Below are 57671 nucleotides of genomic sequence, written 5' to 3'. Positions count from 1 at the left end.
TCGAAGTGCCGTTTGCGGTAGCGGATGCGACGACACTGACAGAAGCTGGATATGTGGGCGACGATGTAGAAAATATCTTGCTGCGGCTGTTGCAAATGTCGGATTTTGATGTCGAAGCGGCGCAGCGGGGCATTATTTATATTGATGAAATTGACAAGATTGCTCGCAAAAGCGAAAACACTTCGATCACTAGGGATGTATCAGGAGAAGGAGTCCAGCAAGCGCTGCTAAAAATGTTGGAAGGAACGGTGGTTAACGTGCCCCCGCAAGGTGGCCGCAAACATCCTTACCAAGATTTTATTCAAGTTGACACTAGCAAAATTCTATTTATTTGTGGCGGTGCTTTTGTCGGTTTGGAAAAAATAGTTGAACAGCGTTTGGGTAAAAAATCCTTGGGCTTTATTCAGCCAACAGAAAGCGACAGCAACTCAACTTTGCCGGCGAAAGATAAGCGGGCCGCTGATATTTTGCAGCAGGTACAGCCGGACGATTTAGTCAAGTTTGGTTTGATTCCTGAGTTTGTCGGGCGGATACCGGTGGTGACGGTGATTTCGCCGCTGGATGAAGCAGCTTTGATGCAGATATTGACCGAGCCCCGGAATGCGCTGGTGAAGCAGTATCAAAAGCTGTTGAAGATGGACAGCGTGGAATTGGAATTCCAGCCGGAAGCGCTACGGGCGATCGCCCAGGAAGCCTACCGCCGCAAAACTGGCGCCAGAGCTCTCCGCAGCATTTTAGAGGAGTTAATGCTCGATGTCATGTACGAGTTGCCTTCTCGCAAGGATGTGGCTAACTGTATGATTACTCCTGAGATGGTCGAGAAGCGATCGACTGCTGAATTGCTGTGGCATCCCGCATGGCACAAACAGCACGAAACTGCATAATTTATAGCTTGTAGGGTGCTTGTGGCGCACCCTACAAGCTTGGCAAATTTACTTTATGGCAGCTTAAAAAATGTCAGTCAATGTAGCTAAAGTCAGTAAAAAATCGAGATTGCCAGTATCCAGTTTGCTGCCGAGGATTGCAATTTACAGCGCGCTTGTGGCTGGCATAATAGCGCCATGTTACGATTTTAAACTCGGTACACTATCGATCTTAAGCGATACGAAATCCTCGGAAGCAAAACAATATATTGCTAGCATCAATCGAGCGCAGCAAGCTTACTATGCAAAATACGGTCAATTTAGCGATTCCATTGCAAAATTGGGTCTGGGAATTAAAGAACAGGCAGATAACCATAATTACACGATCGGATCGTCAATGGGGCCAGTTCAAACCTTGCAGAATCAGCGCGAAACGGCACAATTTGAAAGCGCGATCGCGATTGCCAAACCTAATGATATGAGTACCGGGAAATCATACACGGGCGCAGTATTTGCTTTCAAAGAAAAGGATAGCGATATGATAACAACGATTGCTGCCATTTGCGAGAACAATGGGGAGAACCCAACTTATGCAGAAACTTGGAATCCGCCAACTTTTGACGGCAAAGCAATTCACTGCCAGCCCGGAACAACAATGTTAAGGTAAGACCTTGAAACTATTTTGCGCCACTCTTTCACCGTCTAAGTAAAATTCAAACTTCCAATTTCCCGGCTTATCATCCTTTTTAAAATTGTACCAGCACCAAGTATTTAATCGCTCGCCCGTCGTTTTTAAATAAGATTGACTTTGGGCTGCGAATAGTCCTTGAGGGTTGACAACCTTACAATAACTTCTATATTCTCCTTCTCGCAAGTTAGCAGCACTTACAGCAAAATAGACTTTTTTGTTTTGCTTCAAAGACCAAAAATCTCTAGTTTTTGTCGATTCTAGTTCGTCAGTTAACATCACTTGAGTCTGAGGATTTAACTTTGCTTCGTTGATTACTGGTTTGAGATCGACTGCTGTTTGAGGTTCGGGAAATTTCCAGAACAAAGGAATAAAAATAGCAGCAATTGCTGTTAATAATCCGACTGATATCAGTGCGAGTTTTGACTTGTTACGCTGCTGAACTACCTCTAGGGGAATCAAAGCATTGAGGGCAGCATCTGCGGAAGGATAGCGGTGTTTGAAATTAGGTTCCACCATTTTTTGCAGCCACTCAAGAAATTCTGGAGTTAGCTGCGGCAAGCGATGTTTAAAATTTATCCGCCCGGTATCGTCCATCAAACTGCCAACTTCGGTAGAATTGATGCCGATTAGCAAGCAAATTAGCGTCGCGCCGAGACTGTATAAATCCGATGCAACAGTTAGCTGGCGGTTGAACATTTGTTCTGGCGGCATAAAGCCCAAAGTGCCTTTAACAACGCTGCTAGCGGCCACTTCTCCCCCGCCGATTCTAGCAAATCCGAAATCGACAAGGCTGACATTCATCCGGTCATTTACTAAGATATTTTCTGGTTTTAAATCTTTGTGGATGACTGGCGGAATGCGGTTTTGTAGATATTTAAGTATTTCTAAAACAGAAATAGCAATTTGCTTGATTTGTTCGGGATTCCAGCGGCCAGAATTTGCCAAAGAAGGAGCATTTTTGTATTCTTGCACCATGCAGAAACCCGACGCGGTTTGGAAGGAATCTAAATAGCGGGGAATACTGGGATGGTCGAGTTCTCGCAAAATTTGAATTTCTTTTTCGTAAGCTTGATATTCTGACCAATTAGCACCGGTGCGGGCAAATTGAAATTGTTTGATAACAACCGAACATTTTGTATTAATTTCGGTAGCCAGATAGGTAACGCGGCCGCCTGCGCGATTGTGTCCGAGTTCGCGAGTTATTTGATAGCCGTATTTGGAAAAGTCAGGAAAAGCATTCATAGGTAAGTTGTAAGGTTTGTAGTAAGGACTTCAGTCCTGAAAAAGCTTGTAGTCAGCACTTCAGTCCTGAAAAAGTTCGTAGTAAGGACTTCAGTCCTTACTACGAACAAGTTTTTACGGTTTGATTAAATTGGGTTGAGATTTGCGATACTTGGCAATAATTCTTTTTGGTTTAAAAAGAATCAGGTCAATTAACGGAATCGCAGTGACGGCTAGAGATGCCATTGTTGTTCCTCCTACAGCTATCATTTCCATTGGTTCCACCCATTCTAATTGAGTACCTAATTTTAAAAACAGTCGAAATGCTGCTCCCAAGCTAGTACAAAAGCCGGCAGTAAGAAAGGCTATTTTGGCAGCATCTACTTTAAGAACTTTTCTGGTTGTCTGCTCGGAGACTAGATTGTTAGCTATCGGATTGACGAGCGCGTAAGCCAAAGCGGATATCAACATCACGAATGCGATCGGCACAATAATCATAAACCATCCCGCTCCCATCAAGCTACACAATGAAACTAATAAAAATAGCAAAGCCACTACAGCGATAACATTCATTATATTGCCGACCCAAGCTCCCAGTAAAGTTAATGCTATAGGAACAACCACTATAATAATAAACTGATTTATATTACTGTTAGAGAGGGAAGGATTAGTATACGTTAAAGGACTCATCAATAAAACCGAAAATAGAGCTACTATTGCCCCTAAAAATAACGCTCCGAACCAATTAGACTTGTATTTATTGAATTTGGTCGTGCTTGTGATCTCAGCAACTGACACTCCCAATAATACACTCATAAAAATGGTAGTAACAATATAATTCTCGGTATCTTTGTCGTCAAAGAAGTTGGGGCTTGCAATCTGGTGCAGCATAAAACCTGCTAAAATAAAACTGCACATAAAAGCCAGCCTGCTGACAGACAAAGCGTTAGTTCTTTGCGGTACTGGTAGGGCAGATGTGGTGACTTGTAATTCTATTGTATGAGTTTCTGGTTCAGAATTTGCGCGCAAGATGATTTGGCGGTTGTAAGTTTGACTTGCCAGCAATTGGCTCGTATCGACGGCGATTGTGCACTCGATATCATTGCTTTCAAATGCCTGCGGTTCAAAGGAGATCCAAGAGTGGTCGTAGGGCGTGTGGGGCGGATCGTTCGGATGCGGCGCGACTTGCCACCTGCCACAAAGCCTTGTATCGGGAATTGGGTTGCTAATTGCAATAGTTTGTGTTAAGATTTCTCCATATTCAGTAGCAGTGAATTGAATGCGATCGCGCTCAATTCTCACTTTCGGCAAGCTGCTGACATCCAAAGATTCTAGCGCAGTTAAAGCATCCGCAGCCGATGGATATCTGTCTTGCAATCTCGGCGCTACCATCCTTTCCAGCCAATTCATCCAACCTTGCTGCAATGGCGGTACTAAATGCCGGAAATGAATGCCATAATTGGCATCAACTAAATTACCGACATCCGCCGATTTTGTCCCAGTTAACAAACAAATCAGCGTTATCCCCAAGCCGTAAAGGTCGGATGCTTTTGTTAATTTTCGGTTGAACATTTGTTCGGGTGGCATGAATCCCATCGTGCCTTTGACGACGCTGCTAGCCGCGATATTTCCACCTCCTAGCCGAGCAAAACCGAAGTCTACTAAATAAACGTGGAGTTCGTCATCTATTAACAAGTTTTCTGGCTTAATGTCGCGGTGAATTATCGGCGGTTTCTGAGATTGCAGGTCAACTAAAATCTCTAAAGTTGCGATCGCAATTTGCTTGATATCCGGCGGCGAAAAAGTCCGCGCGACAGCAGATTCGGCATTTTTGTATTCCTGCACCATGCAGAAACCGCTGTTAGTTTGAAAAGAATCGAGATAGCGGGGAATGCCCGGGGAATCCAGATTTTGCAAAACTTGAATTTCTTGTTCGTAAGCTTCGTATTCTGTCCAGCTAGCACCTAATTGGGCAAATTGAAATTGCTTAATTACCACTAATTTTTGTTGAGTATTCGTATTTTTCGCTAAGTATGTAACTCGGCCGCCGAGACTGTTGTGTCCGAGTTTTTTTTCAATCTGATAGCCGTGAGTGGAAAAATCGGGGAAGGCGTTCATATAGTTTGTAGTAATGTTCTTGTGGGATGGTCTTCTAGCCCGTCATTAACAGGCAAGATGCCTGTTACACAAACAGTGAATTTTTATTGGATGGGCTTCTATCCTGTCAGCAACAGGCAAGATGCCTGTTCCACAAAGAGTTATTTTTTTTTGTGGGGTTATATCCTGTCAGCAACAGGCAAGATGCCTGTTCCACAAAGAGTTATTTTTTTTGGGATGGATCGACATTACCAACATAACTTTTTTGAAAAAAGGCGGCAAGTGCGGTATGATGTGATTTCGCGATCGGTTCTAGCGGGGAGCAGCCGTTAGAGGAAACGGGGAAAGTTCGGTGCAAGTCCGGCGCTGTCCCGCAACTGTAATGAAACCCTTGTGGTTTCTCAAGTCAGAATGCCCGCCGATATCTAACTCACTTTTGAACGCATCTGCGAGGTACGGATGATGGATGGAATTAACACGGCTGTACGCACAAAGCACAGTCTGTTTGTTTGCACTGCTTGCGCTAGTGTTTGGAAAAACGGCAAGCGCGAAGGCAAAAGCGGCGGTCAACAATTCATGGAAAATTTGTCGCAACTCGCTAAAGATTGGGAGTTTTATGATAAGTTTGAGATTCAAGAGGTTGAGTGCATGAGTGCTTGCAGTCACTCTTGTGCGGTGTCTTTTGCTGCTGTTGGAAAGTACACTTATCTGTTTGGTGATTTACCAGCAAATGAGTCGGAAAGCGTCGAGGCGGTACTCGAATGCGCGGGTCAATACTATGCTAAACCGGACGGTTTGTTGCCTTGGTCTGAGCGTCCTCAAGCTCTGAAAAAAGGTGTTTTAGCAAAGATTCCACCACTACCAAATTAGATAGCTTTGTAGTAAGGACTTTAGTTTTTTCCTTATCGTTCCTAGGCTTGGCCTGGTAACGCGTACCCAGAGGAGGAAGAGCCTCGTATTAAAAGCGCTCCTTTACTCCAGCGAGGCAGAGCCTCTAGATTAGCATTCCCAGGCAGAGCCTGGGAACGAGATATCCCACCACCAAATAAGCACAAAATTATCAATGCACAAAATTCCTGTTACTGTCATCACTGGTTTTCTCGGTAGCGGCAAAACTACCTTAATTCGCCACTTATTGCAAAATAATCAAGGTCGCCGCATTGCTGTTCTGGTTAACGAATTTGGCGAAATCGGTATTGACGGAGAATTGCTGCGCGATTGCCAAGTTTGCGACGAAGAAGAAAATGTGGGCAGCAATATTGTTGAACTAACAAATGGTTGTCTTTGCTGCACTGTTCAAGAGGAATTCTTGCCGACTATGCAGGAATTGTTGAAGCGCCGAGAACAAATTGATTGTATCTTAATTGAGACTTCGGGTCTCGCACTTCCTAAACCTTTAATTCAAGCTTTTCGCTGGCCGGAAATTCGCACCGGTGCTACAGTGGACGGTGTTGTTGCTGTTGTCGATTGCGAAGCTATTGCTAGCGGTTCTTTTGTCGGTGATATCGATGCTTTGATGGCACAGCGACAGGCTGATTCTAGTTTAGATCACGAAACTCCGATCGAGGAATTGTTTGAAGACCAGTTAGCCTGTGCCGATATGGTACTTTTAACGAAGGTCGATCGCGTAGATGCTGAAACTCACAAGAAAGTCCAAAGCTGGTTGCAACAAGAGTTGCGTCCGAGTGTGAAAATTGTGCCTTGCAAAGGTGGCGAAATTAACCCCGATGTGCTAATGGGATTTAATGCGGCGGTTGAGGATGATTTGGAGTCTCGTCCGAGTCACCACGACACTGAGGAGGAACACGAACATGATGATGATATTAACTCGACTTTCTTTATTGCCGATCGCGAATTTGAACCTGAAGCTTTGGTGAAAAAACTGCAATCCTTAATGCAGCAGGAGGAAATCTATCGGATTAAAGGGTTTGTGGCGGTTCCCAAGAAACCGATGAGGATGGTGTTGCAAGGTGTGGGTTCGCGGATAGAATATTTTTACGATCGCCCTTGGCAACCTTCCGAACTCCGGCAGACCAAATTAGTGCTGATCGGTCGAGAGTTAGAGCGCGATCGAATTGCAGCGATGATTAACAATTAATTGTCATCTGAGAGGGGCGGGTTGATCGATATTTTGAATTGCAGCAAATATTTTTGGTAAAACTCGCCCCTCCAAGCTCTCACGAACAATTTATTAACATTATTTAATATTGTGGTCACTGCCAGCAAGTCTGGTGTAAAATAGCGATAATGGTTATCATTGTACAATAATCGAGGTCAAGTATGGTGACTGCTGGGGCGATCGAATCAGTTCCTGTTACCGTTCTCACGGGCTATTTAGGTGCAGGCAAAACCACGCTACTCAACCGAATTTTAACAGAGGAACACGGCAAAAAAGTTGCAGTCATCGTCAACGAATTCGGCGAAGTAGGCATTGACAACCAACTGATAATTGATGCCGATGAAGAAATTTTCGAGATGAACAACGGCTGCATTTGCTGTACAGTCCGAGGTGATTTAATTCGGATTATCGGCAACTTAATGAAGCGGCGAGACAAATTCGACCACATAGTCATCGAAACCACAGGTTTAGCCGACCCCGCACCAGTAATTCAAACGTTTTTTGTAGACGAAGATATGCGGGATCAATTGCTGCTAGATGCAGTTGTCACCGTAGTCGATGCCAAGCACATCTGGCAGCACTGGGACGCAGACGAAGCTCAAGAACAAATTGCCTTCGCTGATGTAGTTTTATTAAACAAAACTGATTTAGTGACTGACGAAGAATTGGCAGAATTAGAAAAGCGAATTCGCGCCATGAATGCAATGGCTAAAATTCACCGCACCCGCAACGCAGAATTAGCAATGGATGCTTTATTGGGCGTTAAAGCATTTGATTTGAACCGGGCATTAGAAATCGAACCCGACTTTTTAGGCGAACACACTCACGAACACGACGAAACTGTTACCTCAGTAGCAATAGTAGAACCCGGTGCTATTGACCGCAACAAATTTAGCGATTGGATTGAGGAATTGTTGCGAACTCAAGGCCCGAATATCTTTCGGACAAAAGGCATTTTGAATATCGCCGGAGACAACCAGCGATTTGTTTTCCAAGGAGTACATATGGTGTTCGATGGCCGGCTGGATAGACCTTGGAAAGCTACCGAAATTCCGAAAAACGAGCTTGTGTTCATCGGTCGCAATTTAAACGAAAATCAATTGCGAGAGGATTTTCGGAAATGTCTGGTTTAACTGACATATTGAACCATTTTTAATAAGCCTTTTAGGAACAGGTAAGATGCCTGTTCCACAAGAATAAAATTCATTCCTTGTGGAACGGGCATCTTGCCCGTTCTTAAGAAGAGTGCAACATTTCAGCTTCAATAAATATGGGTAACAAAAAGACAAAGAAAAGTGAACAAACCCTGGAACTTCATGCCGAAGCCATGCTATCTGACTACGTAACTGCTGTTACTTGGTCGCCCGATGGCACAACTTTAGCAGTCTGTTCTGCTGCGGGCGAAGTGATGCTGGCGAAAGTAGGGGCAATTCATGAATTGTCCTTGCAAACCCTACAAACTGCCACGGGTAAATCAGCCGATTGCTTGTCTTTTTCCCGCGACAGTCAATTCCTAGCTGCTGGCGGACAAGATGGAAAAGTGCGAATTTGGCGCGTTAATTCTGGGGAATTAATTGCTGATTTGGATAACCACCGCGTCTGGGTTGATAAGTTAGCTTGGAGTCCCAACTGCAACCAGTTAGCTTTCAGTATGGGCCGCTACGTTCAAGTATGGAATGCTGAGGATAATGTTGTTGAAGTAACGCTGAATTTCGACTCATCATCTATCCTCGATTTAGCATGGCATCCGATGGTTCAATATCTGGCAGTTAGCGGCTATCAAGGCGTCAAAGTTTGGCATGGCGAAGACTGGGACGAAGACCCGGAAATTTTATCAGTACCCTCTGCAACCGGTGCAATTGCTTGGTCGCCACATGGGGAATATTTAGCTTGCGGCAATATGGACAATACTCTAATTGTTAATGAATGGGGCAATTTTGAACCGTGGGTAATGCAGGGTTTTCCCGGGAAAGTTCGAGAGTTAGCTTGGTCTGGTAAAACTAATTCTTTGGGTGCACCTTTGTTAGCTGCTTCGAGTTCTCAAGGCATTTCGGTCTGGGAAAGAGACGCTGATGAAAGAGTCGGTTGGGATTCTTGGGGGTTAGAGGTGCATGAAAATGTGGTAAATGCGATCGCCTTTCAACCTAGCACATTTTTATTAGCTTCCGCAGCCGCAGACGGTCAAGTTTGTTTGTGGTATGAAGCAGAACAATTGCTGCAAATTCTAGAAGGTGCAGAGGGCGGTTTTTCCTGTCTGGCATGGCATCCCGAAGGCCAGTTTCTCGCCGCTGGCGGTTGTGGAGGTGAATTGCTGGTTTGGTCACAATCTATGGGCAGCAAAGGGTTCGGGGGGTGGTAAGTTGGTAGTAGGGCGAGCGCACCAGTTTGACCAAAAGAGAAAAATTGAAAACTTGGTCTTGACAAAATGCTAGATTACAATACCATTTTAGTGGCTGCACTATCCTCAAAGGCGATCGACAATTATGACCCAACAGCAATTTCTCGAACAACTCAACACGATTCTCGACAAAAACCACCTGCTGAAACACCCGTTCTACCAAATGTGGAACGAAGGTAAACTCGACCTGGCAATGCTGCAAGAGTACGCCAAAGAATACTATCTGCAAGTCCACAACTTCCCCACCTATGTCAGCGCTACGCACGCCGCCTGTGACGACATCAAAATTCGTCAAATGCTCCTCGAAAACCTGATAGAAGAAGAGAGAGGCGCTGCTAATCACCCTGAACTGTGGCTGCGCTTTGCCGAAGGTTTGGGTTTAGACAGAAATGCAGTTATCGATCACGAACACTTAGAAAAAACCAGTGAATCCGTTCGCATTCTCAAAGACTTAGCGCGCAGCGAATCGCCCGTCACAGGTTTAGCCGCCCTTTACGCTTACGAAGCGCAAATCCCCGAAGTTTCTACAACCAAAATTGCTGGTTTGAAGGAATTTTACGGCATCGATTCAGAAGCTGCTTTGTCTTTCTTTAAAGTCCACGAAAAAGCCGACGAGTTCCACTCGCAAGCCACCTGCGAAGCGCTGTTAGAACTTTGCCAAACTGAAGAAGCAAAACAAGAAGCGCTGTTAGCTGCCGAGAAAGCAACTTTTGCTCTCAATTTACTGCTTGACGGCGTTTACGAAGCTTATTGTCAAGCTAAGTAAGTAAGCTGTACTGCATTTAAATTGCCTATTTGGGGTGTTGATCAAAGCCCACCCCACAAGAGTCTAATTATTTTTTTAGATGCAATTTAAATGCTGCTTAGCTTAAGCGTAAAAAACGCATAATTTGTAGGGCGGGTTTAGCCAGTGATTTTGGCGATCGCCAACAATCTCACAACAAAACCCGCCCCTCCTCACGAACCATCTCGGTACTCATTCTCCTCTCTTTCTTGTCAAAATCCCTTGGCTGGGACTGAACAGCAAAGCTACTAAAAATAACCCAAAAACCACTAATACAATTGCCGCACCAGATGGCATATTCAAATAATAGCTGAGATACATACCGCTCACGCTAGCTATAATCCCAATAACGGCTCCTAATCCCATCATTAAATGTAGCTCTTTTACCAACAAATACGCCGTTATTCCCGGCCCGATTAATAGCGAAATTACTAACAGCGCCCCCACGGTTTGCAAACTCGCAACAATCGTCAGCGTAATTGCCGAAATCATCCCCAAATAAATCCAGTTTACAGGCAAACCGCACGCTTGCGCCCCCAGGGGGTCAAAAGTATAGAATAGCAGTTCTTTGTAAAGGAGTTTAACCGCCACCAAAATTATCAACGTTATCACAAAAGTCTGCTGTACATCCGTCGGTGCAACTGATAAGATATTCCCAAACAAAAAACCGTCTAAATCTAATTTGGTGGTTCGCAATATGCTAATCAGCATGACGCTAATGGCTAAAAATGTAGATAAAATTAAGGCCATGACTGCATCAATTTTTAGGCGCGATTGCGATTGAATCCACGCCATAATCACGGCGCTGATAATTCCCGAGATAAAGGCGCCGATCGAAATATTGAAACCTAAAGAAAAAGCAACCGGCAATCCTGCTAATACTGAATGGGCAATCATGTCAACCATCATTCCCATTTGCTGTACAATTAAGTAGGAGCCGACAACGGCGCAGAGAATTCCTAGGAAAACGCCGACGGCGATCGCATTTCGCATGAACTCGAATTTGAGTGGCTCAATTAGCAAATTTAACATTGAATTAGGTCAATAATAGGGTTTTTTCAACCACAATCAACTGCACAGGGGGGACGCCCGTGCCACAATCAACTGCACAGGCGGGACGCCCGTGCCACAATCAATTTTAAAGATAAATCTTTTTTTGCTTACGCCGCAACTAAACTTAAATCGTATCCATAGGCTTTTTGAATATTGGCTGCGGTGAGAACTTCTCGGCAGGAACCAGTCGCAATTAACTGCTTGTTGAGCAACAATAAATTATCGTACTGTTTTAAAGTTTCGCCTAAATCGTGACTAATTACTAGCAATGTTTTATTTTGGGCTTTTAGTTCTGCAAAAATATCGAAAATAATTTCTTCTGTTGCTTTGTCGATCGCGTTAAAAGGCTCGTCGAAGAAGAATAAATCGGCTTGTTGGGCGATCGACCTTGCTAAGAAAATCCGCTGCTGCTGTCCGCCAGACAGTTCGCCAATTTGTCGATCGCGCAAATCCCACATTCCTACCCGCAGCAAAGCAGCTTTGACCAATTCTTGGGACTGCTTCGAGGGCGATCGAAACCAACCAGTCTGGACAGTTCGCGCCATCATCACCGCATTCCACACAGTAATCGGATAATCCCAGTCAATTTGCGATCGCTGCGGCACATAAGCCACCCGCGACAACTGTTCCTTCAGCAGTCGCCCCTGATATTTGACCAAACCCCGACAGGCCGGGATCAATCCCAGCATCGCTTTCACCATCGTGCTTTTCCCCGCGCCGTTGGGGCCGAACACACCTGTTAATTGTCCCGATTCTAAATGGAAATTCACGTTGTTGAGGGCCGTAATCCCTCGATAATTGACAGCTAAGTCTTGCACTTCTAGCATAATTAGAGATTTTGAGAACGATTCTTGTTCGTAGCTACTAGAATAGGATAACTCGAAAAAGCAATAACGATTATCGTTCCAAAGGTGAAAATGTTAAAGAACTGGGCTGGAAAAAGCGGCAGATTGTGCGGTGCGGCTGTTTTGGCAATTGGCTGCGGACTGGTTGGGTGCAGTGGAGGGCAGAACGCCAGCAATCGGACGCCAGAGAGTCCCGCTGCAACTCAAACTCAAGCCAGTCCCGCCGCCAACTTGCCCAAAGTCGTCGCCACGACTGGCGTTATCTGCGACATAACTAAAGAAATCGCTCAAAGTTCGATCGACACCACGTGTCTAATTAAGCCGGGAGATGACCCCCACACCTACCAAACCAAGCCCGAAGACCGCAAAGCGATTGAAACAGCAAATCTGATTTTATACGGAGGCTACAACCACGAACCCAGCATCATTAAGTTAATTCAATCCAGCAGTAATTCCGCACCCAAAATCGCCGTCCACGAACTCGCAGTTCCCAAACCGCTAATGGGCAAAGACGATCACGAACATGGTGAAGAGAAAGCGGAAAACCAATCCCATGCAGAAGGCGCAAAAGTCCCTGACCCTCACGTTTGGCATAACCCTCAAAATGGCATCCGTATGGTAGAAACAATTCGGGACGAATTGATCAAAGTTTCCCCCACCAATACTCAACTTTATACAAAAAATGCAGAAAGCTTAACAGATGAGTTGAAAAAAATAGATACTTGGATAAAAGCTCAGATTGCGACTATTCCAGCCCAAAAACGAAAGCTAGTAACAACTCACGATGCTCTGAGTTACTATGCCGATGCTTACGGTTTGGAGAATGCGGTCGCTTTGCAAGGTGTGACGACAGAGGAACAGCCCACAGCAGCAAGAATTGCCGAATTATCCTCAGAAATTAAGAGTACAGGAGTGCCGACAATTTTTGCCGAAACCACAACTAATCCGAAGTTGATGAAGACTGTAGCGAGGGAGGCAAATGTCAAAATTTCGGACAAAGAACTTTACAGCGACGAGTTGGGTGGCCCCGGCACTGGTGCTGATACATATCAGGGAATGCTAAAAACTAATACTTGCGCTATTACTTCTGGCCTCGGGGGTAATTGTACTCCCTTTGCCAAAGAAACTGCACCCAATCCCAAACCCTAGACTTTCTAAAGTCAGCCTAATACCAAGCACCTTACATTGGCTGGGTAAGAAGCAAAACGCAGCCCTCGCAATCGCAGGGGTTTTCGATTGCAAACGCTGCGTTTGCTGCGATGACTTTAAGGTGAATTTGGCTCCTCGGTACTGGGGGGTTTTTGGCCAATTCCCAATTGCTTTTTAGAGGATTTTAAGTCTTTCCAAAGCATCTTAATATCTTTATAGGCTTTCTCAGCGCTAATTTTCCCTCCTGTTTCCAGTGAGCAAATATAAGTTATTTTTTGAGCAAACTCCTGCAAGTTGGCATTAAACGCCAAGTTTTCTGGCGTGAAATCACCGTAGTAGCGATTGCGAGGATGTAAAAAATCTTCCCGCTCTTTCATTGCCCCCTCCTAATTAAACTTTTGGTATTCAACTTTTGGTTCGGTCTCTGCTGTTAATAGCACTATTTGTACTCAGTATCGCGGCGCTAACTTGCTTCTATTGTATGGCGTAAGTAGCAATTGTGCTTTTTCGCTCTGTATTTAGTCTATTAATGCAGTCTTAACCTTAAGTTAGCTTTATTTTAACTTTTCCTTAACCTAAAAGCAAAAAAATGGGAAATGCGCCCTTCGCATCTCCCTTTAGATATATTTGGCAGTTGGTGATTAACCTTTTCTGAAGCCGAATATTTATTTGTGGCACTCGCAGCCGGTGTGGCCGCAGCCTTGGCCGTTGGGGTGGCCGTCAGCGCAAGCACTGGAACAGTATTTTTTGCCGTCTTTTTCAATGGCTTCGCTGGGGCTGACAACGCACGAACATGAAGGACAGGCGCATTTTGTTTGGGTGGCGGTAGTCATTTTAGATTGTCCTCGTGGGTTTGTTTATCTATACTTATATATGAACATATATTCAGATATAAGTCAAGGGAATGTAAAAGTTTTGTTACAAAGGTTTGTCGATCGCACTAAAATGAAAATGAGAATTAAAACAAGCCTGGAAAAGATGTCACCCAACTCTGCTGTTAACGGAGCGATAAGTCAGCCTCACGAACAAAACGATACACCAACGTGCGATCCATCGCACTTAGTTGACTGTTGGCGGGCCGGGGACATCCAAACACAGGTTCTCAACACCGCAAAAGCCCAGCGGATGGCAGAGTTTTTCAGCCTTTTGGGAGATGCGAACCGTCTGCGGCTGCTGTCGGTTTTGGCAAAACAAGAACTGTGCGTGTGTGACTTGGCTGCGGCGTTGAGTATGAGCGAGTCAGCAGTATCGCATCAGTTGCGGGCATTGCGGGCGATGCGGTTGGTAAGTTACCGCAAGGTTGGGAGACAAGTTTTTTATAGTTTACTCGATCGCCACGTTTTTGAACTTTACCAAGCCGTCGCCGAACACTTAGACGAAGCCTAATATTATTCTCCTTGAATGGTGTGGCCTGTCACCACCACCGCCTGTTTAATTGATTCTTCAGAAGCTTGAGCCTCAACCGTAACAGTCTTAGCAGCTACATCGACATTGACAGAAGCATCGGAGTCAACTGTTTTGATGGCTTTGGTAATTGTATCACCGCAGCCAGAACAGACGATCGACGGAACTTTAAGTACCAGTGCCATAATAAAACCCAAATATTGTAGATGACAGTATTGATTGTGCTTTTATTTTAATCTAATTTCGCTTTCCAAACAAAAGTGCGCCAGAATAAATTCTGACGCTACAAGAAGTAACTTTTCCGGCGCAGGTTAATGACTGATGACTAATGACTGATGACTAATGACTTAGTATCTGGTATGCACCGCCCAACGGCGGCGGCTACAGGCCGCAAACTCGCAACTAAATCAACCATATCTGTCAAAGAAAGAGCTTGCCGCGCGTCAGAAACCGATTTTTCCGGTTGCGGGTGACACTCAATAATTAATCCGTCTGCACCGCAAGCAACCGCTGCTTTGGCTAGTGGTGCGACTAATTCTCGCTTGCCGACTGCGTGAGAAGGATCTACGATTACTGGCAAATGAGTTAACTGTTTCAGCGCTACGACTGCACCTAAATCTAATACATTCCGGGTGTAATTGTCGAAGCTGCGGATGCCTCTTTCGCAGAGAACTACATGAGGATTTCCGTGACTGAGAATGTATTCGGCGGCCATCATAAATTCTTCGATTGTGGCTGACAAGCCGCGTTTTAGCAAGACTGGTTTTCCGGCTTGACCGATCGCCTTTAGTAACTCGAAGTTTTGCATATTGCGACTGCCTAGTTGCAGCATATCAGCATAGGTGACAACTGGCTCAATTTGGGCGATCGACATTACCTCTGTCACGACGGGCAAACCGTAACGCCGGCTGACATCGGCTAAAATTTCGAGTCCCTCAATTCCCATGCCTTGGAAAGAATAGGGAGAAGTGCGGGGTTTGTAGACTCCGCCTCGCAAAGCTTGCACCGATGCGGCGGATAGTTGGCGGGCGACTGTTTCCATTTGTTGGGAACTTTCGACGGTACAGGGGCCGCCGATGATTAATAATTCTGTGCCGCCGACAGAGACTGTTTCTGAGAGTTTAACAATTGTTTGGTGTTCGGGATGAGATTTGGTTACGAGTTTGGCTTCTAACATGAGGGAATTTTCTGGGAATTTAAGTGGGTGGTTGACAATAAAAAACCCGGAACTTTTAAGAGTTCCGGGTTGGTGCGAAAAGACAGCGCGACAATTTACCCAGAACTATTGTTGGGCCAAAAATAAAAGCTGTAGTACCAGTTACTGAATAATGTCATTGCTGTTTTCGCTTGTAGTCGATTGGTTGTTGGGAAAAGAAGTAGAAAAAACAAAACCGCAGGTGTTAATCTGCGGTTCGCCCGGATGTTCACAGTGAATTGCAAATTCACTCCGGGCGAACTTGGCTGTACCAAAAATAAAAATAGCTGGTGGCTGTGAACATAGGTGAAGTGCTGCGATTTTTGGATTAAACACAATACTATTCGATAAGGTACCACAGACTGGTAGGAATGTCAAGCATTTTTTTGCAAAATGTATGGAAACGGCAATGGCGTTTAACTCGGCGCGGTTGTCGTTTTTTGGCTATGTCTGTTATCATATCGATATAGGGACAAGCCGATAAGTCCTTATATCGACAAAAGACCCTATCCGATCGCGCGCCTGTGTGTCAGGCTAGACACATAGACAAATCGATATAGCGATATGGAAACTTTGACGACAAGTAAAACTGTGTCCGTAAAAATCTATCTACCTGAAGAGACAAGAGCCAAGTTCAAAGCATCTTGCGCCATGCGTAGCCTCAGCATGAATGAGGTTCTGTTGGAGTACATCGAAACTTGGTTACAGGAAAACGAACCCGTTTTAGAGCCAAAGCCCCAGGGCGTCAAGACGATCGCCAAAACTGAGGAAACAGACTGTTGACCGATCGACTATATCGAATAAATGGCATCCTCGAACATACCGCGAGGGACAAATGCTGAGAGATTCAGACAACCCAGAGAAATCTTGGGAGGATTTAGAAGCCGAACTGCTTCCTCACCGTCCTTTTTATGCCCCTGGCGAGACTGAAATTGAAAAAGACCTTTATGCTAAGCGACGATGTGCTCAGCATAAAATGAAGGCTGAAAAACGCCCCGATATTGCAGGCCGTTCTTATTACTACTGCACGGAGACAAATAATGATGACTAACTCGAATTACCGACTGCTACCTGCCAGAGATGAGTATGTCCAAGTGTCTATCTATCTCAATCGGGTGCATTTGGACGGATATACGCCCGATCGCGCGATCGCACAATTGATCGAAATGGGTTATGCTCCTACTTTGCAATATCAGTGGAATCCAAAACGAAATGAGTTTGATTTATTTGCTTTGATTCACGATCGCCCGATCGCCGATTCACTGATGGATAAACAGGCTTGTGATGCTCTCTGGGCTGCTTTTAACGAATCTTCGCTTTACGTGATTGGTTGCGAGGCGGCGCAAAATTCTAACTGGCTAGCGGCACGCAGCTTTAATGATCGGCACCGTTACGCTACGCCGGAGGAAATCGAGCCTCTGGAAGCAAATGCTACGGCCGCTGCTTAATATTTTAGTCCTGAGCGCAACTGACACATTAAAAAAGGTACGTTGTTGCGCTTAAGCGCTTTTACAGCATTTTTTAGGTAAGTGAGGTACATAGCAAAGATAGAGGACACGGCAGTGCCGTTTCCCCACCCGGATTAATTGTAGGGCCACGGCACTGCCGTGTCCTGACTGTGGGTAATATTAATTCCAATGCTACCGGATTTGATGTTAGTCCCAGCCGAAGTCTCGATCGCACAATTCGGCTAGTCTTTGGTTGTGCGATAGAAAATATGCTTTCAATTGGTCGTATACTGTGTCGCTGATGGGCGGATATTCGCTGGAGTTGTGCTTGCCGTAGGTTTGTAGTTGGTGGGGGGGTAAGCCTAAAAATTCGAGGATGGTGTTGCAGATTTTTTCTGGGTTGCTATACAAGTCTTCGCTTTTGATGATTGAGATTTGTGATTTGGGAAAAAGTTTCATCCAGGCTGGGAGTTGATCGGCGTAAATGCCGCGGGTTAGATAGCTGTGGTGTTGGTGTTCGTAACTATAGTAGGTTGGGTTGGCTAGGAGTTTTTCTATTTCGCCTTTGAGTCTTTCGGGTTCGGCGGCGATCGCCTCTTCTAATGAGAGAGTTTCGTAGCCTATTTTGATATAGTAATAATAGTGGGAAATTGCGCGATCTACTGGGTTTCTCAGCAGGGCGATTATTTTAACTTTGGGACATAAATCATAAATTCGCTGGGGAACTTGGGGGTGACAGATGTAGTAGGGGCTGGCTTCTCCGGTTAGTAGGTTTTCGGCTGTTGGGGGCTGGGTAAATTGGGAACAGTACCACTCCCAGCTTTTATCGAAGTTCAAGTCGAAGTAATGGATTTCTTTTTGGGTGGCGGGGGCGATTTGGGGATGTTGGATTAGGTAATTGTACAGAGATGTTGTGCCGCCTTTTTGGGCACCGATGATTATGAAGTCGGGGGGTTTGGGAGTTTGTTTCATAGATGGTAGGTTTTATATTTTGCAGTTGTACTGACTGTTTGCGATTTGGCATTTGTACCGAGAGTCCGCCGGAGGTTAAAAACCCCGGGCGGGCTGGGGGGCTGTTTTGGGGCAACCACGGGGGGATTGCCCTACGGAAAACCATGATTTTGTAGGGTAGTGCCTCCGTACCTACCCTCCCCATCCACGATTTGCGCTGGTATTTCAGAGATTGGGGCAGCCACGGGGGGCTGCCCCTACAAGAGAATGAAACACCCCAGGGGCGGGCTGGGGGCAAAACGAAAATTCGATCGCACTTTGACCCATTACGGAAATTCGATCGCACTTTGACGCATCACGGAAATTTGATCGCTCAATTTAGATTTGAGTGCACCGATACGCCTAACCATAATTCAATTGCCCGATCTTGATTGTAGATTCCGGTGATTGAAACCGCTAGCAACGCCAGCACACAAACAAACCTCGCAACGGCTGGGCAATACGTGGGATAAGATCGCGATCACTATTTTTGGGTGATCAAATTCACTCTTGCTCAGGCCACTGACATTTTAATTTAACTAGATTAGAGTGGAGTTAGGGAGTTCTAATCCGTGCAGGGCAAATCTTTCGCTGAAAAATATATTATCGGCGGCGATTTTGGTTGTGGATTTGTGGGTTTTATTTTTCAGCCAAGGTACAGATTTAAATTTGTGCAAGAGGCTGATATGCAAGTTGCAAAAAATGGGAACAATAAAGATGGGATTGTACTGTCGAGCAGTAACTACCAGCAATACCATCTCTGAAATTATTCAGGAAGGCGTCAATGTTTAAGAGCAAATTATCCAAAGTTATCGTATCCCTGCTGCGGCGGATTGCTGGTGTTACCAGATCCGGGGCCAAGCGGCTGATGAGAGCAATGCTGCAAGCGCTGATGGCTATGGGCCGCAGGGCAAGACTACCGATGGCGGGGTTTGTGCTGCCAACGGTGACGATGGTGTTGCTGGTAGTGATTTTGTTGACTGTGGCGATTACGCTACGATCGTTCGATCGGGCGAATACGGCGCGTAACGTGCGCGTGAACCAGCAGGTGCTGGCGGCCGCGACTCCCGCGCTTGATCGGGCGAAAGCGAAAATTCAGTATGCCTTATCCCCTCAAGGAAGCGGAACACTTGATACACCATCAGAGTTGAGCGTTTACCAAGCGATGGATTCAGATCGCTTTAAATTTGGAGATGAGGAGGTTCTACAGATTAAGTTTGATCTTGATAATTCAAATGTAATTAATCCTCCCCCTGCCGATCTAACTAAAATTAATGAAAGCGAGAGGATAAATACCGCTTGGAGGTTCCCTGTAGATACTGACAACAATGGGAAATTTGATACCTACACTCTATACGGGATATATTTTCGCAGCCCACCTCGCGATCTGAACACAGGAGAGTTTAATAGAGCTAGAAAGGGTATAGAAGCCAGAACCCCTCCGATGTCGGTATCCCAAGGTTCTACGAACGCGATATGCAAGGCCGCAGCAGGTACTAGCGCTAGTTTGGTAGGCAGTTCGGACTGGTACAAAGCAGAGGGCGTACTCAAAAAAAGCTTTTTTGTCTACACAGTAAACGTGCCGATAACTAATATTACGGGAGTTGCTACACCAGCCAACTACGAAACATTTAAAGGAACTCAAAGTTTCTCAGCTTTGGAGTACCAACAAGACCAAAAACGCATTCCCCTACAAAATAATGCGGTGGTTTATGAAGATGATTTAGAAGTATCTCCCGGTCCGGCGCTGCGTCTGAACGGACGGATATTTACTAACAGTAATTTTATGGTCACCAACACGAATACAGGCCCGGTGGCGTTCTATCTCGTTAGCAGTAAAGAATCTTGTTTCTACGACCTAGAAAATAGCAAAATAGTCGTTAGTGGTAATGTGGTTAACGGCTGGTCGGGAAGTAATGGCAACACTGGCAAAGACATAGCCGTTCATCTATTTGGGAAAGAGGCTACCGATCCAGTCATCACAAAAGCAATCAAAGGTGGCACCGACCAATCTGTAGCCTACAAAGATGGTGCTTTGGGGGTGATGTACAATAACAAGGCTTATTCTGATCGCATCGGTCTGTTAGTTTCCGAACAGGAAAAAAATGCTGCTACTTCCGATCCCCAGGAAGTTAGAAATGCCATTGCCACACAAGTTCAAGAAGAAACTGACCCCACTCCTCCCAGCGCCGAACGTCAAAAAGAGATTCGCGAACAAAAGCTGGAATCTTACTTTAGATTGCGGACGCGGAAAGTGCCCTTTGCAGAAGTGCCAGCCGCGGGAGACGCATTGGCTGGCTTTGTTAACCCTACAACAAAAGTGGTGACTACATCTCCCTTCGGCGGTACAGGGGATGAACTGCGACCGGTGGATGCCTGGGTTATGCCTTTGGACACCAACACTAAACTCGATACAACAAGTGTCAGGCTGCAAGCCAATAGCCCCGAAAAGGTAGAAAAAGATAATAAAGAATCCGAGTTAGGCGATCGCATAGTCGTAGGGAACAATCTACCAGCACTGAGATGGAGAAGCGATTTGAACCCTCCCAAATTTGTGGGTGAAGGTGAGGAAGGAAGAGACACATTAACAGGAGTTAATTGGCTGGATGGGGGCCAACGCTACCGCGCACCCCAAGTGAAGCAGTTCGCTGATGTAGGGGGAGCAGAGAGGGACGGCTTCTGGGAAAAGAGTGCGGCCCAAGCACCTAAAACAGCAGTTGATGCCATTGGCGGATTGCGGGTAATTACGGGTGCTGGCGTTTACGAGCGCACCAACTCTTTTCTGCCACCTCCTCAAGTCTTAAACCCGGTTGGTGGTGGTGTATCGAAGTTTTACGACGATCCAGCAACTACTGCTGTAGAAAAGTTCCCCGTTGTTTGGCCCGACTCCATGCCGATGTCACCGGGCCCGAATTCTAAAGTTTATAACAATAATCCTGCTGGTACTATTGGCTGGACTGATTTGACGGCTGCTATTTGGAACGCTTTGCCCACCAACGGAACTCCACCAGGAGGAGCAGCCAGTACCATTGACCCCAATACTCCTCAGTATGCTAAGGGCGACTTGCGGATGCGCGCCACTGCGATCTATCACTACGCAGACAACACAAGCGATCAAGCTGCTAAATTAGCTGATACCCCGCTGGCTTGTGTTAGCAGCTATTACGATCCCAGCTACCGCTACAGCAAAGGTGGAACTTTATTTGATTCCAGTCTCAACCGTCCAGGTTTGGCATTGGGAAGCAACGCAAATGGTAAATCCAACAACGGCATCGTCTACGGCCCTCCTGCCGCCAGACCGACCGGTGCAACTCTGACAACAGCTCTCCTGACTGATCCATCAACTCTCACTTCAGTAGGAACAACAGAGAATCGCTTGAATTATCAAGCCAGTCTCGTCTTCCCCGACGGTAGGTTTGTCAACGAGAACTTAAGGAAGGCTTTGCAGAAGGCTGACGCGGAACGCAGCTTGTCGGAAAAAGCTGCGATCGACTCTACTCTTTGCTCTTTTAAAATCTTGGCAGCCCCGACTGCGGTTGATATCACCTATCTGGATCACGGGACAATTCGGGAAGTTGCTTTTCTCAATCCTAGGGAAGTTAAGGCGATCGACAAGGACGACCCAGCTACTGCAGTGGACGAGACTTATAGCCTTAGCAGTCCCTTAAGTTCTTCCACTGGTAGCGGCTTGATGGCTCCCGCTCAGAGCGCGAAGCTAACCGGACAATACGACCTTGCCCTAGCAGAAAGACAACCCCTAGAAATCCGGGTCACGCAATTAGATATCGATAAGCTCAGGAACAAAAATTCGATAACCTACAAGCGAACACCCGTTATCAACACCCTTAACCCAGAGTATATGCTGCCTTACAGCGGTCTAATTTACGCCAGCCGTGATGATGCAGCACCCGATCAGAGCGATCGTACTCCGAATAGTCTTGGCAATGCCATAGATACAACCCGCAGCCAGCTAAGCAGCTCCACGGATTCTAGGCTAGACCCCAGCCGCCGCCCCCACGGAATTATGCTGATTAACGGATCTAGCTTGGGTCGCCCGACAACTGTAACCACGGTGGCAGACGTACTCAAAGAGAAGGGTCTGCTGTTAACTTCTAACCTGCCGGTGTACATCCAAGGTGAATTTAACAAGCATACAAAGAGGGAATTTACAGGGACTTTTAGTTGGACTCCCAGCGATTTCTACGGCCGCCTCGGTGCCAACCTAGATCCCAATTTTGCTTGTCGCCTCGGTGATCCCCGATACCCTGGCAAATGCGCTGGCAGCGATAATTGGCGAGCGGCAACAGTGCTCTCGGATGCGATTACCCTACTCTCTGAGCCAGTGTCAGGTAATTTACAGGATGGCTTCCGGTACGGTTTCCGCAATCACGGAGATTTTGACCTGAGAAATAATGCAGGTACCTCGATCGTGGGCTATGACTTCGATGGAAATGGCAGTCTAGGTACTAATACAGTTAGTGAGGTTACGTTCGACTTTGACCTCAATGGCAATGGGAATAAGACCGATCCCACTGTTAAAGAAACCGATGTAACGGCTAAAGCCGCTCGCAGAATTAACGGTTTCGGTGCTAACAACTACGTCACTAACGGTTTGAGTAGCGGTGCTGCTTTTGACATTACCAACCAAGAAAAGTTCGGGCAAAGTGTGGGGACTAGCGTTACACCAACAGACACAAACTACAGGACTACCACTACAGGTACTGCTCCCAACAGTTCATACTTCAACAATTTCGTTACGCCAGTTCAGCGACGGGCTAATTTTCCAGAATATGTAATGGAAATCTGCCGGAAGTTGCCTGTTTCAGCTTGCGGGGCTAATGACTGGGTAGTTGGTATTGATGCTGGTACTGTTGGGGAATTTAATGGTGAAATAGAACCGGCAAGCGCTGTCCCAGCAAATACAGATCTCGCTAAAGTTTTATCAGGTACAACTGCTACACCAGCTCTAGATCCAGCCGATCGCAGATATCCCCGTCGCGTAGCTTTTTTGCGTAACAGCTCAGGTGCTAACCAAAATAAGCTGGTACTGGATGGCACTATCCCTGTGGCACTGGGAATTAATAGTAGCAACCAGGTAGCTCACTACGGCGCAGGAAATACCGTCAATGTAACCATATCTAGTGGTTCGCTTAGTGTAACCACAGTCGCTGGTCAGCCTCAGCCCAAAGACAACGCTCTTTGGTATGCGACAACCACCACTCCAGCCACTCCAACGGGAGGAATGGACTATGGCAATGATAAACCTCTGTTTTACGCCAAATTACCAACAGGTACTGGCGGAGTTGCTAATACAGTGGAGCAGCCACAGCTAAGACCTACTTTGCAGATTCAGGCGACGAATATTGTTCCCAATGCTGCCCTAAACACAGCCCAAAACGCCAACGACGTAACGCGATGGATACAAAAAGGACGAACTACCGAGTTTAACCTCATCGTCGCCTCAAATGACGTTCCTTCTCGGGCTATCTCTTCCACCCTGGGCGATAGCAATGGTGGTATGCAAAACTTACCCCGCTTTATAGAAAATTGGAAAAACCTAACTCACTCGATCGCAGGTTCGTTTATCCAATTTAAGCGGAGTTCTTACGCAACTGCTCCCTACCTATCTGTTATTAACGATGCTAGTGCTCCATTTAAGGCCAAGCTATTCGACTACGACACAAGCTACCCATCTACCCCTTACAAAATCGAAACCGGAGGTGGTACGATCGGCTATTTCGTACCACCCACGAGAGAATGGGGATTTGATGTCGGTTTGCTTTCACAGCCGCCTGATTTGTTCGCCCAAAAATTCACTCTCCCTGCTTCTCAGAAAAAACCTGACGAATACTTCAGAGAAATCAGCCGGGATGATGATTGGGTGAAATCTTTACTGTGCGCTGAAAAATTGCAAAATAATCGCACTCTCTCTGGTAACTATGCTGCCAATGACAGCGCTACAAAACCAAGAACAGACTGTCCTAACCTTTCCTGACCTTTAAACGCTCAGCTTCCTGAGTTCCAAATGCGGAGTGCTTACTATGATCAAACGCCAACATCCACAAAGTTTACATAAGTCTCCCGAAGCCGGCTACACGATTATCGAGTCATTGGTAGCGATGATTGTAGTGTCGGTGCTGATGATTGCGATCGCCCCTGTGATGGCTTTCTCAGTAGCAACTCGCGTCCAAGCCAAACGGATAGAACTGGCCACTCAAGCAGCCAAAACCTATATTGAGGGGCTCAGGTCTGAGGCACTCAAACCAGGCGCTAACGGGTTTCCTGCTCAGTACACAACCAGCAATAAATTAGAGGACACCCCCGCCCCAACCGACATCAACGCTCTTTACTGCATAGACATAGACAAAAAAGATGTAACTCAAAAATGTGAGTCTGACAGCAATCAAGACCTTGTAGTTCAGGGCTACTACTATAACAACTTACCTGCTGCTACAAATCCGGCAAAAACAGGCTACAGCTTAATTGTTCGGGTTTACAGGGCTAATTCTTTTGCTAGTGGCGTCGGAACACTAAAAACTCAGAAGGATTTACAAGCACAGCAAGGAATTACTAGCTCAGGGCTGGGAAATCTGCGAGCGCCTTTGGTAGAAATGAGAACAGAAATAGGTGCTACCGATCGACAAGGTGCTTACAACAGTTTCTGTACTCGCATCAATGGCGCCACAGGCTGTCAGTAATCATCAAAGTCCGCGTTATTAAATTTAAAATCGCTCCCCCCATTTGGCAGAGGAAACAGTCAAAATGAAAACTTTACTCAGGTTGCTTCTCAAAAGTCAGCACCAGCGAAACCGCTCAGGGCCAGCTCAAACAGAAAAGGGCATGACTCTGGTCGAGCTCTTAGTGGGAGCAATTATGGCATTTTTAATCATTACGCCGATGCTCAGTTTTGTAGTCGATATGCTGAATACCGACAGGAGGGAACAAGTCAAGTCAAATACCGAGCAAGACCTTCAGGCAGCCGTTGATTTCATCTCCGAAGATTTGAGTCAAGCTATTTATATTTACGATCAGGCGGGAATCACTGCTATCACTGCTGCTAAACTTCCTCCTCCTCCTGCAAATACCACAGGTACTCCAATTTTAGTATTCTGGAAGCGACAGCTAATGAAAAATTCTCTGCCTATCAATACCACTGTTAGTACAAAAAAACCAAGCGAGTGCCAAAATAAACCAACCGACTGCAATGACACTTATGTACTATCATTAGTTGCCTACTACCAGATTAAAGATAGTACACCTAACTCTACTTGGTGCCAGCCTTCAGGAGGCACTTGTCCTAACCGTATAGCCCGCTATGAAATTAGAGAGCCAATTAGAAATCCCTACACAATAGATGCCACAAAACCTTATTACGATGCGGCAGATTTAAGTGATAGTCAAAAAGGCAGTGATGCCTTTAATAAAGACTTTGACTTTAGTAAGCCCACAGTAAATGTGACGATGGGAGCCAATTTTCCTGATCCTCAAATATTGGTTAATTACATCGACCACAGTAGCACTCAGGTTCCAATACCAACCGGAAGTCAGTGTCAATCTCTTCTTGGCGTAACACCACCATCACCACCAGCAACATTCAATGCAAACGATTTACTAATAACAGACGGCTCAACCCACAGCTTTTACAGTTGTGTTGATACATCTAGAAACATAGCCAGAGTTACGATCAGAGGAAACAGCCTGCGTCGCCTTCAAGCCGATGCTGATTATGATGCCAATAAATTGGCATATTTCCCAACAGCAACTGTGCAAGTACAAGGTTTAGGTGGGTTAGGAAAATAACTGATTTCTGAAACACATTTCTAAATCGCCGCCCGTCCATAAACAATAGGATAATACCATGAAAACCTCACCAATATTATTAAAACTTTTGCAGAACTCGGCTGCCAAGCCCAGCCCTAATTTCAACAAAACATCATCCCGAAAGGGCGATGGAGGATTCACCCTTCTAGAAGTGCTGGTGATAGCGTTGATTGTAGGTATATTAAGTTCGATCGCCGCTCCAAGCTGGCTTGCATTCATCAACAGACAAAGAGTTCGCACTGTGAACGATCGAGTTTTCCAATCATTACGACTTGCACAAAGCGAAGCAAAGCGAACTAAGAGTCCTGTCACAGTTACATTCAATTACGATCCTAATGCTACTCCGCCTGTTGACCCGCCAACAGTCACGTTTAACCCCCCACTAGCTACGGGAGGTAGTACGCAGACGTTAAATGGTGGAGGCGAAATTAAACCGGGTACTATTAAACTTGTCTCTAACGCAACCTCAATCACTTTTGACTACCTGGGAAATGCGAAGGATGAACTTCCCTTAGATACATCAGTAACTCCAAATATTCGTCGATTTGTTGCCACAGTTTCTCCTGTTAACGGTGGTGGTAAGCAGTGTGCGATCGTGGAAACTATCATAGGAGGAATGAGAACTGCTGAAGGAAATGATCCAGCAAATGGTGGGTGTCCATGATAGCTTTAAATACATTTTTTAATCTTAATCTATAACAGCAATTCCGCGTAAATGCAGAATTGCTCAAATCTATTGACTTAAATTATTTATATTTAAAATCATATTAAAACAGTCAAAAAATGCAGCTAGAACTAAAACAAATAATCATCCAGCCAGGAAATCAAATATTACTCAAAGACATAACCTGGTCGATGTTTGAAACCCTACTAGCAGAATTGGGAGAAAGTCGCGCATCCCGACTTTCATACAGCAAAGGAACATTAGAAATCATGGTTCCCCTACCCGAACACGAAATTGGTAAAGTCCTGATTGGTAACTTAGTCGAAGCACTACTCGAAGAACTTGGTATTGAATTTTGGTCTATGGGTTCCACCACCTTCAAGAATAAAAAAATGGCTCAAGGAGTAGAACCAGATACCTGTTTCTACATCCAAAACGAAGCCGCAGTCAGAGGCAAAAACCGCATCGACTTAGAAACAGATCCACCTCCCGATTTAGCCATAGAAATCGACCTCACCTCCCGCACTCAGTTCAACAACTACGAAGCATTAGGAGTTCCCGAATTGTGGCGCTACAACGGCCACAACCTGCAAATGGGCGTATTGCAAAATGGAAAATACATACAGTCCGATCGCAGTCTCCAGTTTCCCAACTTCCCCATCACCGAACTCATCCCCCAGTATTTAGAACAAAGCAAAACAGCCGGCAGAAACGTCGCCATGAAAGCCTTTCGATCTTGGGTAAAAGCACAAATTTAGCGGAGCGATCACAAAATTCCTGTAGGGAAACCGCACAACCGTTTCCTTACCCGCTTTTTGAAATTGCTGAGGATGAAGACCAACACCCACAAATAAAGGTTAAATTTTAGATGTAGTTGCGCTCGATTCGCTCTTAATCTTAGAAAAGAGCGAATCAAACGCAACTACATACCTTCGGGCGATTTATGTGATCGGGCGATTTATGCGATCGGGCGATCGGCAAAACTGCTGTAGGGAAACCGCACAACCGTTTCCTGATATCAAATCCGTTAGCATCGGAATAGTAAATTCGAGTTCACTGTTGAGTGTTGACTGTTCACTCTCAACAGTCAACACTCAACAGTCAACATCATAAGGAGTGTAACGGGAAATGATATGACTACCCTTTCCTTACCCGCCTTTTAAAATTTGCATAAATTTTCAGTAAATACCGATCTATACACTCCCCAAACCCAAAGTTAAAATATATCCAATAAAAAATAGCTCCTCCTAGCTGTTTTTTTTGTCAGCTAAATATCAGGGAGTGCATCTACGTGTCGATATATAAAACGCTCAAAGGCAGAGCCACTAAACCTGTCGCAGGTTTTACAATGATTGAGCTATTGATAATTATTTTAATCATAGGAATATTTAGTGCGATCGTCGCCCCCTCCTGGCTAATGTTCATCAACAATTACCGTTTAAAGGCATCGCTCGATCGAGCTTATTCGGCAATGGAACTTGCCCACAGCAACGCCAAACGCGAGAAAGTTTCATGGCAAGCCAGCTTCAAACAAGTAGGAGAAAATGTACAAATAGCCGTTCACCCAGCCGACATTCCCCCAGGCCAAGTACCAGCCAGTCAATGGAAAAAGCTAGAACCGCAAATTCAAATAGATACAAATGAAACAACAGTTCTCCAAGTAAATGAAAACAACGAACAAAAAGAAAACGGCACAATCCGGCGCGTCATGTTCAACCATCGAGGTTGCCCTGTATCTCGAAGCGACCACGACTGCACCCTAACGAGTATAAGAGCCAAAGGAACCCTAACGCTATATCATCCCAACTTAAAAAATAGCCAACGCTGCATCATCATTTCCACCCTCCTAGGACATAAACGCACCTCCAAAAGACAATCAAAACCCAACGAAAACAAAAGATATTGTTACTGACAGGGCGATCAATAATTTTGGGGGTAGTCCAAGGGCATTGCCGTGCCCTCAATAGCCGTGTTGTCGATCGTTATATGCGATCGCCCGATGAATCATTTTGGCGTAGTCCAAGGGCACTGCCGTGCCCTCCCTCGCCCTGTTGTCGATCGTTATATGCGATCGCCCGATGAATCATTTTGGCGTAGTCCAAGGGCACTGCCGTGCCCTCCATCGCCCTGTTGTCGATCGTTATATTCGAGGTCAATTCCTGACGCCACATCTCAGATATAATCAACTACTTCTTACTCGGCGCAATCTTCTCAATAGAAATCAACGCCTCCATCACCGACTCCACAATCGGCGCCGCCACCGTACCCCCCGAACCCCCCTTCGGCTCATCAATCACCGCCAAAACCACATACCGAGGCGCCTCCACAGGTATGATCCCCACAAAGCTAGTAATAATCGCCTTGTCAGAATAACCCCCACCAGCCTTAGCTTTTTGAGCCGTACCCGTTTTTCCAGCAATCCGATACCCAGGAATTTGTGCAGCTTTCCCCGTACCACCATCAACCACAGTTTCCATCATTTCTAACACCTGCTTAGTAGTTTCCGGCGAAAAAACCTGCTTCGGAACCGGCCTCGGAAGCTTCCAATAAGCTTCACCGTCCCTATCAAAAAGTCCCCGCACAACGTGAGGAGTCACCAACTTGCCACCATTCGCCAAAGCGCCGTTAAGCTGCACCAACTGCATCGGAGTAATCGAAAAACCTTGCCCAAAAGCCGTAGTAGCAACTTCCACCGGAGAGTTAATAAATTGCTGGCGATTTTTAAGCTGACTGGTTACTTCAAAAGGCAAATCTGTTCCCGCAGTTTGTCCGAGCCCGAGTTTTTCTAAAGCTTGATAGTAAAGAGAAGGTTTCATACTTCTCATTACGTGAACCATCCCCACATTGCTAGAATGTTTCACAATCTCAGTAACAGTGGAAGGGCCGCGCGCGCCTACTACTTTGTAATCGGAATTTTGGATAGTCCAGCCATCCATGTAAATCCGACCTTCGTCATTAAACACAGTATTAGGTTTCACCGCCCCCGCTTCCAGAGCGATCGCCACATTAATCGCTTTAAAAGTCGAACCAGGCTCATAAACATCAGTTACAGCCCAATTTTTATAGCGCGACAAATCGAAATTAAAATATTGATTCGGGTCATAAGAAGGCTCCGCTACAACTGACAGCAATTCCCCGTTACGGGCATCCATCACAATCACTGTCCCCCGCTTCGCATCGTGTTGCTTCATTTTTTCCTTGAGGGCAATTCGGGCCGCCCGCTGCAAGCGACTGTCGATCGTCAATTGCAATTTCAAGTCATCAAGCTGCACAAATCCCGCCGTCAGCCGATCGGGAACCCAATTCCCATTGCTCGACCTGCTAAACTGAATCGACGGCATCGATCGTTCCAACAAATTCTGCTGGCTGTATTCCACCCCGGCTTGTCCCTTCCGTTCCCCGTCCACATAACCGAGAATATCCGCCGCCAACTCCTGCTGCGGGTAAAAACGCTGCTGCTGCCGCAGCAACTCCAAGCCATCGACCAGAGTACCTTTAATTTGCATCTGAGCGACGCGATCAGCAACCTCTTGAGGCAGAGAGTCCGCAATTGTAATACCGCTTTCAGCAAGATTAAACCTGCGTATCAATTCAGTTTCCGACGTAGTGCCCGGACTCAGATCGATCGCCAGCATCGGAGCCAATTTAGCAGCAATTTCCGCCTTCGAGTGGTTAAACAACTTCGGGTGAGCGTAGAGCGTGTACACCTGTCTGTCGATCGCCAAAACATTCCCTGCGCGGTCAATTATCGGGCGTCTCGGTACAAACGGCTTCGTTTTGAGAGTTTGCTGTTGCTCGGCCTGTTTACGCAACGCCGGAGCTCGCGTCACCTGCAAATAAAACAAATTCACAGCCAGCCCCAGCCCCCCCAGCATCAACACCGCCCACACGGCCCACAAACGGAACTTGCTGCGCTTTAAACGCTCCACCGGTCGCCCCCAAGATGCAGCCGTCTGTTGTGGCGATCGGCCGAAACTGCCCGAAGATCTAGGTTTGGCTGGTTTTTCCCATCCAGTACGCGCGGCGAAGCTATCCCGTAGGGAATCGCCCGCCTGTTTTGGGCGTTTGAAATTTGGCGATCTGTAGCGGTCAAAACGGGGGTCGTAGCTCATGGCATTAAAAATTCAATAGCAAGGTAGAGCGTTTTAGAATTTATAATTAATAACTTAAATTTAAAAAAATAAAATTTACGAATTGGGAATGAGCCGTCCCTATCAGGGTTTGGATCAGACCTACATTTGCATTCATTTTTTGAAGTCGTGTTAACTATTTGGAATTTGTAACTTCCGGTAGGAAGAAGGAAATCGATCGCGACTTACAAAAAAGTCAAAAAGGAAATTAGATCCTCGAATTTTCTGGCCCTCGGACACTCAGGTCCTCGGGCGCTCTACGCTTTGACACAGGTTTAATAGCCCAGCGGTGTTTCCACACCGGCTCCCTTCTTGAGAGCGGGCTCAGAATTTGGTGCCGCAACGGGCGATCGGGATTCAGGGGCCGGCTGCAAGAAAATCGTGTTTCCAGGATTCTGCGAAGCCAAACCGGTTTCGGGATTTTGGGCTTCTTTAGCAAGTTGGTGTTTCAAGACTTCGCTAGAAGCACTCAATTGCTGTTCCCGCAGACGCAGAGTTTCCAGTTTTTGATACTCCTGACTCCAGCGCTGCTCGCCGTAAACTGTCAAGCCGTAGAGACTCAGAACACCGCCCAAAATCATAACTGCTACCACTGAGGAGGCGCGCTGTGCCTGCAGGAGCGATCGCAACCACACTGGGTGCTGTTGGCGATCGGGCAAGACTTTGATCACCGATGCGGACGATCGAGCCTGAGCCTGTTCGTCGGCTGGCGAGTAGTTGGGCAATACCGGCCCTGTCTTCGCCCGCCTAGCTCGGGCAATAGAAGTAACTTTGCTTTTGGCTGGGCCCGTAGCGGGCTTGCGGGTCGATCGGGAGCGGGGAGAATCCGGGGATCTGATAGCAGCGGTCATAGAGTTCACCAATACGTAAAGTGGGGTAGCTTCAGCTTGATTGAGGTTAAGAGTTTTTTTTCTCGACGAGCGCCAGTTGTGGCAATCTGGGTTCGATCGGTTATCCTTACCAAAGATACCTCACAAGCCAACCAACCCATCCTACCACTGGTCTCTTTGACTTCAGGATTTGCCAAAAAAAAGAAATCTTTGCTGGTTAGCGATAATCTATGTGAAATTTATGAATAAATGCAGTATTGTAATCAACGAGCGAATCGTTGAGCTATTCGTGCCAGCATTGTTTCTCAAGTAAACTATCCCCTTCCTTGCGATGGGTTTTCAATGTTAAGGAGTTTTTATGAACAAGGGATTAATTCGTTTGACTTTGGTAGTGGGCTTGGCAGTAGCCCTCGGCGCCTGCGGAGGAGATGCCGGCGGCGGCGGTGGCTCTAGCCCCACTCCGGGTGGCGCTGGCGGCGCTGGCGGCGCTGGCGGCGCTGGCACTACTACTACTACTCCTCCTGCTTCTTCTCCATCTCCCAAGTCCACTCCTGGGGCTGGTGGAGCTGGCGCTGGTGGATCTGGGGCTGGCGGGGCTGGTGGAACAGCTTCCCCTTCTCCTAAAAAGCCCTAACTAGGGCGATCCGAGAGTGTTTGCCCAACGAGCCTAGCCTCCAGGTGAAAAATTGTTCGCTCCTCGCATTTTTTCATCTCATAGGTCTAGGTCTCAAGTTGGGTGTTAGTTGTAGTCTGATGCTTTTACTAAAGTTCAGTACGTCCCCTTACAGCAGCAAAGTCCGCTGATTCATGGCGTTACAAGAGCGTTCCCTTTCAAGTAGAAAATTTGACTCCCGGCCTGCTGGTTTTGAAAATCAAGCTTGTGACGGGAGGTTTGAAGACAGTGCCAATGCTGCTGCCTCAACTGAATATCAACCGGAGGATCTCGCAGACTCGACTCAAATTTTGCACTCTATCGAGTCTCGCTTGCCTTGCCCGCCACTGTTCCCACAGACGAGAAAAAAGCAAGCTGAGGCTTGGATGCTCGAAAACTGGCGGGATGAAAGCATCAGCATTGCTACTCGATTTGTGGACTACGAGTTTCGCGTATGTGCGGTCAAGCACATCGAACCCTCTGTTTTGAGCCAGTTTAGTGATTCAATTGACGCCGCCCCAGTTCGGTATTAACCCTGCCTCGGCAAAACTCGCTCCCGTTGCGCCTGAGTGCTGCTTTAAACCTATGACACCGTCGCTGGTAGGATGATGCTAGTTTGGTAGGCTATGCCTTGAGCATGGCAGATATTGCTGCTCTCGCCATGCTGAGTCCTTTAGCTTTAATTCTTCAATATCGAGTTAAGTATCCTTCGCTGTTTGAACGTATTGCCCCAATTCATGGGCTTTGTGGGCAAACCCAGCCTCCGGGAGGTGAAAGTCTACCGATCCGGCGATCGTCCCTGCCTGAAAATTCCAGGTAAACTATTAACGGCTCCCCAACACTTACAGGATTGACCCTCCGGGAGCGGCAAATCGACAATAGGTTGAAAAAGCTATTTATCACATATTAATAATAAAGTCAAGAATATTAGGGAAAAAATATAAATTTTTCAATTTGTTTTAATATTTCTATACTTAGGTGTTAGCAGTAAAACCCCAGCTCGGCCGCAGGCAAGGCAACAGCCTGCTGTGTGTCAAGGGCGCGCGCTGGAGCAGCAGCAGGCAAGATCATGCTAATCAGTGGTAGGATCAGCGATAAAAAATGTATCGAAATGTAAAGTGCAGCGCCACTCTAGGTTTTGAAAGCCATTTAGTTAAAAGATTGAGGTAAGGAGTTTTATGCCCGCGACCGTCCCCTTTGAACAGATTGACCGCATTGTTTGGAATCAGCACCACGATCCATTTGAAGTGCTAGGCCCTCACGCGATCGAAGAAAATGGCAAAAAAGTCTGGGTCGTCCGAGCTTATCTGCCGAATGCGGATGCGGTATCCGTAGTTTTGCCGGAGGCTAGGGCCCAATACCCGATGAAATCAGAGCATCACCCTCACTTTTTTGAATGTACGATCGACACCCCAGAACTAGCAAACTATCAATTGCGGGTCAAAGAAGGGGAACACGAGCGCTTCATCTACGATCCCTACGCCTTTCGATCGCCCAAACTCACAGAATTCGACCAGCACCTATTCTCAGAAGGCAATCACCACCGCATTTATGAAAAACTCGGGGCGCACCTCACGGAGGTAGGCGGCATCACAGGAGTATATTTTGCCGTGTGGGCTCCGAATGCTCGCAATGTCTCTGTTTTAGGAGATTTCAACTATTGGGACGGCCGCAAACATCAAATGCGGAAATCGCAAAACGGCATCTGGGAATTATTTATTCCGGGACTATCCGTGGGAACTTCCTACAAATACGAAGTGAAAAACCAAGACGGACATCCCTACGAAAAGTCCGATCCTTACGGTTTCCAGCAAGAAGTGCGGCCGAAAACAGCATCAATTGTCACCGACTTAGACACCTACACTTGGCACGACAGCACTTGGATCGAAAAGCGGCGGCACACGGACCCACTGACGCAGCCGATTTCGGTTTACGAATGCCACATCGGTTCTTGGCTGCACGCCGCTACTGACGAACCCGCCGTGCTACCAAATGGGGAAATAGAACCCCCCGTGCAAGTTTCGGAACTCAATCCCGGGGCGCGCTTTCTGACTTACCGGGAATTAGCCGATCGGCTGATTCCCTACGTCAAAGATTTGGGATTCACTCACATCGAAATGCTGCCGATCGCCGAACATCCTTTCGACGGTTCTTGGGGCTATCAAGTCACAGGCTATTTCGCCCCAACTTCCCGCTACGGCAAACCTGAAGATTTCATGTATTTTGTTGACCAGTGCCACGCCAACGGCATTGGCGTACTGGTGGACTGGGTACCGGGACATTTCCCCAAAGACGGCCACGGTTTGGCTTTTTTTGACGGAACTCACTTGTACGAACACGCCGACCCCCGCAAGGGCGAGCACAAAGAGTGGGGAACCCTAGTATTTAACTACGGCCGCAACGAAGTGCGGAATTTCCTAGTATCAAACGCTCTGTTCTGGTTTGACAAGTACCACATCGACGGAATTCGCGTAGATGCCGTAGCCTCGATGCTTTATTTGGATTACTGCCGCGAACCCGGTGAATGGCTGACCAACCAATACGGAGGGCGTGAAAATATCGAGGCGGCGGATTTTCTGCGACAAGCGAATCACGTCATTTTTAGCTATTTCCCAGGTGCGCTGTCGATCGCCGAAGAATCTACCTCTTGGCCGATGGTATCTTGGCCGACCTATGTAGGTGGTTTGGGTTTCAACCTGAAGTGGAACATGGGTTGGATGCACGATATGCTCGACTATTACCACATGGACCCGTGGTTCCGCCAGTTCCACCAGAACAACATCACTTTCAGTATGTGGTACAACCACAGCGAGAATTTCATGCTGGCTTTGTCCCACGATGAAGTAGTGCACGGCAAAGCCCACATCATCGGGAAAATGCCAGGGGACGAATGGCAAAAGTTTGCAAACGTGCGGTGTTTGTTTACTTTTATGTTTACTCATCCCGGAAAGAAAACGATCTTTATGGGGATGGAGTTTGGTCAGTGGCACGAGTGGAACGTTTGGGGAGATTTGCAGTGGCAGTTGCTGCAATTCGAGCCGCACCAAAAGTTGAAGCTGTTTTTTAAAGATTTGAACAATTTGTACCGCAGCGAAACGGCACTTTACAGTCAAGATTTTGCTGAGGATGGGTTTGAGTGGATTGATTGCAGCGACAATCGACACAGTGTCGTGGCTTTTGTGCGCCGAGAGAAGGATGGCGACGAGTTTGTGGTGACGGTGTGCAATTTTACGCCGCAGCCGCACTCTCACTATCGGGTAGGAGTACCGGAACCAGGTTTCTATACGGAGTTGTTTAACAGCGACGCGCGGGAATACGGTGGCAGCAATATGGGGAATTTGGGGGGTAAGTGGACTGAGGAGTGGTGGTTCCACAACAGTGCTTATTCGATCGACTTGTGTTTGCCACCTTTGGGGGTGTTGATTTTAAAGCTCGATCGGGCAAAAACAACAGCAAAATCTCAAGAGTTTTAAGTTGTGAGTCGTGAGAGTTTTGAGTTAAGAAGAATCAAAACTTTATTAAACCTAAAACTTTGAGGGTATTCAGAAACCCGGTTTCTCCAAGAAATCGGGTTTTTTTTGTTTTGTTGTTGTAGTGAATATCTGGACGGGGTGATCAACCAATCAAAAGACCTACTGATGACGGAGGTTTGCATAATAGCGGGAGGATTTTTAGTTTTTTTGTAGGTGTGCCCATGATGCTCCCGAAGGCGTGTATTTTCAGAACAGGCGGGACGCTTAACTCATACTCCCCACAAGAATCATCCTCCCATTGTGCAAGCCGAATTAATTATAATTAGGGGCAATAAAATACCATTTTTTCAGATGTGTATCATGGCTATGTTCTTGATTATATCTATGTTTTGACGGGGTTGTCATCGACTGAAGTGCGTAAATCATCTTCTTGTTTAAGTTGTATTAATTACCAATGCCAATTTTTAATGCCAAATTTTTAATGCCAAAATTTTAATTTCGAGTATCGGAAGCGCCAAGATTATAAGAAACTTTTGACGGCTCAACTGTTACTACTTCCGAAATAGATTGTTCGGTCCCCGCCTCCAAAGTTGGCAGTGGTAGATGCTTCATTTCCCAAACTTTTAGCAAAATTAGATATTCATAAAAAGCTTGCAACGTGCACCAAGCCAATCCCGCTTGGCCGTCAAGAAATCCGCCGAGTAAAATATACATATAGAAAAAGCGCACCACAGGCCGCAAAGGCAAGCGCAAAGAAAAATCTTTCAAAGCGCGACGCCTTTCCACCTCCGACGCGCCAAACAATAAATCCCACCAATTTACTTGGCCCGCTTCTAATTGACGGAGAGTTTCAGCCGCCTCGTCAGTCGAGTAGCGGTTGTGCTTTTCAATCCAGCGGGAAAGACCTTTGCTGCAAGTATAGTGAGGGTAAGTTTCCTTCAAAAAGTGAGTAGGCCCGTTGCAGACTTCCCGTTCAGTGTGACCGTAGTCAGTAAACCACACTCTGTCTTTGCGAAAGAGACGCATTTGATAACGGGGATATTGAGTGCTGCGGCGAATCCAGCGCTCCATAAATATTACTTTTTCAGCTATGTAATAGCCGATATATTCTTGAGTTTCGATCGCCTTTAAGCATTCAGCAAACAGTGCAGGCGTCATCCGCTCGTCAGCTTCGAGGATGTAAACCCATTCGTACTTGCACGGGACTTCTTGGAGCATCCAAGTCCGTTGGCGTCCGTGAGTTTCAAAGCGGTGCTGCACTGTTTGCACGGCATAGTTCTGAACAATCTCAAGGGTGCGATCGGTGCTGAAAGAATCAACTACAATGATATCGTCACAAAGCAGTGCCGATTCAATGCAAGCGGCGATATCAATCTCTTCGTTGTAAGTCAGAATATAAATTGAGAACATTCCCAGCTTTCAGTAAGGGCAAACTATTGGGTAAACAAACTATTTCTCAGGGATGTCTCGACCAGCGCGATCCCTGCCAACGCTGGTCAATTTTTGCGGTGGCCGAACCGCAGAATTCCCATACTTCTCAATCCTGTCCAACCAACAGTAATGTAGCCGATCGCTAACAGCAAACTGCTGATTCCCGTCTGCAAACTCGAATTTCTCGATCGAGTTCTTAACTCTTTCTCTTTTTGTTGCTTGCGGGTGCGAATCTCGTTGCGAGCTTGAGTGGGAAGTGCTTGAGCTTGCTGTTCCAGGAACTTGTCGAGGGCTTTCGGGTCATTTTTCGACTCCTGAAGCACAGCTTTCAATTCCTTGGGAACCTCTGGACTCTTGAGTGCTTGTTGCAACTTCCCGTCGTCTTGCAGCAGCGTGGCTATCTGGGTGCGACGCTGGCTTTTGAGCTGTTCTACCTGAGCTTTAAATTGAGCGCTTTTAAGTTGTGCCTCAAGTTGACCTTCCGCTTGTCCAGCTTCTTGATCGACTTGAGCCAGAGCATCCTTGAGTTCCAAACGAGTATTGTTGAGGTGAACGGGAACCAGAGATAGGTAAACTAGACCTAACAAGCTGGAAATTAACAGCGCCCAGAATCGCAAGTCCAGCCAAACCTTGCGTCGCTCAATAGAGACTCCACTGCTGCTGTCAACCCAAAAGCCAGTCATCAGGAGGGCGATACCGATCAAAGGAATAATGCCCCTGTCCACTATCTGAGTTGCAGCAGCCAACTGCCAGGCTCGATTGAGAAGGTCTGAAGTTTCTCCCGGCAGCGACAGAACAATACAGTCAAGCAAAGCAGAGAGAATCAAGATAATCCCAACTACTTTTAGAGTTCGAGCAGCTACTGAAGAAAATTGACGGCTATTACTTGCTTTCATAATTCGTGTTAGATAATTCTACACCGTTCGATTCAAGGGGGTAGTTGAGTGGATTTTGTTGAACGAGTTAAGCTATTTTCCACCAAAATAGCTGCTTCGGGTACCGAACTCGACTTTCCTCTGGGTTTTCACAGGCTGCGGTTGCGACCCAAAAGGTCGAGTTTCTGCACAGCTATAGAGAGTTGGACACAGGTGGCTGTGCGCTTCAGGCTTGGCTGTAAAGCTTGGTCAAGATAGGGTTCAGAAACTTCAGCAAGCAACTGCTGGCTTCTTCTATAGTCTGACCAATCCAGCGTAAAGATGAGCTCTGCACACTTGGGTTCCTGGTTTTAACTAACTTTCGCTCGCGTGGCGGTGTCAGAAATAATAGACACAGGAGGAGCGCGTTTCGTTGGGTTTCACCCCCTAGGGCTCTCACTACCCGATCGCCTGCCCGAGGCGGTGGAACTAAATCCCTTGTCTTATAGTAATTGATATAAGAGAGGGCGGGAATAAATAATTGTTTACCAACCTTTTTAACCTCCAATTACCAACAGCAGGATACGGCAGCCACAGATAGAGGAGTAGCTGTTTTTTACTTGGGAATTATGTTTTCTAGCTCAGCTTAGCCGTCGGTAATTTTTACTTATCCATTTTTGCTTAAAAGTTACCAATTACTAATTAATTTTTTAATCAAATGGAAGTATTAATTAGTGGCAGATTAACTGATTGATTATTCAATAGCAAAAGTGCCAAAGCTCACATTTTTTGGTAGGATAATTTTGATCGCTGTTCAAATTGGGTGGTAATGACTGCAATGATTTCTGATGTTTACACGTTGAGAGAACTTGAAAGATCGATCGCGTCCGAGCCGGACAAGTGGCGTCCGATCGTGTTTACTAACGGCTGCTTCGATATCCTGCACTGCGGTCACGTCCGCTATTTGCAGGCGGCAAAAAATTTGGGGCGATCGCTCGTCGTGGGCTTGAATAGCGACGCCAGCGTTCAAGCTATCAAACCGCAGCAGCCGGGATTGCCACCCCGCCCGATCATACCGGAAAATCAGCGAGCCGAAGTGTTAGCAGCCCTCAAACCAGTAGACGCCGTAGTAATTTTTTCGGAGATTACAGCAACTAAACTGATAAATATCCTGAAGCCTGATATATACGTTAAAGGAGGCGACTATCAAGTCGAAACTCTGCCGGAAGCACCGACTGTTATCGCCGCAGGTGGCAAGATTTCCTTAATCGAAATAGAAGTTCCGAGTTCTACCAGTGCGATCGTCAAACGCATTTTACAATTAGGTACTTAACCCTCGATCGCAAACAGCAAACAGTGAGCTAAACTCAGAAGTTGCCCCATCAAAAAAGACTAAAGTACGCGCGTGCGAAGCTATCCCGTAGGGAATCGCTCGTACAACTTCATCCCAATTGCTAAGCAGGAGATAATTTTAATGGAACTCATAAGCAATAACACGATCGCGGAAATCATACAAAGACACAAAGCAGAGTTACTAGCAGACTGGCTCAAAGAACTGCAAAATACCGGGCTGCGGCGGGACGACTTGATGAGAGCCAAAGAATTGCGCTCCGAGTGTCAAGAGTTCCTGCAATTGCTCCACATTGCAGTGGGGCACGGTAACTTTAGCGACATCCAGACACCCGAATGGGAAAATATGCGGGTGCTGCTAGCAGAAGTTTCGCGATCGCGCGTTCAGAGAGGCTTTACTCCCTCAGAGATAGCGAGTTTCATTTTATGCTTCAAAAAGCCATTGTTCGATCGGCTTTGTCATGAACTAACAGAAAACCGCGACGCACTTGTCGAACAACTTTGGCTTTCCACCAGTTTATTAGACCAGCTTGGTCTTTGGGTGACAGAAATTTTTCTCAAAGCTCGCGAAGAAGTCATCGAACGCCAACAGCAAGAAATGCTCGAATTGTCAACACCCGTAGTCAAACTTTGGCAAGGCATTCTCGCTTTACCCATGATCGGGACTCTCGACAGTGCCCGCACTCAAATAGTAATGGAAACTCTGTTGCAGGAAATCATGGAAAGCGGCTCAGAATTTGCGATTTTAGACATTACAGGCGTGCCGACTGTTGACACTTTAGTTGCTCAACATTTATTAAAAACTGTCGCCGCCGCCCGTTTAATGGGTACTGAGTGCATCATCAGCGGCATTCGCCCGCAAATAGCTCAAACCATAGTTCATTTGGGAGTTGACTTGCAGGATATTCTCACAAAAGCTACTTTAGCAGATGCTTTTAAAGTCGCTTTGCAGCGCCAAGGTTTAACTATAAAAAATATTAAAGAGGAAATATAAAATTATTGCGCTCTGACATGAGAAATCAAGTAAATTTTAGCAAATAGGGGAAATTGTGGAACGAATACCGATACTTCAAATGGGAGAGTTTTTGCTAGTAACAATTCAAGTAGATATGCACGATCGCTTAGCAATGACCCTGCAAGATGACCTGACAAACCGCATCGTCAAAACAGGTGTTAAAGGTGTTTTAATAGAAATCTCTTCCCTCGAAATAGTTGATTCTTTTATCGGTCGCATTATCAATAATATCGCTAGTATGTCGCGAATTTTAGATGCGGAAACAGTTGTGGTCGGGATGCAGCCAGCGGTTGCTATTACGCTCGTTGAGTTGGGGCTTTCCCTGACAGGAGTTCGCACAGCTTTAAGCGTTGAAAAGGGCATGATTTTGTTGCGAAAATCCTTGGGTTTTTCTCCTAACGAGAATGCGCGAGCAGTTGATAAATTGTCCTCTGACTGAGGTACAGGCAGTCATGAAACCTAGTTTGTTTGTAGATACCTTGTTGAGAAACTGAAGATTTCTTAGGAGAGGGCTTACGCACTCAAGGGGGTTAAATCAAGGGTTTGAGATTCCTGCACTATGTTCTCTTTTGAGAGAAAATCGTAGTAAGTGCGTAAGTCCTATTAGGAGAAACTAAGTTCATGAGTGTAAGTCCTATATTTTGGGGAGAAGTTCTATTTTGGTACAGTAGCCACCATGTCAAAACGTGAGACACTAGAAATCCGATCGTCATCCGATATAGTCCACGTCCGACAGCAAGTGCGAACTTGGGCTGTAGCAATGGGATTCGGTTTACTAGACCAAACGAAAATCGTTACCGCAGCCAGCGAACTCGCCCGCAATACTGTAGAGTACGGGAAAGGGGGAACTGTAACTCTCGAAACGCTCCAATTAGGCAACCGCAAAGGGCTACGGCTGATATTTGAAGACAAGGGCCCGGGAATTCCAGACATCGAATTGGCAATGACTGACGGTTATACTTCTAATCACGGTTTGGGTTTGGGGCTCAGTGGTTCCAAGCGGTTGATGCACGAATTTGAGATTGTTTCCAAAGTGGGTAAGGGAACTAAAATTGCGATCGTCCGCTGGCGGTGAGTGAGTAATACGATTTGAGAGTTGAGATTTTAGATTACAGCATAGGGAATGACTGAGGACGATCGGGGTTTGGAGCTTGCGTATAGTTGTATTATTTTTTAAATTGGTATAAAGAGTAACCAGCAAAGCCAAGAAGTGATTCTTGGAATCCCACACCATACCCGGAGAGGGTTGGCGTATGGAGGATTTCATTATGAGAACTGATAAAAAATGATAGATGCCGTAGCCTTGCCCGTAACAGAAGAAAGTCAAGTCGGAGAAGCGCGGCGAATCGCAGTCGCCCTGGCGGCCGAAGTCGAATTTAACGATACCGAGCGCGGTAAAGTGGCAATTGTTACCACCGAAGCAGCAAAAAACGTGATCAAGCACGCCCGCGAAGGAGAAATTTTGCTGCGAACATTCAAAACAGCGGCAGGATATAGCATTGAAATAGTAGCGCTAGACCGGGGGCAGGGCATGGCAAATGTCGCGCTGTGTCTGCGGGACGGTTTTTCTACAGCGGGAAGCCCTGGAACTGGACTGGGGGCAATTAAACGCCTCTCTACTTTTTTTGATATTCATTCTGTACCAAAACTGGGGACAGCCTTATTAGCGCGGCTGGAACCGACCCAAAATAGCCGGGAAGCATCCCAAAACAGCAACTACTTAGAATTAGGGGTTATCCACTTACCAAAAGCAGGAGAGCAAATTTGCGGCGATTCGTGGGCGACAGAAAATCACCTTGACAAAAACCTGATTTTAGTTGCAGACGGGCTCGGCTACGGGGATTTGGCCCAGGAAGCGTCTCGCGAAGCAGTGCGTGTATTTCAAGAAAACGCCAAACTCGGGCCCAAAGCAATTTTAGAGAAGGCGCACGCTGCTTTAAAAAATACCAGAGGAGCGGCTGCGGCGATCGCCCAAATTGATCCTACGCAACAAACAGTTTGTTTTGCCGGAATTGGCAACATCAGCGGTGTAGTGGTCACAGATAACCAAAGCCGCACCATGGTTTCCTACAATGGCACAGTTGGACATATGATGCGAAAAGTAGCAGAATTTGTTTATCCTTGGTCGCAGCAGTCCCTACTCATCATGCACTCCGACGGTTTGGCGGCGCAGTGGAATTTAAACCGCTACCCGGGTTTAGCCTCCAGACATCCAGCTTTAATCGCAGCCGTGCTCTACCGGGACTTCAAACGCACTCGCGATGACATGACAGTTATAGTAGCCAAGGTCAGGAACCCCATAGCTAAAGCTAGGGGCTTGCAAACTGTTGGGTTCTAACGAGCCCAAGCAAGCAATCCCGAACCTGACCAGCCTAAGACTTAACCACAAGTCTACGTTTTCAAGGTCACGATACCGACAAATGCGTAGCTAGTTTGTTGCTCTATCGTCGATTGTTAAACATTCTTAACGGGGTTAAGGAAGTGCAATCGACCTAACAAATCTTGAAAACTTTGGCGAAGCTAACGTTACGAGAAATCAGAAGAGACGCAAAAATGTCTAACCAAATCCTAGTTCTAGATACGAATCGAAAACCTTTAGTACCCTGTACGCCAGGGATGGCACGGTCATTGCTTAAAGCAAGAAAGGCTAATGTCTTTCGCCGATACCCGTTCACCATCATTATCACAAAGGAAGTTGAAGATACTCCAGAATCTCTAACTTTAAAATTAGATCCTGGCAGCAAAGTAACGGGCATTGCTTTACTTAAAAATGACAAGCTGATTTGGGCAGCAGAGTTGACTCATAGAGGATCAGCCATCAAAGATGCTTTATTGTCACGCCGTCAATTACGGAGAGGACGACGTAACCGTAAAACCCGGTATCGTAAAGCCCGATTTCTAAATCGCACTCGTCATGAAGGTTGGTTAGCGCCCAGCTTGCAACATCGAGTAGATACGATATTGACTTGGGTTAACCGTATTTCTCGCTATGCTCCCGTAGGTTCACTGGTTCAGGAATTGGTCAGATTTGACTTGCAATTGATGCAGAATCCTGAAATTAGTGGTGTCGAATATCAGCAGGGAGAACTACAGGGTTACGAGGTCAAAGAGTATTTGCTCAATAAGTTCAATCGTCAGTGCGTTTACTGCGGTGCAAAAGATACAAAGCTAGAGGTCGAGCATATCCACCCACGCTCTAAAGGTGGCTCTAATAGGGTTTCTAACCTGGCTCTGGCTTGCCATCCCTGCAACCAGCGGAAAGGTAATCAAGATATCAAAGATTTCCTCTCAGGCAAACCTGAAATTTTAAAGAGGGTATTGGCACAGAGCAAATCACCTTTAAAAGATGCAACAGCAATTAACGCTACCCGATGGGCTTTATTCAATGCTTTGAAAACAACGGGTTTACCTGTGGGCACTGGATCTGGAGGCAAAACAAAGTTCAATCGGAGTCGATTAGGTCTTCCCAAAACTCATTGGCTTGATGCCGCCTGTGTTGGTGACACTCCGAGATTAGAAATTTTGACATTGCAGCCGTTGTTGATTAAATCAGCAGGGCATGGGACTCGCCAAATGTGCGGTACTAATAAATGTGGTTTTCCAATTCGTCACCGTACAAGAGTCCAGATTCACAAAGGTTTCCAAACAGGCGATCTCGTTAAAGCAACCGTTACCTCTGGAAAGAAAATCGGCTTTTACGTTGGGCGGGTTCTTTGTCGGGCAACTGGTAGTTTCGATATCGCGACGCTCACGGGAAGAGTTACGGGCATTAGTCACAAATACTGCACACCAATCCATAAAAAAGATGGTTACAACTATAGCTATTGATTTGGCTGTTGAGGGGGCATCGAACCCCCTCAACAACCACTCTTATCCCTCCCCATGTCTGAAGCCAGAGGTTTCTCGGAGGTTTTGGTGAAAAGCAGCAGTTATCCAATCCTGACGACGGAAGTCCGCTTTGAACAAGACATTGTACAAGTACGCCAAAGAGCTCGCCAAATTGCTAAAGGGCTGGGATTCGATTCCCAAGTACAAACCCGCATCGCCACAGCAGTTTCCGAAATTGCCCGCAATGCTTTCAAATATGCAGGCGGTGGCAAAGTAGAATTCATTGTGGAAGGGGAATCGCCCCAAATTTTTCGGACTCGGATTTCTGACACGGGGCCGGGAATTGCTGATTTACCGGCTGTGTTGAGCCCCAATTTTCGATCGCAAACCGGTGCGGGACTCGGTTTAGCAGCAGCCAAACGGTTGATGGACGAAGTACAAATCGACTCTGCGCCCGATCGCGGAACGGCTGTACAATTAATTAAACAGTTTTCCAAACATATGCCCGCGCTGAGTGCGATCGAACTAAATCAATTAGTTGACAAACTAGCGCGCCAAATTCCCGAAGATCCCTATGCCGAAATTCAGCAGCAAAATCAAGAATTACTACGCACTTTAGACGAACTCCGCCAGCGTCAAGAAGAACTCGTACAATTAAATCAACAACTAGAAGATACCAATCGCGGAGTCCTCGCACTTTACGCTGAATTGAACGATAAAGCCGAATCTCTCCGGCGTGCCAGCGAACTCAAGACGAGCTTTCTCTCCAATATGAGCCACGAGTTTCGCACTCCGCTAACGGCAATTATGAGCCTTTCTGAAATATTGTTAAATCGCCTCGACGGAGAACTTTCAGCAGAACAGGACAAGCAAGTAAATTACATTTACAAATCCGCCGAGTCTCTCGCAGAACTTGTCAACGACTCGTTAGATTTAGCCAAAGTCGAAGCCGGAAAACTAACTGTTCGCTTGGCTGATTTTGAAGTCGAAGATTTGTTCAGCGCCCTGCGAGGAATGATGCGCCCCCTGCTTCCCCAAAACTCTGCTGTTTCTATAATTTTTGAAGATCCTCTCGAACTTCCAATCCTCACAACCGACGAGGGAAAAGTTTCTCAGATTTTGCGAAATCTGATTTCTAATGCCCTCAAATTTACCGAAGCAGGTGAAGTTCGAGTTGCTGCGGAAATAGGAGAGGAGGGAACAGTTACTTTTTCAGTAGCAGATACGGGCATCGGCATTCCTCCAGCCGATCAAAGGCGAATTTTTGAAGAATTTGTCCAACTCGAAAACCCCTTGCAGAAGGGCGTCAAAGGCACGGGATTGGGATTGTCTCTGTGCAAAAAACTGGCGGAATTTCTAGGGGGAAGCATTGAAATCACAAGTTCGCCCGGAGTGGGTTCGACTTTTTTTGTCACACTGCCGATTCTGTATCCTGGAGAGGAAGAAAACCCTTTGGAAATGTCCGCTGGCAAGGGAGATGAAATATCGCTGAAAAGCGCAAATTCTCGTAGCTTGCGGGGTTCCGGGCCATCGCCAGCGGCGGATTCAGCAGCCAAAGTTTTGATTGGGGAGGATGAAGAGAGTTTTTCGGTATTTGCTGAAAAAATTGCCACCAATTCATTGTACTGCGATATAGGTCGCCAAAGGCGCTGATGGTGGATGCGACTGCTCCTTGAGCAACCGCAAGCAATTTTTATCGACATTATGATACCGGATCTGACCGAATTTGAGGTTTGGGAAGGGTGGAAATGCGATCGGACTACTTGTCAAATACCTGCTATCGTGATGAATTCAAAACATTTTGGGGTACATCACTTTTTTGCTGTGCGGGATGCTAGGACTGCACGGTAAAAAATATTATTCCGATGCAAAGGGAAACGATATCAGGCCTTGTAGCTTTTGACAACTGAAGTCCGATGCTGCAAACCTACTTATATTTTTTCACCGAAATTTATATGGTTTGTAAGAGAGTTAATTTATAGCAGGCAAGATTTATTTAATTTGCAACAGCATTTAACCTTTGTGCTGTAAAATGTAGCAGTTCTCAGTTGCCGACTATATAGTAGGGACTTACCGAGGGCCTATTTCGTGTCGGCGATCGGCTAAAATCCATGATAAATCTTGTTCTTAGCAAAGTCTCGATTAATAAAAAGAATGCAACTGTAGGCGCGTAATCCAAACCCATACAAAATAAGCCATTCCCAATTACCAAATCTAAAATCTAAAATCTAAAATCTAAAATGGTATGACTTTCATCTCCCTTCAATATGCCCTGTTTCTGTTAGTTTTGTTCGCGGCTTACTGGTTGGTTCCGCTGCGGTGGTGGCGGCTGTTCATCATGTTGGCGGGTAGTTTAATTTTTTACGCTTCGCTGCAAATTTGGTACATTCCTCTGCTGTTAGTCGGCGCTTTGTTTAATTACTGCTTGGCGATGGCGATTGGGGAACCCCTGGATTGGCGGATTGCTAATGAATCTTGGAACCGCCGCCGTTTGTTGCTGCTGTGGATAGGCATATGCCTGAATGTGTTGCTGCTTCTGGGCTTTAAGTATGTGCCTTTTTTATTGAGTTCGATCGGCACTTTGTTCAATTGGCCTGTAGCTATCGACGGGGCTGACTGGGTGAAAAGTCACGTCATCGCACCCCTGGGATTGAGTTTCTTTTGCTTTGAGTGCATTGCTTATTTGATTGACGTGTACCGAGGCGCACCTGCTGCTACTTCGCTGCTGCACTTTGCTGCTTACAAGTTGTTTTTTCCTAAACTGATTTCCGGCCCGATTACTCGGTATCACAACTTGATCTATCAACTGAAAACCCAGAAATTTCCGACGCCAGATCGCATTTCTGAGGGACTTTGGACTATCGCCTTTGGTGCAGTAAAAAAAGGTCTTTTCGCCGATAACTTGGGAATTTATGTCGATTTAAGTTTTACCAACTTGCAGCGGGCGGGTAGCGAGGATTTGTGGCTGGCTATTTTTGCTTACGGGCTGCAACTTTATCTCGATTTTAGTGGCTATGTTGACATGGCGCGCGGTACTGCTTTGCTGCTGGGTTGGTATTTGCCACCAAATTTTGATTTTCCTTATTTTAGTGCCAGCATAGCTGATTTTTGGCGACGCTGGCATATGACTTTAGGGGATTGGCTACGCAATTATTTGTATTTTCCTTTGGGCGGTTCGCGAGTCGGTTTGTGGCGCACTTGTCTGAATTTGTCGATCGTCATGTTAATTGCGGGAATTTGGCACGGGGCCGCTTGGGGATTTATTGTGTGGGGGGGTTTACACGGTTTAGCATTGGCGATTCACAGGCTGACTGATGTGCTGTTTAAGCGGTTGCGGATCGAATTTTTGTGGGAAAATCCGATCGGTATTGCGATCGGTTGGCTGTTGACTCAGGCGATGGTTTTTGGTAGTTGGATATTTTTCCGCCTTCCCGATTTAAAGGATTCTGGATGGGCGATTTCGCATTTGTGGGGACACACTGCTGACGTGCAGTTTGCTGAGAAAGTTTATAGCGAAGCTTTGGGTTTGGAAAGAGTGCATTTAACTTGGATGTTGGCGGCTTTGGCTGCGGCGATGCTGGGGAATTATGCGTTGAGTCGGGGTTTGAAACTGGAGTTAAATTGGCCACTGAAATTGGTGTTAGTGCCGCTTTGTTTGTATGCGGTTTGGGTGTTGGCTCCCGAAGGGGGTTTGCCTTATATTTATTTTGATTTTTAGGGTATTATTTAATTAGCCGTAAGGTGCAGCGCACCCTACAACTACATTGATGTGCGCCGAAGTGACTACCCCCTACCTATTAGTGTCAACTTAAGCTTTTTGTTCGCCAGTCCTCCCGCTCACCCAACAGTCCGCCAGGGAATTCAAGCGCTGCCGGACTGAGGGTTTAACGTGTTTGTTGACATCAATGCCCGCTACCCTACAACTCCTAGTCAACAGTCAACAGTCAACAGTCAACAATCCTCTCGCTCCTACACCCTACAACTGATAAGAACACCAGTCACTCCAGCTACCTACATAAAGTTTAGCATCGGGAATTCCGGCGATTTCTAAAGACAGTAAATTAACGCACGCCGTCACCCCGGAACCGCAATAAACAATAATTTCTTCGGCTTTTTCTAATTCCGTCCAGCGCTGTTTTTGTTCTGATGCCGATCGCACTTTTCCAGTTTCATCCGTCACCCCTTGCCACGGATAGTTAACCGCACCCGGAATGTGACCTGCAATGGGGTCGATCGGCTCCCGCAAACCTTCATATCTCTCGCTTTCTCGCGAATCAACTAAAACCTTTCCCGGCAAGTCTTTACGCTCTTTTACCGCCTCAATATCTACCGCCAAATCCTGCTGCAATTGAGCAACAAATTGACCCTCGCGGGGGTCTGGCAAAGTATTTGTTACCGGATAGCCCGCCGCTTTCCAGCCGCTGAAACCGCCGTCTAACAAAGCAACTTTGCTGTGTCCCATATATCGCAGCAGCCACCACAAACGAGCCGCAAAAGCTAGCCGCGAATCGTCATAAGCTACGACTAAAGTTTCTTGTGAATTAATACCGATCGCGCTCAACTTATCAGCTAATTCTTCAATATTTGGCAGCGGATGTCTACCGCCATGTTTGCCCACTGAACTCGCGAGATCGCGGTTTAAATCTAAATAGAAAGCTCCCGGAATGTGACTTTCTTGATATTGTTTTTGTCCCAATTCAGGGTCGGCGAGGGAAAAACGACAGTCAATGATTACAACTTCCAGATTTTCGGTATTGGTGGCTAACCATTCAGGAGAAACGATTAAAGTGTTGTCTGTCATAATTATTCAAATCTATGTTTTAACATCTATCGGGAAGGAGCTTTTTTCTCTGGTTCTGCTTTGTCGGAAGGAGATTTCTTAGAAGTTGCTTTCTGAGAAGCTCTATTTTCAGAATTGGATTTTTTAGGAGTTGCTTTTTCCGAAGTTTCTTTGGGCGAATTAGATTTTTTAGGAGTTGCTTTTTCCGAAGGTGATTTTTCGGCGGGTGCGGGAGTTGGAGTTGGCGGAGGGGGAGTTACTGCTGCTTCTTGAGCGTAAAGCAGATATTTCTGATACTCGATTACTTTTGCTTGAGCTAGTTGATGGTTGGGGCTAGAGACTGGTACTCTTCTCATTAATGAGACCGCTTCTTGCCAACGATCGGTAACTGTCATCCAATCTTCCTTGGTTTTTGCCGCTCGCCCCAATTCTGCTGCTTTGAGTGCGCTGTTAACGGCTTCTCGAAAAGTATCTGGTGCAGTTGCTAAATTTGCTGTTTCATCGGGATTATTCCCCGCAGTTGCTGCTGGCTGGTTCAAAATTTTACCGACAAACGCCACCACCGCGATCGCCAACATACCCGTTACTAGCCCGACTACAATGAAAGTCGATCGCAGCCGATTCTCAAATGCAGCAAGTTCCGGCGGTTTTTCTTCCTCAATATTGCTCTCCATCTCTGTGCGATCGTCCATATTAGCAACAGCAGTATTTGGCACAGATTCTCCTGCAAAGTTCTGTTGTTCAAAAGTGCTGTTCTCTAAACTAAACTCTTGACTCCAAGCAGCAGCAATCTGACCGCTTTCTCGGCCCTCAACCTTTACTTTGCGAATCGAATCCGGCTGCAAATTCGTCAGCTCGGTGCGAACAAAATCAACTAATGTATTTTCTATGGGTACCTGCTCGGCCTCAAGAATTACATCCAAACAATCGCCGTCGAGATTCGCCGAGGCTGTGATGCCTTCAGATTGCAACTGGCTGTTGAGCCAAGATGCGATCGCCTGCGGATTTCCCTGCTTGGCAAGTTCCTGAAAATTAAGCTCTGTCATAGCTGGACACCTGATAATGCAGAAGGTAGAAGGCAGAAGGAATGAAAAAGTCAGAAATAGTTTTTTTAAAGTTGAAAACACCCTAACTGAAATTCAACAAATAGTATAATGTATCGTGGCAAATCCCAGCCCAAATACGCAAATTATCACTCTCGCTCCGCCTCCCAGCCCTTGGGAAAAGGCTCGCAGTCCTTACTCCCAAACAAACTCAGGTTTGTAATGAGGAAAGCAAGTCGTCTTGATCAGCCGCCAAATACTGCTGCAACCAGGTTTTTGATACCGGGCGCGCCAGTCCAGATATTGCAAGCATCGCCCGTAAAACCAGCATCCGCCTGGAAAAATCCTCGATCGCGCGGATGCGAGATGGGATATTTTAGATGAAAAATTTGTGCGATCGCAGTGCCATCGGCGGACAGCGAGTGATATCATCAGTTAGTCAATATTCTAGTTTTTATAGCAAATAACTCGATCGCACAATGGTAGCAATAGCAATTTTAGCTGCTGGACGCGGCACGCGCATGAAATCTGACTTGCCCAAAGTTCTACACGAATTGGGCGGTCGATCGCTAGTTGAGCGAGTCCTCCAAAGTTGTCAAGAAATTCAAATTACCAGGCGACTTGTCATCGTCGGTTATCGAGGCGAACTCGTTAAAGAATCCCTGATTCGAGGTCAAGAATTATCAGGGGAAAATCCTCAATCTCGTCCCCTAGAATTTGTCGAACAAACTGAACAATTGGGAACAGGTCATGCCATCCAACAATTGCTGCCTCACTTAGAGGGATTTCAAGGAGACTTGCTGGTCTTAAATGGGGATGTACCTTTGCTGAGGGCAGAAACTATCAAACAATTGATTGCTATTCACAAACAGCACCAAAACTCTGCTACTTTATTGACAGCTAATTTGCCGAATCCCCAAGGGTACGGTCGAGTATTTACTGACAGTCAAAACTTTGTCCAGCAAATTGTCGAAGACCGCGACTGCACCCAAGCTCAAAAGCAAAATCACCGAATTAATGCAGGTGTTTACTGCTTTCACTGGCCGGATTTAGAGAAAATATTGCCAGAATTGAAGGCAGACAATGACCAAAAAGAATATTACCTAACTGATACGGTAAATTTCCTCAGTCCGGTGATGGCGGTGGATGTGGAAGATTATCAAGAAATATTGGGAATTAACGATCGCAAACATTTAGCTACAGCTTGCGATATTTTGCAAACGCGGATAAAGGACAAGTGGATGACGGCAGGAGTGACGCTGCTCGATCCCAACAGCATCACTATAGACGATACAGTAGAGTTGCAGCCGGATGTGGTAATTGAACCGCAAACTCACTTGCGGAGAAACACTTCGATCGCCTCTGGGAGTCGCATCGGCCCCGGCAGTTTGATCGAAAACAGTCAAATTGGGGAAAATGTGACTGTGCTTTATTCGGTGGTTTCTGACAGTATGGTTGCTGAAAATTCGCGAATTGGCCCTTATGCACACTTGCGGGGACACGCAGAAATTGGGGCGAACTGTCGCGTCGGCAATTTTGTAGAATTGAAAAATACTCAAATAGGCGATCGGACTAATGTCGCTCACTTGTCTTATTTAGGCGACGCGACTTTGGGAGAAAAAGTCAACATCGGTGCTGGGACAATTACGGCGAATTATGACGGAAAAAACAAGCACAAAACTCAAATAGGCGATCGAAGTAAAACGGGTTCTAACAGTGTGCTGGTTGCACCGATAACTTTGGGGGAAGATGTTACTGTAGCGGCGGGTTCTGTGGTGACAGAAGATGTGCCGAATGATTGTTTAGTAATTGCCCGTTCCCGGCAAGTTGTCAAACCAGGTTGGAAGTTGAAAGAACCTGAAAAATGAACGATTGCTCACTTTTTAGATAATGAGTTTCCACACCATCGCGAGTTTCGCACTCGATACCCAAGAAACCGGGTTTTTATAACGGCAGCGATCGCACTCTAGGAGAGATTTTGCTAAAAAACCTGGTTTCTGCGTAAGCCCGCAACCTTGAGAAATCGGGTTGATCGCGATCGGCTATTTTTGGTTATTTTGCTGGTGCAGATAGTTGTTAATCGCTTTAGCGATTTTTGCTTGCTGGTATGGGTTCATCGTGCGGGGTAGGGAGATGCGAGAGCCTCCACAAACTAACAGTCTAACTTCGTACCAAATGTCATGATCCCGATCTTTTGTTCGATCAACTTCCACGCCATAAATTTCGCACAGAGAGTATTCCATTACTTTACGTGCCAACAAACCCCGCTGTTTGACAGTCAAGGTGTTTAAAGTTTCATCGAAGCTATAGATTTCATTATTTCTCAAGACGATCACTGCGATTCCTGCGAGCAAAAATATGCCTCCTGTCCATCCCAACCAGTGATCGTCTTGGCTTAAGCGCAGCAATCGATTTTTTGCATTTTTAACATAAAAATTGATGTCAGAAGCCACAGCGTCTTGGGTTCCCCAATTAGTGGAGTTAGCAGTGAAAGGAACATTGCCAACAGAAGTCAAAAGTACAACTCGGGTTTTATAGCCGCATCTTTGAACTTTAGCTCCCCGCAAGGAAGCAAGCTCAATTTCTTTGATGTTCGACCCCAGTAAATTCGATCGCACAATCTGGCAATTTCCTCGTTTTGCCTGCACTCGCTGGCAGCTCAGGGTGGCTGCATGATAGTCAAAAATCACCGAGATCAGTCCAAATGCAATGAATAAACAACTAGGGAACCAAAAATCAAATATGCTTTGAGTCTGAATTATTAATTCACTTGCTGTTTCCTTGATTATTTTCATTTATCTCACCTTTTGATTCCCAAAATGAGGCTACCGATCGACTTTCTGACCCGGATGAGCCGAATTGTTAACTTATATATTATTTAAAGTCGTCCTTTGCCATGACCCCTTTTATTTTATTAATAGATTAGCACTAAAATCTCTGGCCGACAACCAAGGTCGCGAGTTTACCTGCGGCTGAGTTTAAGATAGCTTTCCGTGATTTAAAGTAGATGAATCTTAAAAATATATTAATTATGTTATGGGAAATGAAACGTTAGCTTCACGCTCCGTAGGAATGTAATCACCCCGGTGAGTACAGGTTTACATTTTGTTACATTGTCAGGTTTATTTGCGCCTACTTAATTATCGTTAAGCTAATCCGCATTTAAATTGCATGGTCAAATAAACTTTCACTCTTGTGGGGAGTAGGGGTTGGGCCCGAAAGCCCGCCCTCAACACAAAATTTAAATGCACAACAGCTTAGTTATGGATTTGGGAGATTCCGGGAGATCTAGGGTTCACGGATTTGTATGGCAAATACGTTGCTAAGCGTGCGATTATCGCTAATCGAGATATAGCTGCGAATCAAGTCAGCTATTTGTATTGTTCTGTTATTGAATAGCTTCTTAAACAGATGATATCGCCCCCGAACATCCACAAATCAACATAATAGCTACAATTTCCCTCGCTATCTCCTATTTCCTCTAATTCTACCGCAGCAATCTCGCGAGTTGAGCATTCGGTAACATCATGAAGCCATACACCCCGTCGTTTAATTGTCATTTTGCTAAAAGTTTTATCAAAAATGTATGCTTCATCTATTGCGCCGTCCAACAAAGACAGCGAAAACAACAGAAATATGCCTCCATTTATCCAATTTGAAGCTAAAATAATCTGCAATAGTCCCATGACGATGAAAGGATAAATTAATAGCAAACCATCCCAGTTGCTAGAAGTTTGAATTATTAGTTTAGTTGGTGTTTGCTTGAGAAATTTCATTAGTTTTTTTTATTTTACAAACAATGTGAATTACTAATCTTGCCACTGTACGCAATTTTTCAGGTATGGCTTATTTGACCCGGCTTTGGACGATCGCACTTTTGGCGTTGTCAACAGCCTTGACAGCATAAGCATCGCCCGGACGTAGCTGTAAAGCTCTGTTAAAATTGATTAAAGCCGTTTGATAGTCTCCCTGCCCGTAGTAGATATAACCGAGTTTCATCGAGTGTTTGAAGTCAGAAGCTTGAGCAGCAACACGAGCAGAATTAGGCTCAGAAACAGGTGCTGCGACAGCAGGAGATGGCTCGGCAGCAGGAACTGACTCGAAAGCAGGAGATAACTCTTGATAGGGTGATGGAGAAGTGTTGAAACCAGAAGGAAAAGAAGAGGGTGATTGCTCGTTATACCCCTGCTCTACATTAGATCCAGAGTCAGAGACTTTTACAAAATTTTTGCCATAAAATACTGAAGTAGTAATGCCTCCCAATACAAACATCAGCAATCCAGCACATTGAATTAAGAATGTTTTTCTAATTTTTTTATCGCTCCAATTTTTGATATAAAAAACCAATGATGCCAATGGGACAAGCAAGTAAAGAACTCCCCAAATAGTTTCCACTCCAAAAGCTTGAACTAATCCCCAAAAATAGCCAACAAGACTTAAAACTAAACCGAGGATGAAAAATAAGGCGATCGCAATACCAGGCATTTTCTATTTCTCCCGTTAATGTAGAATTATTTAGCAAACTGTAAAGGTAAGGATCTCGGCACATTTTTAACCTGAAACTATTTCCCCTGTTTGCTGTGTTAAAAATAGATTAGCGGTGAAAACAGTTCGATCGCGCACAGCGAATGTTAGGATTTTGGTTAGGAATTTGACTAGGAACTCGATCGCGACTGCCGCAAATGATACCCTCTACCCTTGATCGACCCGAAGAACCATTTGCACGCGCAAGCAACGGCTGGGACATCCAAAAGCTTTATACCGACTTGGCAAATGCCAAACAAGAATTCGCCCCCCACACCAGAAGAGGGCTGACACCCGTAGAAAAGCGGCATCTCTGTGGCTTGTTGTGCGGCTACAGCCCAGCGGAAATTGCGGTTTTTCTCAACAAACAAATCAAAGGTGTCGAAGTTGATTTGTCAAAAACTTTGTACCGATACATAGAATTATTGACAAATCGGCCGCGAAATGCCCTCAAAAATTGGAGAGATGCGATCGACTGGCTGGAAATAGCCGGATATAAAACGCAGCCAAAAACCTCAACCGGCGCCATCTTAAAAGCTACTCTCCACCATTCAGACAGGATTTTGTCTGCAGCTATCAGTCCCGACGGACAATTCCTCGCAACGGGTTCTGAGGACAGTACAGTGAAAATTTGGAGTTTGCACAGCGGGGAACTGCAGCAGACGATTTTCGGACATTCAACAGCCGTGTTGCTAGTTGCTTTCAGTCCCGCCAGCAAAACGCTGCTGACACGATCGCGCGCGGGCACAGTCAAACTCTGGAACCTGCAAAACGGCGAACTGCTGAAGCGTTTGGCAGACGTGCACCGCCACGAATCCGTCGCCGTCAGCCCCGACTGGCAAATTTTGGCGATCGGCACCACCCGCGGCACAATCAAGCTTCAGCACCTCAACAGCGGCCAACTGCTGCAAGTTTTGGAAGGCTATCAAGGGGATGACATAAGTGCGATCGCCCTGAGTCCCAACGGCAAAATGCTAGTAGCCAGCGGCCTCAATGCAGCCAGCGGTTTCTGTCGCGCCACAGTCACTTTGTGGGAACTGCCGGGAGGCGAAGTGAGGCGAACATTTGGCAGCGAAAATTATGTAGCGATTTCTTCCGATAGCCAAATTATTGTTAGTCATGGCGGGCAAACTATCAAACTCTGGAATTTGCAAACAGGCGAATTATTGCATTCGGTGCAAACAGGAATTCGCATCACTTCCCCCGCCGCCATTAGCCCTTATGGGAAATACTTTGCAGTGGGGTGTTTTGACGGTACTGTTAGACTTTGGAATTTTCGCGGCGAATTGCTGCACACTTTAGATGGACATTCTAGCCCTGTGTCTGCGGTTGCGATCGGGCTTTTGGGCGAAACTCTCGTCAGCGGCGGAGAGAATGGTACTGTTAAACTTTGGCAACTGCGGATTGAAAATTAGAGAGGTAACGGGCGATGATTAAATTATTAGAAGATAATTGATTTAATGTTTTTTATAGGGCCAGACAATGCAACTGCCAGAAGAAAGAAATATTGCATTGAAACAGAAGCGTCTGGCAGAACTCCAACAAAAAATTGCTAGTGGCACCGAGCAAATTGCTCAGGGAAAAGTAACTGATGGTGAATTAATTTTTACTAGATTGCAGGAAAAAATTTGCTCAATTTCTGAGTCTAAGGAATGAGGACACCGCACCGTGGCGTTTCCCTACCCCAAAATAATCAATCTTCCTCGATGAAAGATGTAAGCATTGCCAGAGTAATTCTAGGAAAACGGCAAAGTGCCGTGTCCTGATTGTGGGTAATATTAACCCTGTTTTGTCACTCTGGCAGTAGTATAATAAGGTAAAAATTCTAGAACCAAGACACAGAGTATGGTACAGCCTCGTCGGGCCACACCAACAGTAAAATTTGTGGATGAATATTGCCAATGGTATAAAAGCCTGTTTTCAGATGTCAGGAGTTTTGAGGCTTTTAAGTACCTTCATATAGGGTGTGTTTCTGATCTAAAACGTAAAACACTGCCTGCGATAGCTAAAATCGTTGGATTAGATAATCATCAAGGATTACACCATTTTTTAACATCATCACCCTGGTCAGTAGAGGAGTTAAGGATTCGGCGATTAGAGTTAATTTTTCAGAGCTTAAAAAAACGACCATTCATTTTAATAATAGATGAAACCGGAGACAAGAAAAAAGGTAAAAAGACAGATTATGTGAAACGTCAGTATATAGGAAACTTAGGGAAAACAGATAATGGGATTGTGGTAGTGACAGCCTACGGTGTTTTTTGCGGGATGACATTTCCCTTATTGTTTGAAGTGTATAAGCCCCGTGAAAGATTACAGCCAGAAGATAAATATCGTACCAAGCCAGAAATAGCAGCCCTGTTGATAAAAAAGCTATCATCAATGGGTTTTAACTTCAACTTAGTCCTGGCAGATAGCTTATATGGAGAGAGTAGTACGAATTTCATATCCGTATTAGATGAACTGAAGAAAAACTATATAGTTGCAATTCGCTCAAATCATTATGTGGAAATGCTTCCACGGCAACATATTCAACATTCAAAGTGGCATAAATTTCAAAGGGTATTCTCTGACCTGAGCCAAGAAAATCGCTTTATTCGAGAAATTATTCCTGGAAAACGTGGAGAACTCAGATATTGGCAGATTACCACAGATAGTGAGAATTTACCTGAGAATTCTACTTGGTATGTGATGAGTAGATATCCCGGTCTTACACCAAGAGACGTAGGTAACTTTTATGGATTAAGAACTTGGGTTGAGTATGGCTTGAAGCAAAGTAAGAATGAATTAGGTTGGGCGGATTATCGTCTGACTCACTACCCAGATATTGAGCGGTGGTGGGAAATTGTTTGTAGTGCTTACTTGATGGTTAGCCTGCATTCTCAACAAATGTTGCCGGCTACCTCACAATCCAAATTAAAATCCAAGTTGGCTTCACACCCCAGGGTAAGAGCATCTCAATCAGCCTTGACAAAAGGATTTGAGAAGAAGCATCATGTATTCATCATTCATTGCAGCC

General features: G+C 45.9%; 53 protein-coding genes and 1 riboswitch (1 of these 54 running past the window's edge). Of the genes, 34 read left to right on the top strand and 19 right to left on the bottom strand.

Going from position 1 to position 57671, the window contains the following annotated elements:
- Together clpX and QUA04_RS01755 are read left to right on the top strand one after the other, a co-directional pair.
- Window positions 1–884 carry the 3' portion of an ATP-dependent protease ATP-binding subunit ClpX gene (clpX, locus tag QUA04_RS01760; protein ID WP_333105768.1) on the top strand. 499 nt of this gene lie to the left of the window's left edge, so only the last 884 of its 1383 coding nucleotides appear in the window; its start codon lies beyond the left edge, outside the window; the stop codon is at window positions 882–884.
- 70 nt (window positions 885–954) lie between these two features.
- Window positions 955–1530, top strand: a complete 576-nt coding sequence (locus QUA04_RS01755) for a type IV pilin-like G/H family protein (RefSeq protein WP_333253200.1) — start codon at window positions 955–957, stop codon at window positions 1528–1530.
- Here the strand turns inward: QUA04_RS01755 and QUA04_RS01750 are convergent.
- Window positions 1522–2796 carry a serine/threonine-protein kinase gene (locus QUA04_RS01750; protein ID WP_333253198.1) on the bottom strand — a complete coding sequence of 425 codons (1275 nt, stop codon included), beginning with the start codon at window positions 2794–2796 and terminating at the stop codon, window positions 1522–1524. The genes QUA04_RS01755 and QUA04_RS01750 overlap by 9 nt on opposite strands.
- Before the next feature lie 114 nt (window positions 2797–2910).
- The gene (locus tag QUA04_RS01745) at window positions 2911–4893 is read right to left on the bottom strand and encodes a protein kinase domain-containing protein (RefSeq protein WP_333253196.1); all 1983 of its coding nucleotides are present in this window, start codon (window positions 4891–4893) and stop codon (window positions 2911–2913) included.
- A 269-nt stretch (window positions 4894–5162) separates the two neighbouring features.
- Window positions 5163–5309, top strand: a riboswitch (cobalamin riboswitch).
- Between the two features lie 22 nt (window positions 5310–5331).
- On the opposite strand from QUA04_RS01745, the gene QUA04_RS01740 reads away from it, so the two are divergent.
- From QUA04_RS01740 to QUA04_RS01720, 5 genes are all read left to right on the top strand, one after another.
- Window positions 5332–5742 carry a DUF1636 domain-containing protein gene (locus QUA04_RS01740; RefSeq protein ID WP_333253194.1) on the top strand — a complete coding sequence of 137 codons (411 nt, stop codon included), beginning with the start codon at window positions 5332–5334 and terminating at the stop codon, window positions 5740–5742.
- A gap of 193 nt (window positions 5743–5935) precedes the next feature.
- The gene (gene cobW, locus QUA04_RS01735) at window positions 5936–6970 is read left to right on the top strand and encodes a cobalamin biosynthesis protein CobW (protein ID WP_333253190.1); all 1035 of its coding nucleotides are present in this window, start codon (window positions 5936–5938) and stop codon (window positions 6968–6970) included.
- A 182-nt stretch (window positions 6971–7152) separates the two neighbouring features.
- On the top strand, window positions 7153–8124 hold the full coding sequence (locus QUA04_RS01730; protein ID WP_333253188.1) for a GTP-binding protein: 972 nt from the start codon (window positions 7153–7155) through the stop codon (window positions 8122–8124).
- A 137-nt stretch (window positions 8125–8261) separates the two neighbouring features.
- Window positions 8262–9350, top strand: a complete 1089-nt coding sequence (locus QUA04_RS01725) for a WD40 repeat domain-containing protein (RefSeq protein ID WP_333253186.1) — start codon at window positions 8262–8264, stop codon at window positions 9348–9350.
- 124 nt (window positions 9351–9474) lie between these two features.
- Window positions 9475–10155: a CADD family putative folate metabolism protein gene (locus QUA04_RS01720; RefSeq protein ID WP_333253184.1), complete on the top strand. Its 681-nt coding sequence runs from the start codon at window positions 9475–9477 to the stop codon at window positions 10153–10155.
- 210 nt (window positions 10156–10365) lie between these two features.
- Here QUA04_RS01720 and QUA04_RS01715 read toward each other — a convergent pair whose 3' ends face one another.
- Together QUA04_RS01715 and QUA04_RS01710 are read right to left on the bottom strand one after the other, a co-directional pair.
- A complete protein-coding gene (locus QUA04_RS01715) occupies window positions 10366–11205 on the bottom strand; it encodes a metal ABC transporter permease (RefSeq protein ID WP_333253182.1) in 840 nt (279 codons plus the stop codon).
- Window positions 11206–11333: 128 nt separating this feature from the next.
- Window positions 11334–12053: a metal ABC transporter ATP-binding protein gene (locus QUA04_RS01710; protein ID WP_333253180.1), complete on the bottom strand. Its 720-nt coding sequence runs from the start codon at window positions 12051–12053 to the stop codon at window positions 11334–11336.
- Between the two features lie 90 nt (window positions 12054–12143).
- On the opposite strand from QUA04_RS01710, the gene QUA04_RS01705 reads away from it, so the two are divergent.
- Window positions 12144–13220: a metal ABC transporter solute-binding protein, Zn/Mn family gene (locus tag QUA04_RS01705; protein WP_333253178.1), complete on the top strand. Its 1077-nt coding sequence runs from the start codon at window positions 12144–12146 to the stop codon at window positions 13218–13220.
- A 116-nt stretch (window positions 13221–13336) separates the two neighbouring features.
- Here QUA04_RS01705 and QUA04_RS01700 read toward each other — a convergent pair whose 3' ends face one another.
- Window positions 13337–13597, bottom strand: coding sequence for a DUF7219 family protein (locus QUA04_RS01700; protein ID WP_333037090.1), 261 nt, complete (start codon window positions 13595–13597; stop codon window positions 13337–13339).
- 288 nt (window positions 13598–13885) lie between these two features.
- Window positions 13886–14053: a metallothionein gene (locus tag QUA04_RS01695; RefSeq protein WP_333253176.1), complete on the bottom strand. Its 168-nt coding sequence runs from the start codon at window positions 14051–14053 to the stop codon at window positions 13886–13888.
- A 145-nt stretch (window positions 14054–14198) separates the two neighbouring features.
- Here QUA04_RS01695 and QUA04_RS01690 point away from each other — a divergent pair, with 145 nt between their 5' ends.
- Entirely contained in the window at window positions 14199–14606 is a 408-nt protein-coding gene (locus tag QUA04_RS01690) for a metalloregulator ArsR/SmtB family transcription factor (RefSeq protein ID WP_333253174.1), read from the top strand.
- Window positions 14607–14608: 2 nt separating this feature from the next.
- On the opposite strand, the gene QUA04_RS01685 is transcribed toward QUA04_RS01690, so the two are convergent.
- Both QUA04_RS01685 and aroF read right to left on the bottom strand, forming a co-directional pair.
- Window positions 14609–14809, bottom strand: coding sequence for a heavy-metal-associated domain-containing protein (locus QUA04_RS01685; protein WP_333167626.1), 201 nt, complete (start codon window positions 14807–14809; stop codon window positions 14609–14611).
- 140 nt (window positions 14810–14949) lie between these two features.
- A complete protein-coding gene (gene aroF, locus QUA04_RS01680) occupies window positions 14950–15801 on the bottom strand; it encodes a 3-deoxy-7-phosphoheptulonate synthase (protein ID WP_333253172.1) in 852 nt (283 codons plus the stop codon).
- 582 nt (window positions 15802–16383) lie between these two features.
- On the opposite strand from aroF, the gene QUA04_RS01675 reads away from it, so the two are divergent.
- The 3 genes from QUA04_RS01675 to QUA04_RS01665 are packed head-to-tail and all read left to right on the top strand — an operon-like array spanning window position 16384 to window position 17267.
- A complete protein-coding gene (locus tag QUA04_RS01675) occupies window positions 16384–16602 on the top strand; it encodes a plasmid partition protein ParG (RefSeq protein WP_333253169.1) in 219 nt (72 codons plus the stop codon).
- Between the two features lie 52 nt (window positions 16603–16654).
- Window positions 16655–16870, top strand: a complete 216-nt coding sequence (locus tag QUA04_RS01670) for a hypothetical protein (protein WP_190739384.1) — start codon at window positions 16655–16657, stop codon at window positions 16868–16870.
- A complete protein-coding gene (locus QUA04_RS01665) occupies window positions 16860–17267 on the top strand; it encodes a hypothetical protein (RefSeq protein ID WP_333253167.1) in 408 nt (135 codons plus the stop codon). The genes QUA04_RS01670 and QUA04_RS01665 overlap by 11 nt, the downstream gene beginning before the upstream one ends.
- 207 nt (window positions 17268–17474) lie before the next feature.
- On the opposite strand, the gene QUA04_RS01660 is transcribed toward QUA04_RS01665, so the two are convergent.
- Window positions 17475–18239, bottom strand: a complete 765-nt coding sequence (locus tag QUA04_RS01660) for a sulfotransferase domain-containing protein (RefSeq protein WP_333253165.1) — start codon at window positions 18237–18239, stop codon at window positions 17475–17477.
- A gap of 590 nt (window positions 18240–18829) precedes the next feature.
- Here QUA04_RS01660 and QUA04_RS01655 point away from each other — a divergent pair.
- From QUA04_RS01655 to QUA04_RS01625, 7 genes are all read left to right on the top strand, one after another.
- Window positions 18830–19021 (top strand): hypothetical protein, encoded by a 192-nt coding sequence (locus tag QUA04_RS01655; RefSeq protein ID WP_333253163.1) that lies wholly within the window; start codon window positions 18830–18832, stop codon window positions 19019–19021.
- Window positions 19022–19041: 20 nt separating this feature from the next.
- Window positions 19042–24252, top strand: a complete 5211-nt coding sequence (hpsA, locus tag QUA04_RS01650; protein WP_333253161.1) for a hormogonium polysaccharide biosynthesis protein HpsA — start codon at window positions 19042–19044, stop codon at window positions 24250–24252.
- Between the two features lie 46 nt (window positions 24253–24298).
- Window positions 24299–24955 carry a hormogonium polysaccharide secretion pseudopilin HpsB gene (gene hpsB, locus QUA04_RS01645; RefSeq protein ID WP_333253160.1) on the top strand — a complete coding sequence of 219 codons (657 nt, stop codon included), beginning with the start codon at window positions 24299–24301 and terminating at the stop codon, window positions 24953–24955.
- Window positions 24956–25019: 64 nt separating this feature from the next.
- On the top strand, window positions 25020–26057 hold the full coding sequence (hpsC, locus tag QUA04_RS01640) for a hormogonium polysaccharide secretion pseudopilin HpsC (RefSeq protein WP_333253158.1): 1038 nt from the start codon (window positions 25020–25022) through the stop codon (window positions 26055–26057).
- Between the two features lie 58 nt (window positions 26058–26115).
- Window positions 26116–26742 carry a prepilin-type N-terminal cleavage/methylation domain-containing protein gene (locus tag QUA04_RS01635; protein ID WP_333253154.1) on the top strand — a complete coding sequence of 209 codons (627 nt, stop codon included), beginning with the start codon at window positions 26116–26118 and terminating at the stop codon, window positions 26740–26742.
- A 119-nt stretch (window positions 26743–26861) separates the two neighbouring features.
- On the top strand, window positions 26862–27500 hold the full coding sequence (locus tag QUA04_RS01630) for a Uma2 family endonuclease (RefSeq protein ID WP_333253152.1): 639 nt from the start codon (window positions 26862–26864) through the stop codon (window positions 27498–27500).
- Window positions 27501–28033: 533 nt separating this feature from the next.
- Window positions 28034–28654: a prepilin-type N-terminal cleavage/methylation domain-containing protein gene (locus QUA04_RS01625; RefSeq protein WP_445242272.1), complete on the top strand. Its 621-nt coding sequence runs from the start codon at window positions 28034–28036 to the stop codon at window positions 28652–28654.
- A gap of 70 nt (window positions 28655–28724) precedes the next feature.
- Here QUA04_RS01625 and QUA04_RS01620 read toward each other — a convergent pair whose 3' ends face one another.
- The 3 genes from QUA04_RS01620 to QUA04_RS01610 form a co-directional block, all read right to left on the bottom strand.
- A complete protein-coding gene (locus tag QUA04_RS01620) occupies window positions 28725–28928 on the bottom strand; it encodes a hypothetical protein (RefSeq protein WP_333253149.1) in 204 nt (67 codons plus the stop codon).
- Window positions 28929–30854, bottom strand: a complete 1926-nt coding sequence (locus QUA04_RS01615; protein ID WP_333253148.1) for a penicillin-binding protein 2 — start codon at window positions 30852–30854, stop codon at window positions 28929–28931.
- Between the two features lie 293 nt (window positions 30855–31147).
- On the bottom strand, window positions 31148–31723 hold the full coding sequence (locus tag QUA04_RS01610) for a hypothetical protein (RefSeq protein WP_333253146.1): 576 nt from the start codon (window positions 31721–31723) through the stop codon (window positions 31148–31150).
- Between the two features lie 337 nt (window positions 31724–32060).
- Here QUA04_RS01610 and QUA04_RS01605 point away from each other — a divergent pair, with 337 nt between their 5' ends.
- The 3 genes from QUA04_RS01605 (at window position 32061) to glgB (ending at window position 35827) form a co-directional block, all read left to right on the top strand.
- A complete protein-coding gene (locus QUA04_RS01605) occupies window positions 32061–32336 on the top strand; it encodes a serine protease (protein WP_333253144.1) in 276 nt (91 codons plus the stop codon).
- A 173-nt stretch (window positions 32337–32509) separates the two neighbouring features.
- The gene (locus QUA04_RS01600) at window positions 32510–32887 is read left to right on the top strand and encodes a hypothetical protein (protein ID WP_333253141.1); all 378 of its coding nucleotides are present in this window, start codon (window positions 32510–32512) and stop codon (window positions 32885–32887) included.
- Window positions 32888–33532: 645 nt separating this feature from the next.
- The gene (gene glgB / locus QUA04_RS01595; RefSeq protein ID WP_333253139.1) at window positions 33533–35827 is read left to right on the top strand and encodes a 1,4-alpha-glucan branching enzyme; all 2295 of its coding nucleotides are present in this window, start codon (window positions 33533–33535) and stop codon (window positions 35825–35827) included.
- Between the two features lie 492 nt (window positions 35828–36319).
- Here the strand turns inward: glgB and QUA04_RS01590 are convergent, their stop codons facing one another.
- Window positions 36320–37237: a glycosyltransferase family 2 protein gene (locus QUA04_RS01590; protein ID WP_333253136.1), complete on the bottom strand. Its 918-nt coding sequence runs from the start codon at window positions 37235–37237 to the stop codon at window positions 36320–36322.
- Window positions 37238–37323: 86 nt separating this feature from the next.
- On the bottom strand, window positions 37324–38154 hold the full coding sequence (gene hpsJ-B / locus QUA04_RS01585) for a hormogonium polysaccharide biosynthesis protein HpsJ (protein ID WP_333253134.1): 831 nt from the start codon (window positions 38152–38154) through the stop codon (window positions 37324–37326).
- A 787-nt stretch (window positions 38155–38941) separates the two neighbouring features.
- Here hpsJ-B and rfaE2 point away from each other — a divergent pair.
- From rfaE2 to QUA04_RS01545, 8 genes are all read left to right on the top strand, one after another.
- Window positions 38942–39445 (top strand): D-glycero-beta-D-manno-heptose 1-phosphate adenylyltransferase, encoded by a 504-nt coding sequence (rfaE2, locus tag QUA04_RS01580; protein WP_333253132.1) that lies wholly within the window; start codon window positions 38942–38944, stop codon window positions 39443–39445.
- A 141-nt stretch (window positions 39446–39586) separates the two neighbouring features.
- Complete coding sequence (locus tag QUA04_RS01575; protein ID WP_333253130.1) at window positions 39587–40456, top strand: STAS domain-containing protein; 870 nt, start codon at window positions 39587–39589, stop codon at window positions 40454–40456.
- Between the two features lie 55 nt (window positions 40457–40511).
- Window positions 40512–40916 carry an STAS domain-containing protein gene (locus QUA04_RS01570; RefSeq protein ID WP_333253128.1) on the top strand — a complete coding sequence of 135 codons (405 nt, stop codon included), beginning with the start codon at window positions 40512–40514 and terminating at the stop codon, window positions 40914–40916.
- 237 nt (window positions 40917–41153) lie between these two features.
- The gene (locus tag QUA04_RS01565) at window positions 41154–41552 is read left to right on the top strand and encodes an anti-sigma regulatory factor (RefSeq protein ID WP_333166309.1); all 399 of its coding nucleotides are present in this window, start codon (window positions 41154–41156) and stop codon (window positions 41550–41552) included.
- A 210-nt stretch (window positions 41553–41762) separates the two neighbouring features.
- Window positions 41763–42815 carry an ATP-binding SpoIIE family protein phosphatase gene (locus tag QUA04_RS01560; protein WP_333253126.1) on the top strand — a complete coding sequence of 351 codons (1053 nt, stop codon included), beginning with the start codon at window positions 41763–41765 and terminating at the stop codon, window positions 42813–42815.
- A 215-nt stretch (window positions 42816–43030) separates the two neighbouring features.
- Complete coding sequence (gene iscB / locus QUA04_RS01555; RefSeq protein WP_333253124.1) at window positions 43031–44305, top strand: RNA-guided endonuclease IscB; 1275 nt, start codon at window positions 43031–43033, stop codon at window positions 44303–44305.
- A 54-nt stretch (window positions 44306–44359) separates the two neighbouring features.
- Window positions 44360–45958, top strand: coding sequence for an ATP-binding protein (locus QUA04_RS01550; RefSeq protein WP_333253122.1), 1599 nt, complete (start codon window positions 44360–44362; stop codon window positions 45956–45958).
- A gap of 592 nt (window positions 45959–46550) precedes the next feature.
- Window positions 46551–48023 (top strand): MBOAT family protein, encoded by a 1473-nt coding sequence (locus QUA04_RS01545; protein ID WP_333253121.1) that lies wholly within the window; start codon window positions 46551–46553, stop codon window positions 48021–48023.
- A 258-nt stretch (window positions 48024–48281) separates the two neighbouring features.
- Here QUA04_RS01545 and QUA04_RS01540 read toward each other — a convergent pair whose 3' ends face one another.
- The gene (locus QUA04_RS01540) at window positions 48282–49106 is read right to left on the bottom strand and encodes a sulfurtransferase (RefSeq protein ID WP_333253119.1); all 825 of its coding nucleotides are present in this window, start codon (window positions 49104–49106) and stop codon (window positions 48282–48284) included.
- A 26-nt stretch (window positions 49107–49132) separates the two neighbouring features.
- Window positions 49133–50131, bottom strand: coding sequence for a hypothetical protein (locus QUA04_RS01535; protein WP_333253117.1), 999 nt, complete (start codon window positions 50129–50131; stop codon window positions 49133–49135).
- A gap of 476 nt (window positions 50132–50607) precedes the next feature.
- On the opposite strand from QUA04_RS01535, the gene glmU reads away from it, so the two are divergent.
- On the top strand, window positions 50608–51996 hold the full coding sequence (gene glmU, locus QUA04_RS01530) for a bifunctional UDP-N-acetylglucosamine diphosphorylase/glucosamine-1-phosphate N-acetyltransferase GlmU (RefSeq protein ID WP_333253115.1): 1389 nt from the start codon (window positions 50608–50610) through the stop codon (window positions 51994–51996).
- Window positions 51997–52170: 174 nt separating this feature from the next.
- Here the strand turns inward: glmU and QUA04_RS01525 are convergent, their stop codons facing one another.
- The 3 genes from QUA04_RS01525 to QUA04_RS01515 form a co-directional block, all read right to left on the bottom strand.
- Window positions 52171–52923, bottom strand: a complete 753-nt coding sequence (locus tag QUA04_RS01525; RefSeq protein WP_333253113.1) for a hypothetical protein — start codon at window positions 52921–52923, stop codon at window positions 52171–52173.
- Window positions 52924–53499: 576 nt separating this feature from the next.
- Window positions 53500–53904: a hypothetical protein gene (locus QUA04_RS01520; RefSeq protein ID WP_333253111.1), complete on the bottom strand. Its 405-nt coding sequence runs from the start codon at window positions 53902–53904 to the stop codon at window positions 53500–53502.
- Window positions 53905–53974: 70 nt separating this feature from the next.
- Complete coding sequence (locus QUA04_RS01515; protein ID WP_333253109.1) at window positions 53975–54613, bottom strand: tetratricopeptide repeat protein; 639 nt, start codon at window positions 54611–54613, stop codon at window positions 53975–53977.
- A 197-nt stretch (window positions 54614–54810) separates the two neighbouring features.
- On the opposite strand from QUA04_RS01515, the gene QUA04_RS01510 reads away from it, so the two are divergent.
- From QUA04_RS01510 to QUA04_RS01500, 3 genes are all read left to right on the top strand, one after another.
- The gene (locus tag QUA04_RS01510; protein ID WP_333253107.1) at window positions 54811–56067 is read left to right on the top strand and encodes a WD40 repeat domain-containing protein; all 1257 of its coding nucleotides are present in this window, start codon (window positions 54811–54813) and stop codon (window positions 56065–56067) included.
- A gap of 67 nt (window positions 56068–56134) precedes the next feature.
- A complete protein-coding gene (locus QUA04_RS01505; protein WP_333253105.1) occupies window positions 56135–56308 on the top strand; it encodes a hypothetical protein in 174 nt (57 codons plus the stop codon).
- Window positions 56309–56497: 189 nt separating this feature from the next.
- Window positions 56498–57671 (top strand): IS701 family transposase (locus QUA04_RS01500; RefSeq protein ID WP_333253104.1); only part of this gene is annotated, 1174 nt, incomplete at its 3' end.

The sequence above is a fragment of the Microcoleus sp. S13_C5 genome, from assembly GCF_036700845.1.
Lineage (GTDB): Bacteria > Cyanobacteriota > Cyanobacteriia > Cyanobacteriales > Microcoleaceae > Microcoleus.
This window is presented reverse-complemented; position numbering and strand designations above follow the sequence as displayed.

Excerpts from the sequence above, each read along its gene's own strand:
- QUA04_RS01755 (WP_333253200.1), top strand. The coding sequence starts at position 955 with ATGTCAGTCAATGTAGCTAAAGTCAGTAAAAAATCGAGATTGCCAGTA.
- QUA04_RS01750 (WP_333253198.1), bottom strand. The coding sequence starts at position 2,796 with ATGAATGCTTTTCCTGACTTTTCCAAATACGGCTATCAAATAACTCGC.
- QUA04_RS01745 (WP_333253196.1), bottom strand. The coding sequence starts at position 4,893 with ATGAACGCCTTCCCCGATTTTTCCACTCACGGCTATCAGATTGAAAAA.
- QUA04_RS01740 (WP_333253194.1), top strand. The coding sequence starts at position 5,332 with ATGATGGATGGAATTAACACGGCTGTACGCACAAAGCACAGTCTGTTT.
- cobW (WP_333253190.1), top strand. The coding sequence starts at position 5,936 with ATGCACAAAATTCCTGTTACTGTCATCACTGGTTTTCTCGGTAGCGGC.
- QUA04_RS01730 (WP_333253188.1), top strand. The coding sequence starts at position 7,153 with ATGGTGACTGCTGGGGCGATCGAATCAGTTCCTGTTACCGTTCTCACG.
- QUA04_RS01725 (WP_333253186.1), top strand. The coding sequence starts at position 8,262 with ATGGGTAACAAAAAGACAAAGAAAAGTGAACAAACCCTGGAACTTCAT.
- QUA04_RS01720 (WP_333253184.1), top strand. The coding sequence starts at position 9,475 with ATGACCCAACAGCAATTTCTCGAACAACTCAACACGATTCTCGACAAA.
- QUA04_RS01715 (WP_333253182.1), bottom strand. The coding sequence starts at position 11,205 with ATGTTAAATTTGCTAATTGAGCCACTCAAATTCGAGTTCATGCGAAAT.
- QUA04_RS01710 (WP_333253180.1), bottom strand. The coding sequence starts at position 12,053 with ATGCTAGAAGTGCAAGACTTAGCTGTCAATTATCGAGGGATTACGGCC.
- QUA04_RS01705 (WP_333253178.1), top strand. The coding sequence starts at position 12,144 with ATGTTAAAGAACTGGGCTGGAAAAAGCGGCAGATTGTGCGGTGCGGCT.
- QUA04_RS01700 (WP_333037090.1), bottom strand. The coding sequence starts at position 13,597 with ATGAAAGAGCGGGAAGATTTTTTACATCCTCGCAATCGCTACTACGGT.
- QUA04_RS01695 (WP_333253176.1), bottom strand. The coding sequence starts at position 14,053 with ATGACTACCGCCACCCAAACAAAATGCGCCTGTCCTTCATGTTCGTGC.
- QUA04_RS01690 (WP_333253174.1), top strand. The coding sequence starts at position 14,199 with ATGTCACCCAACTCTGCTGTTAACGGAGCGATAAGTCAGCCTCACGAA.
- QUA04_RS01685 (WP_333167626.1), bottom strand. The coding sequence starts at position 14,809 with ATGGCACTGGTACTTAAAGTTCCGTCGATCGTCTGTTCTGGCTGCGGT.
- aroF (WP_333253172.1), bottom strand. The coding sequence starts at position 15,801 with ATGTTAGAAGCCAAACTCGTAACCAAATCTCATCCCGAACACCAAACA.
- QUA04_RS01675 (WP_333253169.1), top strand. The coding sequence starts at position 16,384 with ATGGAAACTTTGACGACAAGTAAAACTGTGTCCGTAAAAATCTATCTA.
- QUA04_RS01670 (WP_190739384.1), top strand. The coding sequence starts at position 16,655 with ATGCTGAGAGATTCAGACAACCCAGAGAAATCTTGGGAGGATTTAGAA.
- QUA04_RS01665 (WP_333253167.1), top strand. The coding sequence starts at position 16,860 with ATGATGACTAACTCGAATTACCGACTGCTACCTGCCAGAGATGAGTAT.
- QUA04_RS01660 (WP_333253165.1), bottom strand. The coding sequence starts at position 18,239 with ATGAAACAAACTCCCAAACCCCCCGACTTCATAATCATCGGTGCCCAA.
- hpsA (WP_333253161.1), top strand. The coding sequence starts at position 19,042 with ATGTTTAAGAGCAAATTATCCAAAGTTATCGTATCCCTGCTGCGGCGG.
- hpsB (WP_333253160.1), top strand. The coding sequence starts at position 24,299 with ATGATCAAACGCCAACATCCACAAAGTTTACATAAGTCTCCCGAAGCC.
- hpsC (WP_333253158.1), top strand. The coding sequence starts at position 25,020 with ATGAAAACTTTACTCAGGTTGCTTCTCAAAAGTCAGCACCAGCGAAAC.
- QUA04_RS01635 (WP_333253154.1), top strand. The coding sequence starts at position 26,116 with ATGAAAACCTCACCAATATTATTAAAACTTTTGCAGAACTCGGCTGCC.
- QUA04_RS01630 (WP_333253152.1), top strand. The coding sequence starts at position 26,862 with ATGCAGCTAGAACTAAAACAAATAATCATCCAGCCAGGAAATCAAATA.
- QUA04_RS01615 (WP_333253148.1), bottom strand. The coding sequence starts at position 30,854 with ATGAGCTACGACCCCCGTTTTGACCGCTACAGATCGCCAAATTTCAAA.
- QUA04_RS01610 (WP_333253146.1), bottom strand. The coding sequence starts at position 31,723 with ATGACCGCTGCTATCAGATCCCCGGATTCTCCCCGCTCCCGATCGACC.
- QUA04_RS01605 (WP_333253144.1), top strand. The coding sequence starts at position 32,061 with ATGAACAAGGGATTAATTCGTTTGACTTTGGTAGTGGGCTTGGCAGTA.
- QUA04_RS01600 (WP_333253141.1), top strand. The coding sequence starts at position 32,510 with ATGGCGTTACAAGAGCGTTCCCTTTCAAGTAGAAAATTTGACTCCCGG.
- glgB (WP_333253139.1), top strand. The coding sequence starts at position 33,533 with ATGCCCGCGACCGTCCCCTTTGAACAGATTGACCGCATTGTTTGGAAT.
- QUA04_RS01590 (WP_333253136.1), bottom strand. The coding sequence starts at position 37,237 with ATGTTCTCAATTTATATTCTGACTTACAACGAAGAGATTGATATCGCC.
- hpsJ-B (WP_333253134.1), bottom strand. The coding sequence starts at position 38,154 with ATGAAAGCAAGTAATAGCCGTCAATTTTCTTCAGTAGCTGCTCGAACT.
- rfaE2 (WP_333253132.1), top strand. The coding sequence starts at position 38,942 with ATGACTGCAATGATTTCTGATGTTTACACGTTGAGAGAACTTGAAAGA.
- QUA04_RS01575 (WP_333253130.1), top strand. The coding sequence starts at position 39,587 with ATGGAACTCATAAGCAATAACACGATCGCGGAAATCATACAAAGACAC.
- QUA04_RS01565 (WP_333166309.1), top strand. The coding sequence starts at position 41,154 with ATGTCAAAACGTGAGACACTAGAAATCCGATCGTCATCCGATATAGTC.
- QUA04_RS01560 (WP_333253126.1), top strand. The coding sequence starts at position 41,763 with ATGATAGATGCCGTAGCCTTGCCCGTAACAGAAGAAAGTCAAGTCGGA.
- iscB (WP_333253124.1), top strand. The coding sequence starts at position 43,031 with ATGTCTAACCAAATCCTAGTTCTAGATACGAATCGAAAACCTTTAGTA.
- QUA04_RS01550 (WP_333253122.1), top strand. The coding sequence starts at position 44,360 with ATGTCTGAAGCCAGAGGTTTCTCGGAGGTTTTGGTGAAAAGCAGCAGT.
- QUA04_RS01545 (WP_333253121.1), top strand. The coding sequence starts at position 46,551 with ATGACTTTCATCTCCCTTCAATATGCCCTGTTTCTGTTAGTTTTGTTC.
- QUA04_RS01540 (WP_333253119.1), bottom strand. The coding sequence starts at position 49,106 with ATGACAGACAACACTTTAATCGTTTCTCCTGAATGGTTAGCCACCAAT.
- QUA04_RS01535 (WP_333253117.1), bottom strand. The coding sequence starts at position 50,131 with ATGACAGAGCTTAATTTTCAGGAACTTGCCAAGCAGGGAAATCCGCAG.
- glmU (WP_333253115.1), top strand. The coding sequence starts at position 50,608 with ATGGTAGCAATAGCAATTTTAGCTGCTGGACGCGGCACGCGCATGAAA.
- QUA04_RS01525 (WP_333253113.1), bottom strand. The coding sequence starts at position 52,923 with ATGAAAATAATCAAGGAAACAGCAAGTGAATTAATAATTCAGACTCAA.
- QUA04_RS01520 (WP_333253111.1), bottom strand. The coding sequence starts at position 53,904 with ATGAAATTTCTCAAGCAAACACCAACTAAACTAATAATTCAAACTTCT.
- QUA04_RS01515 (WP_333253109.1), bottom strand. The coding sequence starts at position 54,613 with ATGCCTGGTATTGCGATCGCCTTATTTTTCATCCTCGGTTTAGTTTTA.
- QUA04_RS01510 (WP_333253107.1), top strand. The coding sequence starts at position 54,811 with ATGATACCCTCTACCCTTGATCGACCCGAAGAACCATTTGCACGCGCA.
- QUA04_RS01505 (WP_333253105.1), top strand. The coding sequence starts at position 56,135 with ATGCAACTGCCAGAAGAAAGAAATATTGCATTGAAACAGAAGCGTCTG.